This window comes from Pseudomonas berkeleyensis (genome assembly GCF_014109765.1).
Taxonomy (GTDB): Bacteria; Pseudomonadota; Gammaproteobacteria; order Pseudomonadales; family Pseudomonadaceae; genus Aquipseudomonas; species Aquipseudomonas berkeleyensis.
In genome coordinates this window covers 5,131,675-5,188,112 of the sequence record NZ_CP059139.1, presented here as the reverse complement: position 1 = coordinate 5,188,112, position 56,438 = coordinate 5,131,675, and the positions used below count along the sequence as shown (strand labels likewise).

Sequence of the window (56,438 nt, the reverse complement as noted above, 5' to 3'; positions counted from 1 at the left end):
GGGCGTAGGGCGAGTACCGCCACGCCGTCACCGCCGAAGAAGCACCAGACCGGTGCCATGGTGGTGATATCCGGGTTCTTGCTCCTGTCCAGCAGGCCGACGAAGCGGTCGGCCAGGTTATAGAAGTTGCCGATCAATGGCGTGCGGCGCAGGGTGCGGTCGAACAGCCAGGAAAGCGGTCGGCGCAGCCCCAGTTGTACGGCCAGGCCAAGTGGATAGAGGCTGGCCAGCAATACCAGGCTGCCGAGCAGGTAGGCCAGGTAGCTGTTGCTGGAAAACGGCTGGCCGAGGGCGGCAAAGAGTTGGCCGATCAGCGTCGAGGGGCCGACCAGTCGATTGAGCAGGCTGAATATCCAGGCCAGCAGGGCCAGGGTGAGCGCCAGAGGGAGCAGGGATAACAGGCCGGTCAGCCAGGTGGCGACGATGGATTTCAGGCTGCTTCTGATCATGCATCCGGGTTCCTAACAAATTCCTAGTGGGGGACTTTACGTCAAGCAGAACGACTCTGCGCAATCATCCGCCCCGGATGCGTCTGGATAATGGCAACAGCGCTTTTCCCGGACGAAAAAAAGCCCGGCGCTATGGCCGGGCGGAGGAGGTACACAGAGGTACCGAAGTAGCAGTCTGTCTGCCTTACATGCCCAGGAACTCGGGCAGGCCCAGCGAGATGAACGGCACGTAGGTGACCAGTATCAGGAAGCCCAGCATCACCAGCAGCCACGGCGACACGGCGCGTACTACGCGCGTCAGTGGCATTCCCGTAACCGCTGAGGTGACGAACAGGTTGAGGCCGGTTGGCGGGGTGATCAGGCCGATTTCCATGTTCACCACCATGATGATGCCCAGGTGGATCGGGTCGATGCCCAACTGCATGGCGATCGGGAACAGGATCGGCGCCAGGATCAGGATGATCGCCGACGGCTCCATGAAGGTACCGGCGACCAGCAGGACGATGTTCACCACGATCAGGAATTCTATGGGCGAAAAGCCCTGATCGACGACCCAGGCAGTGATCGATTGCGGGATCTGCTCGGTGGTCAGCACGTGGGCGAAGAGCATGGCGTTGGCGATGATGAACATCAGCACCACGCTCAGCTTGCCAGCCTCGACGATCACCTTCGGGCACTGACGGAAGGTCATGTCTTTGTGGATGAAGATCGCCACGAATGCCGCATACACGGCCGCCATGGCCGCCGCTTCGGTCGGGGTGAACATGCCGGAGTAGATACCGCCGAGGATGATCACGATCAGCAGCAGACCCCAGATCGCACGACGACCGGTGCGCACCACTTCAGCGAACGACGCACGCGGCAGCGAAGGCATGTCCTTGATGTGGGCGATGATGTAGATGGTCACCATCAGGAACACGCCCAGCAGCAGGCCTGGAACCACACCGGCCATGAACAGCTTGCCAACCGAGGTTTCGGTGGCAGTGGCGTACACCACCATGACGATGGACGGCGGGATCAGGATGCCCAGGGTACCGGCGTTACAGACGATACCGGCGGCGAAATCCTGCTTGTAGCCGGAGCGCACCATACCGGCGATGACGATGGAGCCTACGGCTGCCACGGTAGCTGGCGAGGAGCCGCACAGCGCCGCGAACAGCATGCACGCGAGGATCGCGGAGATGGCCAGGCCGCCCTTGATGTGACCGACGCAGGCGTTGGCGAAATCGATCAGGCGGTGGGCCACGCCACCGGTGGTCATGAAGGCACCCGCCAGCAGGAAGAACGGGATCGCCATCAGGGTGTAGTGTTCGCTGGTTTCGAACAGCTTGATGGCCAGCGAACGCACGGAGTCGTTACTGAACATCAGGATGGTCATGGCCCCGGACAGACCCAGGGAAATCGCCACCGGAATGCCGATGAACATCAGCGCGAACAGGGCGACGAACAGGAAAGCGATGGTCATCGTTTGATCTCCTCGGCCTTAGTTTCTTCGGCGAGCTTGATGGCGTCTTCGGCTTCGCCGTGGCCGCCCAGGCCCAGTTGTTCGTTACGCAGGATGCGCACGAAAACCTGAAGGAAACGCAGGAACATGAGGGTGAAACCGATGGGGACGATCATCACGATCTGCCATTGGCTGACGCCGAAGCGGTCGAGGTCTTCCGCACCGGTGCCTATGCGATAGAGCACGGCGACCCACTGCTCGCTGGAGTAGGCCATCAGTACGCAGTAGGCCAGGCAAATGCCGACGGCGAACAGCGCAACCATCTTCTGCATCGGTTTGGAGAAGTTGCGTACCAGCATATCGACGCCAATGTGGGCGCCAATACGCACGCCCCAGGCCAGGCCGATGAAGATCAGCCAGCCGAACATGGCTTTGGTCAGGGCGATGCTCCAGGTCATTTCCTGGGAGATGAAAAGGATGCCGTCACCGATGGCGAACAGGGCGCCCTCAGCGAAGGGGAATGAATCGGCGAGCGAATAAAACACCGCATAGAGGTTGTTGACCAACACATAGGTGAAGGTCACCAGGGTCATGCCTGCGAGCAGGAATGCGACCAGGATTTCCTCTAGCTGGTTCCAGACACGTTCGACGGCGTGCATAGGAAGTTCTCCGTCAGTCGGGCGGGCGACGAATGGGGCAAGAATAGGGCGCGGGACGCTCTGGCGGCGTCCCGCGCGGGGGCACAGCTATCAGTTGGTTTCGTTGGCGCGCTCGGCGGCCTTGATCAGGTCGGCACCGATCTCACCCTCGAACTTCTTCCAGACAGGACGCATGGCATCGCGCCACTCGTTACGCTGCTCCGGGGTCAGGGTGACGATTTCGGTGGTACCGGCTTCCAGAATGCGCTTCTTGTCGTTCTGGTTCAGGCTTTCGGCCTGCTTGTTCACTTCGACGGAAACCTCGGCGAGGATGGCTTCCAGCTCGGTGCGAATGTCAGCCGGCAGGCCGTTCCAGAACTTGGTGTTGGTGATCACCATGTAGTCCAGTACGCCGTGGTCGGACTCGGTGATGAACTTCTGCACTTCGTGCATCTTCTGGCTGTAGATGTTCGAGTACGGGTTTTCCGCACCGTTGACCACGCCAGTCTGCAGACCTTGGTAAACCTCAGCGAAGCTCATCTTGCGCGGCGCAGCACGCAGGGCCTTGAACTGCTCATCCAGTACGGCGGAAGCCTGTACGCGGAATTTCAGGCCGCGAGCGTCTTTCGGCTCGACCAGTTTCTTGTTGGCCGACAGTTGCTTCATGCCGTTGTGCCAGTAACCCAGGCCGGTGATGCCCTTGTCTTCCATGGATTTGAGCAGTGCCTGACCTTCCGGGCTCTGCTGGAAGCGGTCGACGGCATGGATATCGTTGAACAGGAAGGGCAGGTCGAAGATCTGGATTTGCTTGGTGTAATGCTCGAACTTGGCCAGCGAAGGCGCGATGAGCTGTACGTCACCCAGCAGCAGGGCTTCCATTTCCTTGCCGTCGCCGAACAGGGAGGAGTTCGGGTAGACCTGTACGGTCACTTTGCCAGGCAGGCGCTCGTCTACCAGTTTCTTGAATAGCACGGCACCCTGACCTTTCGGCGTGTGCTCGGCGACTACGTGGGAGAACTTGATGACGATCGGGTCGGCGGCCTGTGCCAGGCCGGCGATGCTCAGGGACAGGGCGCACGCCAGCGCCTTGGCAGTCAGTTTGAACATGCGGTTGCTTCCTCTTGTTGTGGTTTTGGCAGGGCGCCGAGGGCGCCACTTACGAACGAACAAGAGCAAGTCTAGGCGTCCAACGGGAGAGCGTCGGGATGCCTGTCGCGCGGCCTGGACTTGTACTTGTAAGGTTCGCTTGCGCAGGAGCTAGAGCAACCGATGTGCCAGGCTGGCTTGAAGGCCCGAAAAAAGTGCTTGAGCCCCTATGAAAAGGGGCTCTACCGATAGGTGCGCTTAATCAGGACGCGGCGCTGAAAATCGATGATATGGCGGTTTCTCGCCAATCAATCGAAGTCCTCTGGCGAGCTTCCGCCAGCGCCGGAGAAATTCAGGCCGTGCTTGCGCAGCTTGTCGTGCAGGGTCTTGCGTGGCAGGCCCAATGCTTCGGCCAGGCTGCGCAGCGAGCCATGCGGGCGGCTCAATTCACCCGCGATCAGGGCGCGCTCGAAAGCCTCGACCTGTTCGCTGAGGCCGCCACTGACTGGCGGCAGGTTGGGCGCGTTGCTGTCCAGTGCCAGTTCCAGGCCGAGGGCGAAACGTTCGGCGGCGTTCTGCAGTTCGCGCACGTTACCGGGCCAGGGATGGCGCAGTAGCAAGGCGCGTTGACCCGGCTGCAGCTCGCGCACGGATAACCCATGGCGGGTAGCAGCGCTTTCGCTGAAGTGCTGGAACAGCAGCAGGGCATCTTCGCCGCGCTCGCGCAGTGGCGGGATGCTCAGCGGTGCGACGTTCAGGCGGTAGTAGAGGTCGGCGCGGAAGCGGCCGGCATCGGCGGCCTGGCGCAGATCTTCCTTGGTCGCGGCGATGACGCGGATATCCAGGGGAATGAGCTGATTTCCGCCGAGCCGCTCGACCACGCGTTCCTGCAGCAGGCGCAGCAGCTTGACCTGCACGTCCATGCTCATGCTCTCGATCTCGTCGAGGAACAGGGTGCCGCCGTTGGCGAACTCGAACTTGCCGATGCGACGCTTCTGCGCGCCGGTGAAGGCGCCGGCCTCGTGACCGAACAGCTCGCTCTCGACCACCGATTCGGCGAGGGCGCCGGCATTGATGGCGACGAAGGGGCCGTCGCGGCGAGTTGAGAGATCATGCAGGGCGCGCGCGACCACTTCCTTGCCGGCGCCGGTTTCACCGAGGATCAGTACGTCAGTGGCGATGCCGGCGAGTGCGCCGATCTGTTCGCGCAAGCGCTGCATTGCCGGCGATTGGCCGACCAGGCGCCCAGCCAGCTGCTGGCGGTCGGTAAGGGCCAGGCGCAGGCTGCGGTTATCCAGCACCAGGCGGCGGCGGTCGAGCGCGCGGCGTACGCTGCCCAGCAGGGCGTCGTTGGCGAAGGGTTTCTCCAGGAAATCATAGGCACCTGCGCGCATCGCCTGCACGGCCAGGGGCACATCGCCGTGGCCGGTGATCAGCAGCACTGGCAACTCAGGGTCGCGCTCGTGCAGTTGGTTCAGCAGTTCCAGGCCATCGATACCGGGCATGCGGATGTCGCTGACCACCACGCCTGGCCAACTGGCGGGAATGCGTTTGGCCAGGCCCTGGGCATCGCCCAGGCTGAGCACCTTGAGCCCGGCCAGGTCGAGTGTCTGGCTGAGCGCCTGGCGCAGGTGGGCATCGTCGTCGATCAGCAGAACCTGGATACGGCTGTCGATGGCGCTGTCGCTGGTCATGGCGAGGGATCCTCTGGGGGTTGCAGGTTGACGCCGGGGCTAGCCAGGCGCAGGCGTAGGGTGATCAGTGCGCCACCGCTCGGATGATTGGCCAGCAGCAGCTCGCCGCCGAGCGCGCGCATCAGGCTCTCGCAGATGGCCAGGCCCAGACCCAGGCCCTGGGCGCTGGTCTTGGTGGTGAAGAAGGGTTCGCGTGCACGCGCCAGGGACTCTGCAGAAAAGCCCGAGCCATTGTCGCGCAGCAGCAGGTCAAGGTGCTCGGCCTCAGCCTGCACGCTGATCCAGATACGCCGTGGCGGCGCTTTGTCGACCAGAGCATCGAGGGCATTGCCGAGCAGATTGCCGAGCACCTGGCGCAGGCGGGTTTCGCCGGCCTGAACCCAGAGCGTGGCGTCCGGCAGGTCGCGGATCAGCTCCACGTCCATGGCGCGGCGGCGCTTGGCTAGCAGGGCGAGGGCATCGTCCAGTGCCGGTTGCAGGGCGACGCGCTCGGGGGCGTGGCGGTCGCGGCGAGCGAAGGCGCGCAGGTGCGCAATGATCGAGGCCATGCGCTCGGTCAGTTCGCGGATCAGCTTGAGGTTGGCGCGAGCGTCATCGTTGCGTTCGTGATCGAGCAGCGTGCTGGCGTTCTCGGCATAGCTGCGGATGGCCGCCAGGGGCTGATTGAGCTCGTGGCTGATGCTGGCGCTCATGGTGCCGAGGGCCGATAGTTTGCCGGCCTGTACCAGTTCGTCCTGAGCGCGCACCAACTCCTGTTGCGCCTGTTCGCGCTCCAGCACTTCCTCCTTGAGGCGACTGTTGAGCAGCTCAAGGTCGTGGGTACGCTCGGTGACGCGCTGCTCCAGTTCGGCCTTGGCACGGCTGTCGAGAGCAATGCGTTCGAGGTAATGGCGGCGGCGCTGCATCAGCAGGCCCAGGAGCAGAAGCAAGACCAGCAAGGCGGCGGCACCGACGGCGACGGCGGTGCGCACCGGGCGATCGATGAGGATGCGTGGGGCGAGAATGCTCACCGTCCAACCGGTTTCTTCCAGAGCGCGGCTCTGCGTCAGCCAGGCGCTGGCAGAGAGGTCGAGCTTGGGCGGCGCTTGTGTCGGGTAGGGTTGATTGGCCGCAATGGCGGCGCGCTCGGCCGCGTCCAGCGGGCGACTGGCATGGAAACGCCAGTCAGGGCGAGAGGTGATGATCACGACCCCATTGGTATCGGTGACCAGCAACTGCTCTGGTGTATTGCCCCACAGTGTTTCGGTGTGATCGAGGTCGACCTTGACCACCAGCGCGCCGATGTTCTGGTCATTCTCGCGAACCGGATAGGCGAAGTAGTAGCCCCGTTTGCCGGACGTGGTGCCCAGGCCAAAGAAGCGGCCCAGGCGGCCAGCCAGTGCTTCGCGAAAGTAGGGACGGAAGGCGAAGTTACCGGCGACGAAACTATCCGGTTTATCCCAGTTGGAGGCGGCCAGGGTCAGTCCCTGGGGATTCATCAGGTAGATGACATCGGCCCCGGTCTGCTCGCGCACGCGGGTCAGCAACTGGTTGGCGCGCTCGACCATGGCGCTGTCGTCGGGGGCGTACAGTGCTGCGCGCAGGCCCGGCAGGTCGCCGAGAATCTGTGGCAGTACCTCATAGCGGCGCAATGTGCCGAGCAGGTTGGCGACATACAGATCGAGCGTTTGACGGTTCTGCTCAAGCAGCACGTCGCGGTAGTAGCGCTCGGCGAGGAAGTGTACGGGCCATAACAGCGGGGCCAGCAGCATGGCCAGCAAAAGCAGGCTGCGCCAGCGGGGGCGTCGCGGGGTGGCTGGGGTCGTACTCATGGAAAACTGCACCGGGATGATCGGAACATTATGCACATTCCTTCAGCCGGAGAGGGTGTGCCGTGTCGACCGCATGGCGGGATCTTCGGCGCGTACGGCTCGCACCAGGTTCTATAGGAAAAGTCGGTGAACACCGATGGCGGTTCCAGAAGGACGGGTTGCGACGCGGGTTGGGCTCCCGCTCGAGTTCGCGTCCATGGATAAGCACTACGAACTCGTATCCAGCGAAGCCTCACTGATGCGCAGGCGCGTCTTGTTCAGAACCTAGGCAAGGCAGGCATCCAGTGCTTTCTGCCACTCGGGTAGGCGCACATTCCAATTGCGCTCCAGCTTGCTGCAGTCCAGGCGCGAGTTGAGTGGGCGACGAGCCGGCGTGGGGTAGTCGCTGGTTGGAATGGGCTGCAGTTTGGCGCAGGGCTTTGCGCTTGCGCGCAGGCGATCACCAATGGCCTGGGCGAAGCCGAACCAGCTGGTCTCGCCCCGATTGGTCAGGTGGTAGGTGCCCCACTGGCGGTTGCCCTGTTGCCAGGCGTCGATCAGTTCTGCGGTCGCCCCCGCGATACTGCCAGCCCAGGTCGGTGCGCCGATCTGGTCGGCGACCACGTTGAGCTGTTCGCGCTCTTGCAGCAGACGCTGCATGGTCAGCAGGAAGTTGCGGCCGTGGCGGGAGTACACCCAGCTGGTGCGCAGGATCAGGTGATCACAATCACTGTCGGCAATGGCGCGTTCACCGGCTAGCTTGCTCGAGCCGTAGACGCTCAGCGGGTTTGGCGTGTCGTCTTCGCTGTAGGGGCTGGCCTTGCTGCCGTCGAACACGTAATCGGTGGAGTAGTGGATCAGCGGGATGCCTAGCTCGGCGCAGGCCACGGCCATTACACCAGGCGCTTCGGCATTGATGGTGAAGGCTAGCGCCTGCTCCTGCTCGGCTTGATCCACCGCGGTGTGAGCGGCCGCGTTGATCAGTAGATCTGGCTGCTCGCGCAGTATCGTCCGGCGCAGGCTGCTTGGCTGCGCCAGATCGAATGCGTGACGATCCAGGCTGATCAGCTCATGCTCGCTCAGCGCCAGTTGCAGTTCACGGGCGACCTGGCCGGTATGGCCGCTGATGAGAATTCTCATGCGAAAACCTCTGCCTCGCTGAGGCTCAGGCCTTGCTGATCTTTGGCGGAGAGTTGCGGCGTCAAGCCGTCCAGCGGCCAGTCAATAGCCAGTTCCGTATCGTCCCAGCGAATGCAGCGCTCATGTGCCGGGGCGTAGTAGTCGGTGGTCTTGTAGAGAAATTCGGCATAGTCGCTGAGTACCAGAAAGCCATGGGCGAAGCCTCCCGGTATCCAGAGCTGACGCTTGTTTTCCGCCGACAGATGCACGCCGACCCATCTGCCGAAGTTGGGCGAGCTACGGCGTATGTCGACGGCCACGTCATAGACCTCACCAGCCGTGACCCGCACCAGTTTGCCCTGCGTTTGCTGCAACTGATAATGCAGGCCGCGTAGCACGCCACGCGCCGAACGCGAGTGGTTGTCCTGCACGAAGTCGCGGTTCAGGCCGGTTTCCTCTGCGAAACGGCGGGCATTGAAACTCTCGAAGAAGAAGCCGCGTTCGTCGCCAAATACTTGAGGCTCGAGAATCAGCACCTCGGGCAGTGCAGTCGGCGTTACATTCATGCCCGCTCCTCGGCCAGCTTGTACAGGTACTGACCGTAGCCAGTCTTGCCCAGCGCTTTGGCTCGGGCAAGTAGGTGATCGTTGTCGATCCAGCCCTGCTGGTAAGCAATTTCCTCAAGGCAGGCGACTTTCAGCCCTTGGCGTTTCTCCACCGTTTGTACGTACTGCGAAGCATCTAGCAGGCTGTCATGGGTGCCGGTATCGAGCCAGGCGAAGCCACGACCGAAACGTTCCACGCGCAGATCGCCACGAGCCAGGTAGGCATTGTTGACGTCGGTGATTTCCAGCTCGCCGCGTGACGAAGGTTTTACCGCCTTGGCGATCTGCACCACGTCATTGTCGTAGAAATACAGGCCGGTCACGGCGAAGCTGGACTTTGGTTTGCTCGGCTTTTCTTCGATGGACAACGCGTTGCCGGCTGCATCGAACTCGACCACGCCGAAACGCTCCGGGTCGCTGACCCAGTAGCCGAATACGGTGGCGCCGCTGCTATGGCTGGCTGCCCGTAGCAGTTTCTCGGTGAAGTGCTGGCCGTGGAAGATGTTGTCACCCAGGATCAGGCATACCGGGTCGTCGCCGATAAAGGACTCACCGATCAGGAAGGCCTGTGCCAGGCCATCGGGCGAAGCTTGTTCTGCATAGCTCAGGCTGATGCCGAACTGACTGCCGTCACCCAGCATCTTCTGGAAGTTGGGTAAGTCTACGGGCGTGGATATGACCAGAATTTCGCGAATGCCGGCGAGCATCAGCACCGACAGAGGGTAATAGATCATCGGCTTGTCATAGATCGGCAGCAATTGCTTGGAAACGCCGAGGGTGATGGGGTGTAGGCGAGTGCCGGAGCCGCCAGCGAGAATGATGCCTTTCATTGAAGCTCCTTAGAGTGCGCCGAGTCGCTGACCCTGGTAGCTGCCATCTTGCACACGGCGGCACCAGTCGAGATTTTCCAGGTACCACTGCACTGTCTTGCGCAGGCCGGTTTCGAAGGTTTCCTGCGGTATCCAGCCCAGCTCACGCTCGATCTTGCTGGCGTCTATGGCATAACGCAGGTCATGGCCAGGACGATCCTTTACGTAGGTAATCAACTCTTCATAGCGCGATATGCCGGTTGGCTTCTGCGGAGCCAGTTCTTCCAGCAGCGTACAGATGGCGCGTACCACATCGAGGTTCTTCTGCTCGTTGTGTCCGCCGATATTGTAGGTCTCACCCACCTTGCCCTCGCTAACCACCTTGAGCAGTGCGCGTGCGTGGTCTTCGACATACAGCCAGTCACGTACCTGCTGACCATTGCCGTAGACCGGTAATGGCTTGCCTGTCAGGGCGTTGAGAATCATCAGTGGGATGAGTTTCTCGGGGAAATGGTAAGGGCCGTAATTGTTCGAGCAGTTGGTGATCAGTACCGGCAGGCCATAGGTGCGCTGCCAGGCGCGTACCAGGTGATCGGATGCTGCCTTGCTCGCCGAGTAGGGTGAGCTGGGGGCGTAGGGCGTGGTTTCGCTGAACAGGTCGTCGACGCCATGCAGATCGCCGTATACCTCGTCGGTGGATATGTGATGGAAGCGAAAAGCCGCCTTGCGTTGCGAATCCAGGCCAAGCCAGTAGGTGCGAGTGCTTTCCAGCAAGCTGTAGGTGCCGACGATATTGGTCTGGATAAACGCGGCTGGGCCATCGATGGAGCGGTCGACATGGGACTCCGCCGCCAGATGCATGATGGCATCGGGCTGAAACTCGTTCAGCGTCTTCGTCACTCGATCTGCATCGGCGATATCGGCCTGGATGAAACGGTAGCGCGGACTCTCGGCAACCAGCCTGAGCGATTCCAGGTTGCCGGCGTAGGTCAGTTTGTCGAGGTTGAGCACTTCATGCTCGGTATCTTGGATCAGGTGGCGAATCAGAGCTGAGCCAATGAAGCCGGCACCGCCGGTGATCAGGATGCGCATGGAACAGGCCTTTAACGAAGGTTAGGGCAGCGTTTTTCTAAGCTGGAAGTGATGCATCACTCTCGTTTTTGTATCCGAGATTTCTTGTCGTGTTGTTCTGGGCGCTCCCTTGCAGGTGATATGGCGTTAGCTCGAATAGCCATTCGTTTGTACACCAAGTTCATTGGCGTGAGCGAGCTATTCTGGTTGATTACAGGTGGAGCAGAGAGCATTAAAAAAACATATAAGGCGGGTATTTTTTGTGATTTTTATGGCGTCAATATTTAACTATGCTATCCCTTAAATCAGATGTTGAAATGCCATTATAAAAGTGGTTAAGTCGCTATATAAGATTTTTCGACGATATTTTGTCACGTTCCGGAAAACATTTTCTCGACTGCCTTTTTTCTGGCGTATCGATGCGCGCGAACGGAAATTATGGCGGGGGTGATCTTTCATGCGTCAGCAGTTGGTCGGTAGTTCCTTACTGGCGCGCCCTGGATTCATCGAGTACTTCCTGGCAGCAATGCGGTTGGTTCATGGCCTGACCGCGGCGTTACCAGGGCTTCTGCTATTGCTTTGGCTCTCGGAAGAGCCCTTGTTAACGCAGAGCTACGCTGCTGTCCTGCTGTTCTTCGGCGTACTGACGGTGATGATGTTTCAGGCGCTGGGCGTCTATTCGGAAGAAATATTCAGCGGCTTGCTGCGTTTCCGAGTGATGTTTTTCGCCTGGTCGGCAGCGTTTTGTCTGCTGCTGTTCATGCACCAGGCGTTGGCGATGTTCAGCTTCATGGAGTGGCATTTCCTCAGCTTCTGGTTCCTGAGCAGCCTCTTCGCGTTCGGCGCCGAGCGCTTGGCGTTGCTGGCCCTTTATCGGTACTGGATGCGCGCCGGACAATTCCTACAGAGTTCGGTCATTCTTGGTGCGACTGAGAATGGCTTGCGTCTGGCGGAGTTCATGCAGCGCCATAGCGACATTCGCTCTGGGCTGATCGGTTTTATCGACGACCGTATCGGTCGCTTGCCCGATAAGCTGATGGGGGTACCGTTGCTGGGGGACAGTAGCGCACTGGAGCGTTTGGTGCGCGAAGAGCGAGTTACGCAGGTTCTGGTTGCATTGCCCTGGTCTGCCGAAAGTCGCATCGAGCATATCGTGCGCGAGCTGCGTAAGCTCCCTGTGAACGTCCTTCTGGTGCCGGACATGCTGGCCTTTAGGCATGCACGCAATCGCATCACCGAGGTTGCAGGATTACCGATGTTCAATGTCTCGGAAAGGCCGCTTGATGGCTGGTCTCCTTTGATCAAACGACTCGAAGACCTGCTCCTGGCCCTCCTGGCTCTGGCCTTGGCTCTGCCAGTGATGATCTTGGTCGCGCTGGCGATCAAGCTCGATTCCCCAGGGCCTGTGCTGTTTCGCCAGAAGCGTTACGGCTACAACAACAAACTGATCGAAGTGTTCAAGTTCCGCTCCATGTACTGCGACCGCGCTGATGCCAACGCCGAACGGCAGACCACGCGCAATGACGACCGTATCACCCGTGTCGGGCGCTTCATCCGCAAGACCAGCCTGGATGAGCTGCCACAGCTGTTCAATGTGCTTCTCGGCAGCATGTCCATGGTCGGTCCGCGCCCGCATGCCACGGCGACCAAGGCGGCCGGCATCCTGTTCGAGGATGCGGTGAAGGAATACACCGCGCGTCATCGGGTCAAGCCTGGCATTACCGGTTGGGCGCAGATCAATGGTTATCGCGGTGAAACCGACACGCTGGAGAAGATCGAGAAGCGTGTCGAGTTCGACCTGCAATACATCGAAAACTGGTCGGTGTGGTTCGACTTTTACATCCTCTTCCGCACCTTGCCTGCGGTCATCTTCACCCGTGAGGCCTACTGATGAGTGCCCTGGTTCCCTGTATTGTCGCTGGCGGCGCCGGCACGCGGCTCTGGCCGGTTTCACGCGAGGCGATGCCCAAGCCGTTCATGCGCCTGGCCGATGGGCGCAGCCTGCTGCAGAAAACCTTCGAGCGTGTTGCTGGCCTGGATGACGTCGCCCAACTGCTGACGGTGATCAATCGGGAGCTGTTGTTTCGCACGCTGGATGACTATCGCGCGCTGAATCAGAAGCGTCTGGAGCTGGATTTCCTCCTCGAACCCATGGGGCGCAACACCGCTCCTGCGATTGCGGCTGCGGCGCTGCATGTCGTGCGTCATTACGGTGAAGACGCCCAGTTGCTGGTGCTGCCGGCAGATCACTTGATTCGCGATCAGGCCGCTTTCATCGCCGCCATCGGACGGGCTCGTGCTCTGGCTGATGCTGGCTGGCTGGTCACGTTCGGTATCCAGCCGGATCATGCAGAGACAGGCTATGGCTATATCCAGCAAGGCGAGGAGCTGGAGGGCGGTTACCGTGTCGCCAGCTTCGTCGAGAAACCCGACTTGGCGACGGCCGAGGCTTACCTGGCTGGTGGCAAGCATTTGTGGAATGCCGGCATGTTTTGCTTTCGCGCCGATGTACTGCTGCGTGAACTACGTGAACATGCGCCGCAGGTCGTCGAGGGTGTGGAGAAGTGCCTTGCCCTGAGTGCCCCGGCGCAGGGCAAGCAGGGCGTGCAGTGCGAACTGGATGGCGGAAGCTTCGCCGAAGTGCCCGATATCTCTATCGACTATGCCCTGATGGAACGTTCGGCCAAGGTCGCCGTGGTGCCTTGTAATCTGGGCTGGAGCGATATCGGCTCCTGGCAGGCATTGCGCGAATTGACGCCAGCAGATGCCAACGGCAACCAGATCAATGGCGAGGTGATTCTGCATAACGTGCAGGGTTGCTACATCGACTCGCCCAAGCGCCTGGTCGGTGCCGTGGGGGTGCGCGATCTTGTGGTGGTCGACACTCCAGATGCCTTGCTGATCGCTGACGCCCAGTGCACGCAGGACGTCAAATTCGTCGCTCAGGAGCTGAAGAGGCGCGATCACGATGCCTATCGTCTGCATCGTACCGTGACTCGTCCCTGGGGTACCTACACCGTGCTGGAAGAGGGCCCGCGTTTCAAGATCAAGCGCATCATGGTGCGCCCTGGCGAGTCGCTGTCACTGCAGATGCACCATCACCGCAGCGAGCACTGGATCGTCGTCAGTGGCACGGCACGGGTAGTCAACGGTGAACGTGACTTTTTACTGAATACCAATGAGTCGACCTTTATCCCGGCCGGCCACCACCATCGCTTGGTCAATCCGGGAGTGATCGATCTGGTGATGATCGAGGTGCAGAGCGGCGAGTATCTGGGCGAGGACGACATTGTTCGCTTCAACGATATCTATGGTCGTGCGCCAGTAAGTGAGGCGACCAACTGATGCGTGTCGCCTTGATTATTCCGACTCGCAACGCAGGCGCTCACCTCGATCGTCTGTTACCTGCGATCGCCATGCAGACACTGCAGCCGGACGAGTTTCTGGTAGTCGACAGTGCTTCGCGTGACGATACGGTCGTGCGCTTACGTGCAGCAGGTGCCCGAGTCGAAGTAATCGAGCCTACCCAGTTCAATCATGGTGGAACCCGGCGTTGGGCCAGTGAATTGGTTGACGCGGATACCTTGATCTATCTGACTCAGGATGCCATTCCGGCCCGAGCGGACACCTTCGCCAACATCGTTACTGATCTGCATGCCGAGGTAGGTATCGGTGTCGCTTATGGCCGTCAGTTGCCACATCCGGATGCTGGCTTGCTTGGCGCGCAGTCACGTCACTTCAACTATCCGGCTCAGAGTCGTACCAAGTGCATGAACGATGCGCCTGAGCTGGGGATAAAAACTTGTTTCAGTTCAGACTCGTTCTCTGCCTATAAATATGAAGCACTGCTTGCTGTCGGGGGCTTCCCCGATGATGTCATCGGTAGTGAAGACGCCTACGTTGCGGCCCGCATGCTGCTCAGCGGTTATGCCGTGCGCTATGCCGCCGATGCGATGGTTCACCATTCGCACGATTACACCATGTTTGAAGAGTTTCGCCGCTACTTCGATATCGGCGTGTTCTACGGACGGGAGAACTGGATTCGCCAGGCTTTCGGTGCGGCGGGTGGTGAAGGATTGCGTTACGTGAAGGCGGAAATTGCTGCATTGCGTCGCGCGGGAGCGTTGTACCGATTACCAGAGGTTGTGTTGCGCAGTGCAATGAAGTTGGCTGGTTATCGCCTGGGTCAGGTGGAAGAACAGTTGCCGTTATCTATTAAGCGTCGCGTCAGTATGTTTTCTGGCTACTGGCGCTAGCTCCTAACTTGCTACAGGAAGTGATTGAAATGAGACAGGCTTTTTTATTGTCGCTAGTTGTAATGTTAGGGGCATGTACGACACCTGCAAGAGTCATGCTGCCAGACGTTGATACCATTGAGGCAGGGCAGGATGCTCTGGATCAACTGGCTCTCGTCCCGCCTCCCCAGGAGCGGATCCGAGTAGGTGATACTTTGCGTATCGTTCGTGATGCAGGAGAAATGCCGACGCTGTCAGCATTTAATGTCAGCACTATTTATGAGCTGACACTCTTTACCGTACTAAATGACGGCTCCATCTATTATCCGTTCATTGGCAATGTTCCTGTAGCCAGGCGTACGCCTGGTGACGTTGCCGAAGAGCTGACGAGTCGCCTCAAGGAGGTTTACCGCCAGCCCAAGGTAACGGTGAATATTAATAACGCGCCGGGCAACACTGTTTTTGTCGGTGGCGCAGTGCGTAATCCGTCAGCTGTGCCTATTCCGGCTGCCAACAACATTCAGCAGGCAATCATTGGTGCTGGCGGTGTTCTGTCGACCGCCGACAGCCGCAAGGTTGCGTTACTCCGCGAGGACGCGGAGGGTGCTTACCACGCCTACTTTCTTGATTACAGCCAGCTTTTGATTACGGGTGAGCAAGGGCGGAAAACCATTTCCTTGCAGCGCGGAGACATCGTCTTTGTGCCGAAATCTGCGGTTGGAGAGCGCATCGAGGGCGTGGATGTATATCTGAATCAGCTTATTCCTTTTACAAAATCGATAGGAATTGGCACCAGTTACACTATCAATCGCTAAGGAGCGATAAATCCATGATCGAAATTCGTTCCTTTCGTGATCTGCTGCGACTGCTTTTTATATTTTTTCGAGAGTTCAAGCTGGCGACATGTGTCACTTTGATTGTGATTCTACTTGGGGCATTTCTGCTGCCTGCGAAGTACGAGTCCAATGCACGTCTATTGGTTAAGCCTGGGCGTGATACGGCTGTGCCCTTGGAGATAAGTGATCGCCAGGCTATGGTCATGCCGATCAGCCAGCGTGACCCTATTGTCGATGAAGAACGCATGCTTACTGGGCGTCCGATTGTTCATGAAGTGGCCGAACATTACCTGGATGTATTAGCCAATCAGCCTCCCCCCGAGTGGATATGGAAACGCATAAAGTACGAGGTAAAACGCTTTGTCGGGGCGATAATCGACGGTGTGCGTACAGTTTTTGAAACCCTAGGCATTATCGAAGAACAGACGGATGTGGAGCGCCTCGCGCGCAGCCTGGAGAAAAACTTTGAGGTTGATCATGCGCTCGGTTCGAGCGTTATGGAAATACGATTTACCTGGAGTGATCCAGATGTCGCTCGTGCCATTGTGGAGAGCTGGATCGAGATCTATCAGCGGCAGCGAACTGATGCGTTGGGCCGCAAGAGCCTGTTTACTTTCTATGAGGCCCAGAGTGCAGCCAGTGCGTTGCAGATCAAGTCTTACAAGGAACAATTGCTGGAGAAAATGGAGGGGCTCGGTGCAGCAAGCATAACTGACCGTCTGGAGGATCTGTCCGAGCGCATCAACATTCTGCGTGGTGAGCGCTTCAATACCATTCGCCTGATCAGTTCTTCAGACAGTGTGCTGGAAAACACGCGCAAGCAATTGGCCGGGTTACCGCAAGAGGTGATCACTGTCCGCCAGATCGCGCTGAACCCTGCTCAGCAGGATTTACGCCGCTTGCTTAACCAGAAGCGTCTGGAGCGTGTAGATATGCTGCGTACCTACACGGCCACTGCGGAGCCTATCCAGGCGCTGGACGAATCAATCGCGTCGTTGGAGAAGCAGATTGCGTCTGAGGGCGATACGGTGCAGAGCTCGGAAGATCGAGCGCCTAATACCCTCTCTATCCACCTGCAGCGAGTGATGCTTGATGAGACCAGCAACAACAGGGCTTTACGTGCCCAGTTGGCTGCTCAGGAAGCGCAGCTTGCCGAGTTGGATGAGCAGCGTACCGAGGCGATGCGTGTCGAGCCCGAAGTAGCGCGCTTGCAACGGGAACTGGATGCGGCGGAAAAGAATTACGTCCTGTATACCGACAGCCTGGAAAAATCACGTATTGATCGCGAACTGGATAACAGCCAGATCAGCAATATTGCGGTTATCGAAGCTGCCACGCTTAACCCCGCGCGTGTCTTCCCGAAAACGCTGATCATGTTGCTGCTGGCTTTGCCGTTCTCGGTACTGGTTGGCCTTCTGGTTGTCTACTTGTGCTATCTACTTGATCAGCGCATCCATGACGGGGGCCTGGTTGAGGCCCGCTTCGGACTGCCGCTTTGGACTACGCTGCCTGAATTGAATAATTCCAGTGCACAAAGTAGTAATGCATTTGCGGCCAGTGTCTACCGCCTCTATGGCTTTATGCCGTTGAAGCGCATTGCCAGCGAAGGTTTGACGCTTGGTCTGACATCTGCTCGACATGGCGAGGGAGTCGGTTTCGTGCTTGAGCAGCTGCGGCAGTTGCTTGAGGAGAATGATCTGAATGTTCGGGTTGGTGGTGCCGAGCAGGCGCAACCCGGTGAGATCGTTCTGTTGGATGCATCGGCGTTGCTCGCCAGCCGTGAAGCATTCGTCGCCTTGCGTCGTGCAGATGTGATTGTGTTGATCGTTGAGGCGCGGCAGAGCTCCATTCCGGTGATACAACATGTGCTGTCCATACTGACGACAGCTTTTGGCAAGGTAGATGGCATCATCATCAACCGTCGTCGCTTTGAGGTACCGGGACGCGTCCTGCAGGCAATTGATCGTTTGCGGGGCTCGTTCTGATGCGCATTGCCCTTCTGGCGCCGCTGCCCCCTGATCAGAACGGCATTGCCGACTACACGGGGCATTTCAAGGCAGCGCTGGAAATCAATGGGGTGGAAGTTGTTACCCCTTTGCTGGGGTGTGACGCAAATGTTCAGTCAGTGGAGGCTTGTGTAGCGGCTTTTGACTGGACGTCAGTCGATCTGGCGCATGCAGAGCTTGGGGGCGGCCGCCTGAGAGAGTTTCACGCATTGAAGCTGTTGCGCCAGCGCTATCCCAATCTGAAGCTCACCGCGACGGTTCATGATCCTGAACGGCTGATCTGGCGGCCGGCACATTTGCCATGGTTGCTGGCCTGGACGGAGCGCTTCCCAGGATTGATCCAACAAGCAGCTGTCGTATTGTCAGACCCACTAACGTTGCGTGATGAGCGTCGGTTGGCTCGGAGCCTTGATCGACTCTTCACCCTGACGAATCTTGGTGCCCAATGCCTGGCACATCGCATGGGCTTGGAACCGGGGCGAGTGGCTATGGTGCCTCATGGCAACTTGGATGTTGCGCCTGTCGAACTGCCACCTACGGAGGTTATACGCCTTCTGTACTTTGGCTTTATCTACCGTGGAAAAGGTATTGAAAGCCTGTTGGAGGCATTTGCAAAAGTCTTGCAGAGCGATAGCTCTCTCAAGGCACGGATGCGCCTGACGCTGGCCGGCGGGACTGCTGCGGAGATGGCCTTCGGTGCATCCGGAAGTTATCTGGAGGAACTCCGGACGCTGATTACTGATTTTCGGCTCGAGTCAAACATTGACTGGCGTCTGAATCTGCCACGGGATGAAATTGCTCAGGTGATTCAGGCTCATCATGTGATGGTGCTGCCATATAGGGAATCTCAGAAACTCAGCATCCTAGGTGCGCAGCGTGGCACCAGTGGGGCTCTTTCATGGGCCTCGGCATGCGGCAGAGGAGCGATTACATCTGATGCCAGAGCTTTCGCGGAGGAAGTGAGTAATGGCAATGGCATGACGTTCGCTCAAGGTGACTCCAATGCATTGGCTGAGATCTTGCTGAAGTTCGCTCGTCAGCCTGATCTGGCGTCCACCTGGGGGGATCGGGCAAGCTCGATAGGGCGCGAGCGCCGTTGGAGTAGTATCGGTCGGCGCTTCCATAAGCACTTTGATGAACTGTGCAAATAGGAGCCTGACGCCATGAGAAAGACAGCCGCCGTCTTGATGATCCTTCTACTTGGCAGCCTGCTGCTCTGGGGGATGCGTGTCGATGCCCAGATGCATACGATGAAGGCACCTCGCGAGGTCGTGTGGAAGGACTTTCTAGGTGTCAATGCCCAATTCCTCTGGTTTAGCCCGGATCGTTATAGGCAGCAGATGCAGCGGCTCAAAGACCTTGGTCTTGAGTGGGTTCGCCTGGATCTGCACTGGGATCAGTTGGAGCTCACCGAAGGACAGTACAACGTGGCAGCGCTAGATGTGCTGGTGCGGGATCTGGAAAAAGAGAAGCTCAAGTCAGTTTTTTATCTGGTTGGCTCGGCGCGATTTATCACGACCGCCCCACCAGAATCACCTTATCAGGATCAGTACCCACCTCGCGATCCAGAGGTCTTTGCTCATCGTATGGCGCTGCTGGCCATGCGCTACCCCAGTGTAGATGCCTGGCAGGTCTGGAATGAACCCAATTTGTTGGGATTCTGGCGTCCGGAGGCAGATGCTGCCGGTTATGCACGGCTTCTCGAGGCTAGTACGTTGGCACTGCGAGCGGTTGCTCCGGAAAAACCGGTTGTTGGCGCAGGGCTGGCGTTCTTCAGTGACCTCCCAGGCGGTAAAAGTATGTTCGAGCAGTTGGGACAGCTTGGGGTGCAGCGTCTAGAGACCATCGTTGCTTACCACCCCTATACGCAGTTGCCGGAAGGGAATATGCGTGGCGGTAATGATTTTGCGTTACGCACGCAAGAACTCAACAATGTCTTGCGACGTTCCGGTGTACCTGCCATCTGGGCTACCGAGTGGGGGTGGTCCAGCTACGCAGGACCGAAAGAGGCTCAGGACATTATTGGTCGTAATGGTCAGGCCGACTACATATTGCGTCGCCTGGCTCTGATGAGTACACAGGACTTCGATCGTGTATTTCTCTTTACACTCAATGACCTAGATGCCAGGGCTTCGGTTCGTGACCGTGATTACGGGCTACTGGATCTAGAGGGCAAGCCTAAGCCTGTTTACCTTGCCCTACAGCGTTTTCTCGCGATAACGGGGCCACGCCTTGCGCCAGCCGAACCGCCTCAGATTCAGAACAAGGTCGATGGTTTGTATAGCGTTGCCTGGAAAACCGACAAGGGGCAAAACCTCTGGATGTTTTGGGCCGAAAAGGGCGGTGATATCGAGTTACCTGGTGTGACCCGAGCTGTACTGCATGATCCATTGACTGGACTTGAAACATCGTTGGGCGACGGTAGCTGGGTGACGGTTAAAGCCAAACCGAGTCTGCAGATACTGACTTGGGATTGAGCTTGATGCGTTTACTCTGGGTTCTACCCTACTCTCCATGGCCAACCACGAGCGGTGGCAAAACGCGGCAATACAACTTGCTGCGTAGTTTGTCTGCTCGTGGTCATCGCATCACTCTTCTTGTGCAGAGTAAGCAGGTGTTGACGGACGCTGACCGGTCAATGATCGAGCCATTACTTGAGTCTTTGATTGTTGTCCCACGCCGCCCACTGCGTAGCCTGACGAGTGTCTGGGCTGCTCTGTTTTCATCTGTCCCGCTTCTGGCAAGTATTAACGGCTATTCCCGTATTATGGAGGAGCGTCTGAAAGCGTTGCTGCAAGAGCACTGGGATATTGTGCAAGTTGAGCACAGCTATAGCTTTCAGCCTTTGGAAAAACTACTGAAGGACAGGCGACAGCCGTTCGTCTTGACGGAACATAACGTCGAATCCTCATTGGGAGCGGCGACCTACTCACGTTTTCCTGCTTGGGCACGACCCTTTGTCTGGTTCGACCAATGGCGCTATCGCCGCTGGGAAAGAAGGGTGCTGAGCCAAGCCTCTCGTGTGGTAGCCGTGACCGATGCTGATGCATCCCAGATGCGGCTCCTGTCCGAGCGGCCTGTAACAGTGGTTGTCAATGGTGTTGATTGTGCTCACTTCTCGACGGTGGAGCCGGATTCTGCCCAGCAGAGAGTATTGTTTCTGGGCAATTACGAGTATTCGCCTAACGTGGATGCCGTCGAGTGGGCTATGGAAGAGGTCATGCCACGCCTGTGGCAGCAGTGCCCGAAGGCCGTCGTTAGCATCTGTGGTTATGCGTTGCCGGCTCAATGGCCCGTGCGCTGGCCTGATGAGCGGATTGAATGGCAAGGGTTCGTCAGTGACCTGCCTGCGTTACAGGCTTCCTCCTCAGTATTTTTGGCTCCTTTACGTCATGGTGGTGGATCGAAACTGAAAGTATTGGAGGCGCTTGCTGCTGGGCTGCCGTTAGTCAGTACAGCGCAGGGGGTTTCAGGGCTGGATATCGAATCTGGCATGCATTATCTGAATGGGGAAACTGCGGAGCAGCTGGCGGCTGCGCTAGCCAGGGTGTTGAAGGTGCCGGCGCTGGCTAGAAGGCTTGGTGAGGCGGGGCGAGGCTATGTCCGTGAACAACATGACTGGAGTGTGGCTGCGAGTCAGCTTGAAGCGATCTATGCAGACATGAATCGAGAGCGCTCCAGGGGGATTTCATGCGCATAGGGTTGGATTACCGAATGGTGGCATCTGCGCCGATGTCAGGGATCAGTCGCCAAATTCTGGCGATGGAGAGTGTTCTGCGTGAGTTACCGGACGTGGAGCTAGTGCGTTTTGCAGTCGCTCCCCAGAGGGCGACACTTCGTGAACGGGTCTGCTGCCCGTCATGGGGATGCCCCTCGGCCTCAATGCACCAACCCCATCATCGTTTGCGCTTCGAAGCATGTTTTCTACCTAGTGAATTGCACCAGAAGAAAATAGATCTGCACATAGCGAACTTCAACATGGGGCTACCGTTGCCGCCAAAGCCCGCAGGGATTCGCTACGTACTTGTTCTGCACGATCTTTTTCAGATCACGATGGAAAATTACCACGCCAACCGCCTGAAAGCGGCGATCTACAAGGTTAGCGACCGTCTCTCGATTGCCTATGCCGTGCATATTGCCGATCAGATCTGGACGCCGTCGCAGTTCACGGCTGATGAGGTTGCTAGGTTGTTTCCGGGCGCTATTGAAAGGGTACGGGTGCTCCCTAATATGGTCGAGGAGAACTGCGAGCAGGTGGCAGACATGGCAGGCAGACTGCCCTCGCGCTATTGGCTTGTGGTGGGGACTCGCGAACTGCGCAAGAACGTGCCTTGGTTCGTTGAGGCGTGGTCGCAGGCAAGACGTGAATCATCTCGGATTCCGGAGCTTGTGTTGGTCGGGAGTTTTGAGCACTTACCCGAATCGCAGAGGCAACTGCCTGGTTTGCACGCATTTTCAGGTCTGGATGACGCTCAACTGCAGAGCGTGTACATGAATGCGCAACGCCTCTGGCAGCCATCCTATGCAGAAGGCTTTGGTCTTCCCGTGGTTGAGGCGTTGAGTCTAGGTGTTCCGGTGGCTGTTGCAACGGGATCCTCTCTTGGAGAGGTAGCACCGCTCGACAGTCCGCGCTTCTCGCCCGTCGATGGGCCTGCGTTGCAGCAACTGATGCACCGGTTAGCATCTGGCCCAGCCGAGGATCCCAGCTTGTTGCGTGAGTGGGCCAAGCGTTTTGGCCGTGGCCCCTATCGTAATCGCCTGATCGAACTGATCGCGGAAGTGAGCTCATAATGCCAGGAAAGTTCTTTGCCATCGGCCTGGGTATCGTATTCGGTGTGCTGGCGTTGTTCTTGTCGCCGCTCAAGGCGGTCGCTGCCGTGTTTGCAGTGGTTGTTGCCCTTAGTGTGTTGCGCTTTCCTCTCTGGGGGCTTCTGCTTTTCGTGTTGCTGGCTACTTTCATGCCCTATGCGACCGTCAATCTCGGTATCCGGACGACTGTGAGCGAAGCGTTGCTGGCTCTGACCTGGGGGGCTCTGCTGTGGCAAGCCTTCATTGCGCCTGAATCGCGCTTACCTGTGACCGGCACGACAGAGAGATGGTTGATGGTACTGATGCTCTTCAGCATCGTGCCGTTCGTGATTGGTCAGCTTTCCACCCAGGGTACAGCAAGTGGGCTGTCCAACTGGTTACGCTGGCTACTCAATCTGTCCACGCTATTTCTCGCGGCCAAGCTGCTGCAGGAGCGAAAGAACCGAGAGTTGCTGGTGGTCTGTCTGCTGCTCGGTACTCTTGCGATGCTGCTCCTTTCGATCATCGTGTTTCTGCGTACGCGCTCGGCGTCTGGAATGCTGCCGGTACTGACTTTCTTTAGCTACGGTAATTTGGACATGCTCGGTTTCGGCCTCAATGCTCTGTCATCTCGCATGGGGTCGCCATGGATGCATCCGAATGCCACGGGCGGCATCATGGCGTTGTTATTGCCTTTGGCATTGTGCTTTGGGCTGGCCAATGAGGGCTGGCGACGCTGGCTGGGACTGTGTGTGGCATTGCTGGGGGCGGCAGCTCTTCTTTTGTGTAGCTCCCGGGGGGCAATGCTTAGTTTGACAATCGTGCTTCTCTGGATGGCTGGGCGACGAGTGCCCTATACCGGGCGTTTGCTGATGTTTGGGGCCATGCTTGTCGTCGTTCTGGTTATGAGTTATCCGCCCTTGCAAGATCGTCTGGTCACCATCTTTTCTTCGGACAACGCGAGTACTTTGGAACGGTTCGATGAGTACCGAATGTTCCCCAAAGCGGTATTGGCCTATCCGTTCGGCTTGGGATTTAAACTTGAGCCCCCCATTGAGGGCACTGACCTGATTGGTATCTCCAATTTGTGGCTCAACTTCATGTACAAGTTGGGGGTAGGGGGGATGCTGTTGTTTATTGTTGTGTCCTGGCATTGGTGGCGTGAGAGCAGGCCGAATCAGGGGCATATTGTACTGACGCGAGATAATTCAATCTGGCTGGGTAGTTTGGGTGGGGTTCTGGCTGCCTTGATCAGTGGCTTGTTCGACCATTACTTCAGCTTTGCGGTGGTTATGGTCGGGCTGTTCTGGCTGCTGGTGGGGATTAATCTTCTGGAGGCTCGGCGTCTTTTTCCTGCTCGGCAGACGCAAGCAGGCCCACAGCATTTAAAGACAGGTATTACCGCTAGTGGCCGAGGCTGACGTCGCACATGCTAGGTTCTGCTGCGTGGCTGACACTGGTGACTTTGCTCGGATTGGCTCTGGGTTTTGCTCGGGAATGGCTGCAGGTGAGCGCTTGGGGGGCCGGTGCTCAAAGCGATGCTTTTCTGGTAGCGCTATTCTTGCCAGAAGCTGTTCGCATGTCTTTGGCTGGCGGCTTACTCAGTGCCGCGGCCCTTCCTTTGTACTTGGCTGAAGATGATAGGGGGCGGTTAGCCTGGATCCAGGCGTTGATACCTCAGCTAGCGCTGATTGGCTCGCTTCTCAGTCTGCTGATCTTGTTGCTAGCCCCCTGGATTGTCCAATTCATTGGCATGGGCTTGGCCGTTTCCGGTCAGATGCAGGCTGCTGAGGTATTACGTATTTTGGCCTGGTGCATTCCGGGTTTGCTACTGCATGCGCTGTTAAGTGTTCCGCTACAGGCCAGCGAGCGCTTCGTAATGGCAGGGCTTGGTTCCGTGCTGTTCAATCTTCCTCCGGTCGCTTACCTGTTATGGATGGGACAGCAGAGCAGTTTGTCTGGTGTCGCAGAAGCATGCGTGCTTGGGAGCTTCCTGATGGTTAGCCTGCTGCTGCCCTGGCCGTGGAGGCAAGGTTGGCGGCCCTGGCATGCGTCGATTTCTACCGACGCGATGTGTCTGTTGTGGCGGCGCATGCTGCCTCTTTTGGGAAGCAATGCAGCTAGCCAGGGCCTTGCCCTTGTGGAACGACTCATGGCGTCGTTTCTGGGGGACGGGGCTGTAACTTATGTAAACCTGGCTCGTAAGCTGGTTAATCTGCCGCTGGTAGCCTTGATGAGCTTGAACCAGGTATTGCTTGGTTTGATGAGCAGTCGTGCAAGTACAGAGCGTATACCGCTCCTGCGGAGAGGTGTGGAGACTGCAAGTTTGCTGGCGTTACCGGCAGGTATAGGTCTGGTGGGGTCTGCTCCGGCATTGGTGACATTGCTGCTGCCAGCAGCATTGGGGCAAGGGCCGCTGCCTCTGTTATTGGCCTGTTTCGCTTTGGTACTGGTCTTCGGTTGCTGGAATGCTTTGCTCGCTCGATATGCATACTCGACAGGGAATACTGCGCAACCGTTGTACTGTGAGCTGCTGGGTAGTGCCATTAATGCGGCACTGCTGCTCGCATTGCCTTGGAGCATCGGGTTGGCAGGTATTCCACTGGCTTCGCTTGCTGGTGTTCTGGTCACTGCGTTAGCACTGATGCGTCAGCAGGGGGTGCTCAAGCGTCTGCCATGGGGGCGTTATTGGATTTGCGCTGCTGCGTTACTCAGTGCGTCCGCAGTGTGGTTGTTCGAGATATCGTCTCCATGGCTCCAGCTAGGGCTGACCACCTTGTTTGCATCACTGACAATGGTGTCCCTGGCTTGTGTGCTGAAGCCCTGGCGAGCTACCTGAGTCACTCATAGAAACAATATTTATCCGGATCTCATCGATTCGGTACTTACGAGGGGGCGTTACGGTGGAGCAGCGTTGGGTTCAGATGGATATCGCCAAAGGCGTTGGGATCCTGATCATCGTTTTTGGCCACAGCTGGTTTGTAGCTAGTTCGCCTTATTTTCTCTACCCGTTGCTAGCGTCATTTATCTTGCCATTGTTCTTTTTTCTTTCCGGCGTATTTTTCAAACCATCTGCATCCTTTACCGATACCGCAATAGGAAAGGCAGATGCCTTATTGAAACCATTCTTCTTCACGATGGTGCTGTACGTGATTGTGCGGAATGTAATTCGTGAGCAGCCACTGATGCCTGACATGGGCGGGCTGTTCTATGCATCGGTAAACACCTTGCCCTGGCAGGCTCTTTGGTTCCTGCCGCACTTCTGGCTGGCCATCCTCTACAGTTGGTTACTACTACGTTTTTTGATGGCGCTTCGCCTGCCGTCTGTGGTTATTGGTGGGGTTGTCGTTATTCAGTTGCTGTTCGGCATCTGGTTGTTGGGATGGTTCTGGCAGATGCCTGTTAATCTGCTCGGGCACTCTTTTGTTCTGCCTGGGCTACCTTTCAGTGCTGATGTCGTATTTATCAGCAGTGCGTTCTTCATTTTTGGCTATCTGTTGCGCAGTGTATTGAGGGCACACAAGTCGACCCCCCTGACCTTGCTTGCGAGCGTTCTGTTGTTTGGGGCGGTCTTCTTTTTCCATCCAGTTACGATGGATCTGGCGCAACGGCGTTACGATCACTGGTTCTGGACCACTTTGCTAGCGGTGCTAGGGGTGTATGTATGCTGGGCGCTTTCAGGGGTGATGACGCGATTGGGTTGGTTATCAAGAGCGATGACCTATATTGGGCAGTCGACGCTGATCATCTTGATATTTCATGGGGAAATTCAGAACAAGACCTTCGGACTCCTGCGGTCAGTGTCCGTTCCTGACTACGTAAGCGCCGCTATTGCTTTGCTGTTTACCGTAACTGTCTCGCTCTTGATCGGAGAGGCTATCAAGCGATTGTGGCCGTTACGTTTGTTGTATTTCCCTGTATGGGGACGAAAGCGACGCGAAGCCCAGATAAATGCGAGGGGAGGTGCAAGGTCGTGACCTGTGTGTCGCGTAAAAGCAAAAGGCCCGCATCGCTGCGGGCCTTTGTTTTATATGGTGCCGGCACCAGGAGTCGAACCCGGGACCTACTGATTACAAGTCAGTTGCTCTACCAGCTGAGCTATACCGGCTAGGTGGGGGCGCCATTATATCCATTCGTCGGCCTGAGTAAAGCCACGTGCGAGCCAGGTTTTTCTAAGCTCGGCTATCAGTAGCTTCTGGCTTATGCACAAAGAGAAGGCGCGTGCGACAGATGCGCACCGGCTCTGTGCGCTCTATCACGTTTTTCTGCAAGTCATTGTTTTTGCTGAATCTTATGCGGTTGATCGAAAAGTGATCAGATGTCTGCAAGGTACTTCCTGAGGGCTTTTGGCGCATTTGCCCAGAAAGGATCAACAGAGTTATCCACAGCTTCTGTGTGCAACTCAGGGGCGCTCGGCCAGCAGGAGCAGATTGCGCGGGCTCAGGTGATAGTCGCAGAAGGTGCCCAATTTCACCTGATAGCCCTGCTCTTGCAGGTACAGTGCGCGGTCGAGCAGCAGCCAGAGCTCCAGTGGGCGGCGGAACAGGTTGCGCAGAAGTTCCAGGTTGCGAACTTCTGCCAGGCGCTGCCAGCCGCGGTCTTCCCACTCCTGCCAGTTCTGATCGCTGGGTGAGGGCACACCGCGAAGTGCGGCAAGGTCATGGCAGAAGCGGGCGAAGGGTTTGCCGAACCAGTTACTGGGTAACGATGGCGTGGGCAGGTACTCGTTGCCGCCCTTGAGTTGGCGTTGTAGCAGGTCGAAGGCCAGGCGCCAGGCCATCGACTGGTCGCGTTGTCGGCGTACGCGTGCGCCGGCCGTGACGGTCTCGCTTAACGGCAGAGCGAGATCGTCGCGTGACAGTTGCAGGGGCGATGCCTGCGCCGCGGCTGACAGTGCTTGATACTGCGTGCCGGCAATACGGTTGTAGCAGCAGGGGGCGACTGCCAGTTGCATGCAGCCGTTCTGGCTGGCGAGCTGCAGCAGGCGTACGTGCAGGTCGCCGCAAGCGTGGAGGGCGACTGGGGTGTGTTCAGCTTCGAGCTGGTCGCTGCAATCAATGCTGAGCACGTCCTGCTGGATATGCTTGGCGTTCAAGCCAAGCCGTCGACTCAGTGCGCTGCCGCTCTCGATCAGGGCTGGGTCGTATTCCAGGCAGGTCAGGCGTTGATCATCGTGGGTCAGCCAGCGGCCCAGGTGACCTTTGCCTGCGCACCAGTCGAGCCAGTGCCGGGGGCGTTGGGCGAATCGCAGGTGGCTGGCGAACGCCTGTATCTGCGCCAGTTTGCGTCCGGGCACATCGACGCTGAACACGCTTGGGCGTTCCTCGCTGGCCATGCCTGGCATCTTGCCCAGGGCGCTGAGTGCCTGTGCCTGGTGGGCCAGGGTCGGGAAGGGTGCCGGGGCATCGAGTTCCCAAGGGCTGGCGTTGCTGGCTTCGGCCTGTTCGAGCGAACGGCTCCTTAGCCAGGCCGCGAGCTCAGGTAACTGGGCTTCCCAGGGTAATTGCAGGTGGTGAAAGGGACGCGGTCGCCACAGGGCCTGATGTTCGCGGAGGAAGCTGTCCAGCGCCTGGAAGCGGGCGAGCAGTTCGCCTGAGGTGAGGATGGGCTCGGACATGGCGCACACGCATCTGATGGATTCGTGCCGTCGGCAGGCGACGGCACGGTTGGCTTAGCGGCCCTGGCAGGCGTCGACGCGCAGCCAGCGTTCTAGCAGCTTGAAGAGGTTGATCAGGACAAAGGTGATCGCGAGGTAGAACAGTGCTGCGGTGAAGAAGAACTCCATGCTCACGTAAGTGCGGGCATTGAGCGTGCGCGCCATGCCGGTCAGCTCCAGCAGTGTGACTGTGCTGGCCAGGGCGCTGGCCTTGAGCATCAGGATCACTTCATTGCTGTAGGCCGGCAGGCCGATGCGCGCGGCCCGCGGCAGGATGATGTGCAGCATGGCCTGGGTGCGCGACATGCCCAGGGCACGAGCAGCCTCGATCTCACCTGGCGGCACAGCCTGGATGGCGCCGCGGAGGATCTCTGCGATATAGGCGGCGGTGTGCAGGGTCATGGTGAGCACAGCGCACCAATAAGGATCGCGCAGATAGGGCCAGAAGATGCTCTGGCGCACGGCATCGAACTGGGCCAGGCCGTAATAGATCAGGAACAGCTGCACCAGCATCGGTGTGCCGCGGAAGAAGAAGATGTAGCCGTAGGGCAGGGCGCGTACGTACCAGTGTTTCGAGGCTCGGGCGATACCCATGGGCAGTGCCAGGATCAGCCCGGCGATGACGGCAACTGCCAGCAGTTCGATGGTCAGTAGTGCGCCCTCGAACATCTTCGGCAGGTACTTGTAGATCAGCTCCCAGTTCATTGGTTGCTCCTGACGAAGCCGCGTGAGGCTTTCTTCTCAAGGAAGTGCAAGCCGATCATGGCAATGATGGTCAGCCCCAGATAGATGATGGCGGCGACCAGGAAGAAGGTCATCGGATTCTTGGTGGCAGTGACCGCGATCTGTGCCTGGCGCATGATTTCGGTCAGACCGACCACCGATACCAGGGCGGTGTCTTTCATCAGAATCATGAACAGGTTGCCCAGACCGGGCAGGGCGATGCGCCACATCTGCGGCAGGATCAATTTCCACAGGATGCGACCCTTGGACATGCCGAGTGCCTGGCCAGCTTCGCGATGCCCCTTGGGGATGGCCAGAATGGCGCCGCGGAACACCTCGGTGGCATAGGCACCAAAGCACAGGCCGAGGGCGATGACGCCCGCGGCGAACGGACTGAGTTCCAGGCTACCTACGCCCAGGCTTTCGCCCAGTGCGCGCAATACGTTGACGGTACTGAAGTAGATCAGCAGCACCCAGAGCAGCTCGGGCACGCCGCGTACGATGGTGGAATAGCTGCCGCCGAGCCACTGCAGCGGCTTGTACGGCGAAGTCTTGGCCAGCGCGCCGAGCAGGCCGAGCACCAGACCTAAAACCAGCGCGCAAAGCGCCAGTTGAATAGTCATCAGGGTGCCGGCGGCCAGGGCTGGGCCGAATCCTTGGAGATCGAAAATCATCGGAGGGCTCAGGCGACTGCGCCGCCAGGTCGGCGGCGCAGTGCCGTCAGGTCATCAGTAGATGCTGAACGGGAAGTACTTGTCGTTGATCTGCTTGTAGGTGCCGTCAGCGATGATCTCGGCCAGAGCCTTGTTCAGACGCTCGCGCAGGGCGTCGCCCTTGCGTACGGCGATGCCGATCTTGTCGTTGTCGAATACCGGGTCGCCCTTGAATTCGAAGTCCTTGCCGGCGTCGCTCTTGAGCCATTCCCAGTTGACGAAGGTGTCGGCCAGTACGCCATCGAGGCGGCCCGAGGACAGGTCGAGGTAGGCGTTTTCCTGGGTGTCATACAGCTTGATGTCGACCACTTTGCCCAGGTTGTCTTCCAGCCAGGTGCCGGCGATGGTGGCGCGCTGTGCACCGATCACCTTGCCCTTGAGGCTGCCGGCGTCAGTCTTGAAGTCGGCCGACTTGGGAGCAATGAACTGCAGCTTGTTGGTGTAGTAGGGCTCGGTGAAATCGACCGCGGCCTGACGCTCTTCGGTGATCGACATCGAGGCGATCAGGAAGTCGAACTTCTTGGCGTTCAGGGCCGGGATGATGCCATCCCAGTCGGAGGTGACCACTTCGCACTCGGCCTGCATCTTGGCGCACAGGGCCTGGCCGATTTCCACGTCGAAACCGGTGACCTTGCCACTGGAGTCGATCAGGTTGAAGGGAGGGTAGGCGCCTTCGGTGCCGAGTTTCAGTTTGTCAGCGGCGACAGCGCTGGTGCCGAAAGCCAGGGTAGCGGCCGCGGCCAGCAGGATCTTCTTATAGTTCTGCATGCATGTTGCTCCGTGTTAGCGATTGCTGGACATGAATTGTTTACAGCGTGCCGATTGCGGGTTGTCGAACACCTGGGCGGGTGGCCCTTGTTCCTCGACCAGGCCCTGGTGGAGGAACACCACCTCGCTGGAAACCTGGCGAGCGAAACTCATTTCATGGGTAACCAGCAGCATGGTGCGACCCTCATCGGCAAGCGCGCGAATCACATTAAGCACTTCTTGTACCATCTCCGGGTCGAGCGCCGAAGTCGGCTCGTCGAACAGGATCACCTTCGGCTGCATGGCCAGGGTGCGAGCGATGGCCGCGCGCTGCTGCTGGCCGCCGGATAGCTGATTGGGATAGACGTGGCGCTTGTCGGCGATACCGACCTTGGCCAGCAGTGCTTCGGCCACTTCGATGGCTTCTGCCTTGCTCTGACCGAGCACGCGGCGCGGTGCTTCGATGATGTTGTCGAGCACGCTCATGTGCGGCCAGAGATTGAAATTCTGGAAGACGAAACCGATCTCGCTGCGCAGGCGATTGATCTGCTTGTTGTCCGAAGCGATCAGGTCGCCGTTCTTCGCTGCCTTGAGCTTGAGCTCTTCGCCAGCAACGAAGATCTGGCCCTGATGCGGGTTTTCCAGCAGGTTGATGCAGCGCAGGAAGGTGGATTTGCCGGAACCGGAGGAGCCGAGAATGGAGATCACGTCACCGTCTCTGGCCGTCAGGGAGATGCCCTTGAGCACTTCGAGGTCGCCGTAGCGTTTGTGCAGGTTGCGTATTTCCAGCGCGGGCGTCGCCTCGGCCATGGGGTGGGATCCTCTTCTTCTTCGAATGCGCTCCGGCGTGCAGCGGGCCATCCTGGCTGGCGGCCAAGCTAGCATAGCGTTTCCGTGACCGCCAAGCCGTTTACTGGCCTATGGCTGGCTTCGCAGTCAGGGTGTCGCCTGGCTGCAGTTGCTTGTCGCGCAGATGCAAAACGGGCCGATCACATGCGGCGGTCGCCGCTGCTCGCCCCTCCAATCATTGATAGCTCGTTACTCGGTGCTTGGTCGGGCCATGCGCTGGCGCAGCAGGGCGAACAGGCTGGGCAGCACCGAGACGAGGATGATGCCGACGATCAGGTAGTGCAGGTTGTTCTTGATCACCGGCAGGTTGCCGAACCAGTAGCCGGCGTAGGTGAACGAAGTCACCCAGAGAATGGCGCCGACCACGTTGTAGGCCGCGAAGCGCCGGTAGCTCATGTGGCTCATGCCGGCGACGAAGGGCGCGAAGGTGCGCACGATGGGCACGAAACGGGCGAGGATGATGGTCTTGCCGCCATGGCGGGCATAGAAGGAGCGGGTCAGCGCCAGATGCTCACGGCGGAAGATCTTCGACTCCGGATTGCTGAACAGGCGCAGGCCGAAGAAACGACCGATGCTGTAGTTCAGGGCGTCACCGAGAATCGCCGCAATGATCAGCAGTACCACCAGCAGGTGTACGTCGAGCGTGCCGTGCAGGGCGATGGCGCCAGCGACGAAAAGCAGCGAATCACCAGGCAGGAAGGGCGTGACCACCAGGCCTGTTTCGCAGAACACGATCAGGAACAGGATGCCGTACACCCACGGCCCGTAGGCGGCGGTGAGTTCGGTCAGGTGCTGATCGATGTTGAGGATGAAGTCGATGACGAGCTGGATGAATTCCATCGGGCGCCCCGTTGACCGGAGGCAGGTGTCTGTCCGGCGTCGTGAAAGCAAAAACCCCGAGGAATTTCTTCGCTCGGGGTTCTTAGAATGATGGTGCCCAGGGACGGAATCGAACCGCCGAGACACCCGTAAAAGCCACAACCCCCGCACTACCAGGGCTCTAGCTGCGCGTTAGGGCGCGAATTGTACGATGCTTTTGTATGAATGAGGAAGCTATTGGGGCTCTACTCCTTCAAGAGCCAGGAGCTTGTTGAACAGTTCTTGTTCGATCGAGGCAGCGGTCTTCATGCCTTGGGAGGTATAGAAAGTGGCCAGGTAGCCCGCTGCTGCATGGGCCACGGCAACTAGCATGTCCTCCATTTGGCCCACGGTTGATTGTCGAAATTCTTCAACCGAAGTCGGGGCGCCGGTGGAGTAGAAGTAGCTGACGCCGAACGGGGAGCCGTGGATGACTTCGGAGGAGACGGAGTAGATCAGCGTGTAGGCGGCAAGGAGTCGACTACCGGCCTTTCTGCCCGCCGCTTGACCAACGCGATTGATTCGGCTTGGCAGCGCCAGTGTCGTCCACATGTCTTGACCCTTTCCTGTGAACTCTTTGAACTCTGTCGGTGGGGAATCCGCAGGTGAGCCGCTGGAGGATAGCTTGAGAGTGAAGACCCCTTCGCCAACGGTTCGGTTGTGCTGCTTCCATTGCCTGAACTTCACGTATCGAAGTGCCCGTTCAGACGCTGCGCTGTCCTGGGAAACTAGGAAGGCGGCATTGATGAACGACTCTACTGCGCTTCTTGCAATCGGATATAGGTCTCTTACCGGGATACCGCGCCAGTCAAGGCACCGCAGGATCGTATTTACCGACTGCCCCGCACACATCGCGATGGGCTGCGATGCGTTGATGATCGGGGGCTCCAGAGAGCAACGAAGCTGGGTTCCTGCCATTTCAGCAGGCCCTTGGGTAGCCACGAACAGAGATATGCGTAGCAGCTCCAATTGCTCCTGAAGCACCTCGACCAGCAGGGGGTTAGGGCATGGTGGGCTACCCGTTTGCATGGGTTCTCCATGTAGCGGCAATTTGGAAAGAAAAAAATCGTCCGGGCTTGAATATAAGGCGGTTTGCAGCATTCCCCCCCCCCCACGGGCCAGGGCCTTCTATGGAGCGGAGAGCCGCCGGTTAATTCAAGTCTACCTTGCTGCGACAGCATCCAGGACGGGCCCTGGATTGGTGTTCTCGTTTGGGTATGGCCCAGCGGTAACGCCTGGAGGCCAGTCGGAATGTCACCGTTTAGAACCTGTTGACCACTTATACGACACCAGGTATGGTGACACCACTTCAACGACAACAGGGACACCCCGCCATGCTCGTTCACGCCTACCTTCGAGCCAGCACCGCCGAACAGGACGCAAGCCGCGCCAAGCAGCAACTGACCGAGTTCGCCAAGGAGCGTGGCCACCGTATCGCCGGCTACTACCCCGAGAACGAAAGCGGGGCATCGCTGCAGCGGCCCAAGCTGTTCGAGCTGCTGAACAACGCCGAGCCAGGTGACGTCCTGCTGGTCGAGCAGGTCGACCGGCTATCACGCCTGACCGAGGGCGACTGGAAGCAGCTCCGCTCCATCATCAAGGCGAAGGACGTGCGCGTGGTCGCCCTGGACTTGCCGACCTCTCACCAGTTCCTGGAGAAGCCCAACAGCGACGCCGATGCCTTCACCGCCCGCATACTGGCAGCTATCAACGACATGCTCCTGGACATGCTCGCAGCCGTGGCCAGGAAGGACTACGACGACCGCCTACGACGTCAGAAGCAGGGTATCGAGAAGGCCAAGGCCGAACGCCGCTACCAGGGCAAGGCCATCGACCAGGACAAGCACAAGCGCATCCTGGCGTGCCTGGCCAAGGGCATGAGCCTCCGGGAGACAGCCAAGGCCACCGGCACCGGGACGTCCACCGTCATCCGGGCGAAGAAGCTCCAGGAACAAGCAGCAGCAGGCGTCTGACCACCATCGAGGAGCGCCTGGAGCAGGCCAAGCAAGCCATGCGCGACGCCCTGGTTGTCCTGTCCCGAAACATCGAGGACATGCAAGAGCATCGCCGCCGCATCGAGGAGGCCCTGGAGGAGCTGCAGGAGGCGCAACCGTGAGCCAGGTACAGAAATTCAGCTTCGGCCTCATGGACTTGCGCGTCATCGAGCAGGATGGCCAGCCGTGGTTCGTCCTGAAAGACGTCTGCGATGCCTTGGGACTCCGCCCAACCCCCAGTAACGGCTCTTACCAAGGCCACTACAAACGCCTTGCTAAGGACGAACTGTCACTGGCCGTCGTCCGACTGGCACCTAGTAACCAAACCATTAGATACAAGCTGGTCAACGAATCCGGCCTCTACAAGTTCGTCATCCGCTCCGACAAACCCCAGGCCAAAGCCTTCCAGGACTGGGTCACGCGGGTAGTCCTGCCAGCCATCCGCAAGGACGGCGCCTATGTCCTGGGCGAGGAGAAGGTAGTCACCGGGGAAATCTCCGAGGACGAACTGATCCTGCGCGCCATGCAGGCCCAGCAGAAGAAGGTCGAGCGGCTGGTCTTCGAGCGCGACCGCCTGGCCGCTCAGAACCTCCACCTGGAGAAAGAGCTGACTCACCTGGAACAGCACACCCAGCAGCTCCTCCCAGCGGCCACCGTGGGCCAGGCTGTCGCCAAGCGTAAGGCCCTGGGCGTGGTCGACTTCTGCCGCAAGCTGGAAGTTGAGCGTATGTACTGTTACGAGCTATCACGGGCAGTCAGGGCAAACGACTGGGATTCCGGTGATTTGCGCTACGGACTGGCTGAAGCCGATAGTGTCCGTGGCGGCAGTGTCCGCCCTACAGGCTGATCAAGACCATTTGCGGCCCTCCCTTGGGCAACCAGCTCCAGCCCCTGCAGAACCCGCCCTGGCCATTTACGGCCACCCCTCGTGTAAACAGCGCAATGCGCTACCGGAGGCCGGGAGCTATTTACGGCCAATCTTAGTGAACAGCGACGCATGAGCCGACCAGCTTTACCCCCAGTAACAGGGGAATGCGAAGCGCTGCAGTCACACCACCACCCTCCACCACGACCGCTGACACCCTGCCCGGAACACTCCAGGCGGGGCGATGGCGTTCGCTCTACCACCAAGGACTTCGATCCAATGAATACCACCAAGCTGGTGCGGTTGAACCTGCACCTACGCCCCGACCACCTTGACCGACTGACCACCCTGGCCTGTGCGCTGGGTAAGAAGAAGTGCCGCGACACGCGCCTGGCTGAAGCCATGGAGCTGGCCCTGACTGCGGGCCTGTCCTGGGAGGACGACGACCTCCTGGACTTGGCTCGTAGCGACCGGGAGGAGCCTCGCTGGCTCGCCCTCGGCCCCATTGTTCGGGCACGGTGAGGTAGACCATGACGGAAAGACTTCGATCTGTTCCCCTGAGCGCTATCCACACCCACACTACACTGCAGAACCGGAACACGACTGCGTCCATGCGGCGCCAGCGTCGTGAAGCTGAGCAGCGGGTCGACCACATCGCCAGGCTGCAGCAGAGCATTGCCGCCAACGGCCTGGAGAAGCCCCTGGAGGTGGTCGCCATGTCTGACCATGAGGCAGCCCACACCGGGAAGCGCTTCTGGCTGGTCGGCGGCCACCACCGCCTGGAGGCCACCAAGCTCCTGGGGCATCAGGAGGTCGCTATCACGCTCCTGGAGGGCCAAGGGCTGCAAGCCGCCAGGCAGCACAGCTACCGACAGAACGCAGAGTTGTTTCGCCAGTTGGAGGATGACCAGCGCATTGACAACGCCTGGCGGGCTATTAACGACCCCAGCTTCAGCACCTTCAGGGACATGACCAACAAGGAGCTGGCCGATACCTTCAACATCAACTCACGGACAGTCGACCGCCTACGGGAGCTGCGTCGGCGCTGGGCTGCACGGGAGCAGGACATTGACTATGAAACAGAGCGTAGCAAGGCCAAGGAGGACGGCCAGCGGGGTATCCGGGCCTTCAACCAGGCGCTCGACGACTACTGCAGCCAGAACGCCATGGGGCTGTTCTCGCATGACTACGGCAGTCTTAAGCGGGAGCTTGGTCGGGGCACCACGGAGGCCGTCATGGAGGAACGTCAGTTGATTGCACGTACCGTCCCCGCCATCGTCCAGGATCTGAACAGCTTTGGTCTGGAGAGAATTGAGTCCATGCGTGCGGTATTGCGGGATGTTGACGCGATACTGGCCAAGGCCAAGACCTACTACGAAGCCTGCGAGCTGGCCGACGCCCGCTTCCTGGACAGCTCCAGCAGCAACCTAGAGCGCTACATCAGAAGCCAGGAGGTGGAACCGATGCTGCACAACGTGCTTGCCCCCATCGACGAGGAGCCCGACTTCTGACGGGGCTCTACTTACGACCGCTGTAGGACGACTGAGTCGTAAGTCAGCGGGGCGATTGCGGCAGGGATGACGTCGATAGGCCATGGATGGCTGCGGCTGCATCGTTCTTCAAGGCATCTATCACGCGCCCAAGGGGGCTACTGGACGCCCGCGTGTCCGTCCCCCTGGCGCTTTCGATCAAAAAAATTGAAGCTGCCGGGCTACCATGAATATTTTCTCACCGATTACAGAGGGAGCTGTCCAATGGACGAGGCAATAAAAGAAGGGTCGTTCGTTTCGATCCCAATCTGCACAGACCCAACTAAGCCGAAAAGCGAACTGCAATTAAATTTGGAGAAGACACAGGAGTGCGCTACTGCGATAGGTAACGTCTGTTTTGCATGGGCAACCTTAGAGTCATTCCAGGATCGGTTGATCCAAAGCATTTTGGGCGTCAAGGAACAACCACTAGCAGATACGCTACTGTCAAATATCGATCAGAGAGAGAAGGTCAGGATTGCAATAGGGCTCTGCTATCTTAAAAAACTGTCAGACGAGTGGTTCGCAGCGATCAAGTGGTGCTTAGACCAGACAGACACAGACCTGCGTACCAGGCGAAACAGGATCATCCACGACAAAATTCACGTCAGCAGCCAGGGGGTTAGTAGGGTTCAGGCAAAAACAGGCTTCAGAAAGCCTCAGGCGTTCCAGGTTGAGTATTACACCGAGGTCATCGAGCCCATAACACCTGAAGAAATATGGAAGCTCGCATCTGACATCAGGGAAATGATCATCAGATTCGATATTCTGTGGCGCGCAGGATACGACCACGGCAAGGACTGGAAGAAAGAGCTGGAGGAACGCAGTCTCATGCCGAAACTTTGACGTAGGAGCAAAGCTTCTCCCGAAGCAAATACGTCTGCTACTGGAGAAGGCCTGCCAGGCGGGCGATGCTCGGGAACTTCTTCAGCTCCTCTGACATGCGGCTAATCGGGGCGTTGCCGTAGCTGTCCCCCACGTTCGACGCTGCGTGGCCGGTCAGCCAGTCATGAACCTCCTTTGGGATGCCCACTTCACGACAGAGCGTCTTGAAGGCATGGCGGAACCCATGGGCCGGCTTGGCGGCGCTCTGGAGCTTCACTTCATCCTGCAGGTAGTTGTCCCAGGTCTTGCCTATCGCATGACCGAGACCGTCTTTGTGCGGTTTCAACTTCGGGAACAGACGACCGCTGGCGGGGACGCTGGCCCTGTAGTCGAGGAAGCCAAGGTCAAGGAGGTCATCGTGCAGCGGCACCCTGCGGCGGCTACTGACGGTCTTCAGCGACTTCCCGTCCCCTGGACGAATGGCGATGCACCACACACCGGACTCCGCGTCCTGTTCTACATCGGACACCAGTAGCTGTGCGACCTCCTCACGGCGTGCGCCAGTGTAAGCCATGAGAAGCGGGAGCCAGTAGAGGGCTTGACCGTAGTCGGCGCGCTTGGGCGACCATGCTGACTTGAACAAAGGGCTGGAGAATATGGTGGTCAGCTCCGCTCGGCTGTATCCCTTATCAGGAGCTTCCTTGTGGAGGGCGGCCTTGTTGATTGCGTTGCGAAGGTCGCGCAGCACTCCAGAGGCGGCTACCGGCTCCTCCTCCATGGCCTCCAGGCGCTCACAGGCGAATTTAAATATCGTTGCCAGGGCTGCCAGCTTCTTGCGGATGGTCGCCAGCTCCATGGTGGCGGCGCCTTGCTCAGCTTGAGCGCGCAAAGCCTCCAATGTCAGGCCAGGCTTCCAGCGGCCTTTGGGGAGCTGACCCAGCGTGACGCGGAAGTGGTGGATGGTGGACTTGGATACCTGCGACGCCGGAATGTCACCGACAACGAAGATAAGCCGCTGCATGCAGTCCGTGTACTCGGCGATGGTCTTCGAGAGGTCGCCCAGGCCGGCGCTGTCCTGCTGTTTCGACTCCGCCCACTTGGCCGCGACTTGAGATAGGAGGAGCCCCTTACCGATACGGCCCTGCGGTGCTGCTTCCTGCGAAAGAGGAAGCGAGGCAGCGGGTAGGGAAGGGGCGGAGCGCCAGTCGCCGTTATGACGCTGTAGGGCCGTCCAACACAGGCTGTGCCAGGTCACGAAGAACTCGTTACGCAGCACGAGGTACGCTGGGGATGATTCAGGGGGGACGGGGTGCCCCGCTTCGGTCAGGGTCTGCTGTATGGCCGCAGCTAAGAGGCGCTGAAGGTCAGGCCCGCCCCAGGGCTCTCTCGTGTCCTGTCGCTCCAATGGCATCACGACTTCGCCGCCTGAGCGATCTAGGAACTGGCGGATACGGTCGCTATCACGTTCCCATGCAGCCAGCTCGGCAGCGGCCCAGCGGTCGGCCAGCTTGGGGCCGTCTGAAGGCTGTAGCTTGGATTCACCTTTCAGGGAGGCGCGTGCCAAGGCGAGGGCGGCTTCGCACCGCGCGGACTCTGCGGCGAACAATGGGCGGGCGTCAGCTAGGGACTTGGTTCCCAGGGAGACCTTCCACTCACGTCCGCGACCCATGACGGGGCGAAGAGGCTCAGGGATGGTCTTGCGGTAGTAGTAAGTCCCGGTCTTCGGGCACTGAAACGGCTGCGGCATGGCACCCACTTTGTGCGCCTCCTTTGTACGACCATGAGGGACGCAGCTAGGAGGTCTAGAAACAGAAAACCCCCGGCACCAGTGGCATCGGGGGTTTCGGTATTCATGGTGCCCAGGGACGGAATCGAACCGCCGACACGGGGATTTTCAATCCCCTGCTCTACCAACTGAGCTACCTGGGCCAACGGGGCGCTATTAGACGGATTTGGAGGATTAGTGTCAAGCGCGAGTTTGAAAAATATTTAATTATTTCGGGCGCTTAGGTTCATGAAGGGTCGGGTGCGCCGTGCGCACCGCCCTGCAGCTGCCCTGGTGCGCATGGCGGCACCCTACGTCTGCCTTACTCGCTCGGTGGTACGTAGCCTTCGGCCTGAGCGTATTCCTCGCCGGAGAGGAACTTGTCCATCTCGGCCTGCAGAAACTTGCGATCTTCGGCGTTCATCATGTTCAGACGGCGCTCGTTGATCAGCATGGTCTGATGCTTCTGCCACTCGTCCCAGGCTTGCTTGGAGACATTGTTGAAGATGTCTTCGCCTTTCGGGCCGGGATAGGGCGGGCGATCCAGGCCGGGCAGTTCCTGTTTGTGCTTGCGGCACAGCACGGTGCGGGTCATGTTGGTTCTCCAGCGGTAATGGCTTGTGCCGCGCGTTTGAGCAGCTTCTTCACTGGGGCGGCGAGGCCCAGGCGCGGCGGGGTGGCGAGGTTATACCAGAGCCAGTCGGCCTCGGCCACGCGACCTGGTCGCTCGGCCACGTTGATCAGCCAGGGTTCGATGGCCAGTTGGAAGTGGCTGAATGTGTGGGTCAGTCCTTCCAGTTCACGGCGCTCGCCCAGTGACAGCTGTTGCTGTTGGGCGAGGTCGTCGAGTTGCTCGAGGTCATCCAGCTCCGGCAGGCTCCACAGTCCGCCCCACAGTCCGCTGGCGGGCCGGCGATAGAGCAGGATGTCGCCCGCCTCATTGGCCAGGATCGGCATCAAGGTGCGCTTCTGTGGCAGTGCCTTGCGCGGTTTCGCCACCGGATAGCGGATTTCCAGACCGAGCAGGTGCGCCTGGCAACCGCTGCGCACCGGGCACAGCAGGCAAGTAGGTTTGCTGCGGGTGCAGAGTGTGGCGCCGAGATCCATCATCGCCTGGGTGTAGTGGCCGACCCGTTCGTGCGGGGTGAAGCGTTCGGCGACGTCCCAGAGCTGCTTGGCGACCTTGGGTTCGCCGGGGTAGCCCTCTTGCGCCACATAGCGCGCCAGTACGCGTTTTACGTTACCGTCGAGGATCGGCGCCCGCACACCCATGCTCAGGCTGGCGATGGCGCCGGCTGTGGAGCGACCGATACCGGGCAGCTCGCTGAGCGCGTCGACGCTGCGGGGAAATTCGCCGCCATGCTCGCGCATGACGATCTGCGCCGTTTTCTGCAGGTTGCGCGCGCGGGTGTAGTAGCCCAGGCCCGTCCACAGGTGCAGCACTTCGTCCTCTGGCGCGTCGGCCAGATCCTTCACGGTCGGCAACGCGGCCATGAACCGATCGAAATAGCCGAGCACGGTGCTGACCTGGGTCTGCTGCAGCATGATCTCCGAGACCCACACGCGGTAGGGCGTGATGTTCTGCTGCCAGGGCAGATCCTTGCGGCCGTGCTGGTCGTACCAGGCCAGCACGGCGCTGTTGAATTGCTCGGGACTCATCGGTTGAACAGGCCCTTGAGTGCGTCTTTCAGATCGGGGCTGACCTTGTCGCCGAGCTTCTCTTCGAGCTTCTCGGTCAACTTGTTGCCGGCCAGGCGTGCGGCGATCTTGCCCAGACCGTCCTGATCCAGGCGGCAGGCCTTGGCGCCCAGCTCCAGTGGGCCACGGCAGCGCAGCGGCCACTCGATGCCGACATAGCGCTCGTTGACCTGGCAGGCCGGATCCGGCATTTCACGCTTGTCGCCTTCGATGGTGATGCCGACCTTGTAGTCGAGGCCGAGCACGCGCAGGTCGAGGTCGCCATTACCGCTGACCGCCAGGCCCGGTACTTGTGCCTTCAGATCTGGGTTGTGGGCAACGCCGTCACGGATGCTCAGGCTGCCCTTGAGCTCGCGAAATGGCGTGTCCTTGCCACTGGGCGGATTGCTCAGCGATTTGCGATTGAGGGTGGCGATGCCGCGGCACAGTTGTTGTTCGAGGTTGGCGTCAACCAGTACACCGTCGTTCAGCACGAAGCTGGCGTTGCCGTTGAGCGCTTCGATCCACGCCTTCTGGCTGTTGCCGCGGGTATTGAACTTGGCGTCCAGGTCGGCCAGGCCGCGGATCGGTGAGGGCTGATCTTCCTTCTTCAGCAGCGGTTCCACTGGCAGTCGGCTCAGGCGCTGTTCGAGGCTGAGCATGGGCTCTGCCTGGCGCACGTCGATGCGCCCGTTGCTGACGAAACTACCGCCCTGCAGCTTGCCGCGGGCCTCTTCGAGAGTGATCAGTCCGCCACGACCGTTGGCCTTGAGGCTGAAGTCGCTCAGCTGCTGTTTGTCGATGGTCAGCTGAGCGAGGCTCAGTGCCAATTGCAGGTCGAGTTTGCGCAACTGATCTACCGGTAGCACCTTCTCGTCACTCCAGGCGTGCTGGGTGGGCGCGTTCGGCAGCGCAGTGGTGCCGCTGGAGCCGGCGTTGGCGATGCTTTCCTTGACCTGGGCCTGGCGCGCGGCCGCTGCGCCTTTCTTGCTCTTGGGCGGTAGATAGCGATCAAGGTCGAGCTTGTCGCCCTTGAGGTCGGCCCGCAGTGCCTGGCGAGCAATGTCGGATACGCCAAGGCTGCCGGTGAAGGTGCTGCCATCGAGCTTGAGGTTGAGCTCCTCGAACATCATGCCTTTGCTCGAGCCGTTCAGGCGGCTGACCAGCTCGAACTGGCTGAGGCTGCTGGCATCCTGCATGGCTGGCAGCTCTACGCCGACGCCTTCGAGGAATTCGCGCAGGTTGAGGCTGGCGATGGAGAGGCCGCCAGAGAGCTTGGCGTCCTTGTCCAGTTCGCGGGCTTTCAGTTCGCCGAGGGCGCGCAACTGGTTGGCCGACAGTTTCAGGCCGTTCCACTCGGCGATGTTGGCGGCCTGGTCGACCAGCAACTGGCCTTGGGCGGAGAAGTTCAGGGTCTTGCCCTTGAGCGGCTCGCCGGAGGCTTCGCCGGTCAGCTTGAGGTCTTCGAACTGGTAGCGCTTGAGTGCGCGGTCGAAACGCAGCTGGCCTTCCACCTCGCTGCGCGCGCGCAGCACTGGCTGGTTGGTGCCGAAGAAGGCGCTGAGCTTGACCGGGATGCTGGCGCCTTCGCGGATGGCGCCGGTTTTCAGCTCGATGTTCTCGACGGTGAATTGCTGGCCCTTCTGCGCGTCGCTGTAGTCGATGCGCGAGTTGCTCAGGGTCAGGCTATCGATATCCAGTTTGAGCGGCTGGCCTGCGGGTTTGTCGCTTGGCTGGCCAGGTGGGGTATCGCCGGCAGGAGGCTGCTCGGTTGGCGTCGGTTCGGTTGTGCTTGCTTGCGCCGGGCGGCCAATGCCTTCCCAGTTGCCATGACCCTTGTCATCACGCTGCAGGTTGAGGTTGAGGCCGTCTACGCGGATGTCGCTCATCTGCACTTCCTTGCGCAGCAGCGGCATGACCCGCACCGAGAGGCCGAGCAGGCGCAGATCGGCGAAGGGTTTGTCCGGCGTGTCGGCACTGGCCAGGGTGGCGTCGGTCAGCTCCAGGCCCAGCCAGGGAAACAGGCTCCAGCCAATGTCGCCATTGAGTTGCAGTTCGAGGTTGGCCTTGTCGCGGGCGATCTGACGAATCTCGTCCTTGTAGTCGTTGGGGTCGAACAGATGCGTCAGGGCGAACAGCAACGCCACGATGATCAGCAGCAGGCCGAGAAAGAAAAGGCCGAGAATCTTGCCTAACGCTTTCATGGACGGGTCCTTGGTTTCGATGGCTGGAATGGCGGGAAGCAGCGGTTGCCGATTATAGCGTCATGCAGCGCCTGCCATGCGCAGGTACTGGGCGGGCAGAGGCGGTGATCGGCACGAGGTTGGATCAGAAAGTGTTCTGACGGTTCCCCGTTGGCGGTCTTGCGCGGGGCATTGTGCCTTCATGGCCGTCAGCGCCGCTCGGCCTGTGGCGATGTCGACCTGGCGTGGCGCTGCACGGCATGAGTTGGCGTCGCGTGGGGCGCTCCCGGTGGAAAATCCGCGTTTGAATCGATGGGCTCTATCGCTCGATAGAGAGTGTCTTTCGGTTATTGCTCAAACCTCAAAAAAATTGCCGATAACCATGAAAAAAACTGCTCTTGCGCGACGTTTTGTCGCGTCCTGGTGCTACTCTCTGCAAACTTTGGCTGCAGCGAGTTGTCGCGGTCGCCTTTGCTTGCACGTAACCATAAAAAGAGACATTCCCATGACTGACGCCTTTGCATTGGACGGCGCTGCGGCTAAGCCTGCATTCCTGTCCAAGGAACGCATCATCGCGCGACCCGGCTTCAACCGCTGGCTTGTTCCGCCTGCCGCTCTCGCTATCCACCTCTGCATCGGGATGGCCTACGGTTTCTCCGTGTTCTGGCTGCCGCTGTCGAAGGCTATCGGCATCGACACCGCCGTCGCCTGCGCGCCTGATATCGGTTTCTTCGAGCAGATTTTCGCCAGCAACTGCGACTGGCAGATCTCCATGCTTGGCTGGATCTACACCCTGTTCTTCGTCTTCCTCGGTTGCTCTGCCGCAATCTGGGGCGGCTGGCTGGAACACGCAGGCCCGCGTAAGGCCGGTGTGGTTTCCGCATTGTGCTGGTGTGGTGGTCTGCTGATTTCCGCACTGGGTATCTACACCCACCAGATCTGGCTGATGTGGCTGGGTTCCGGGGTAATCGGCGGTATCGGCCTGGGCCTGGGTTACATCTCCCCGGTGTCGACGCTGATCAAGTGGTTCCCGGACCGTCGTGGCATGGCCACCGGTATGGCGATCATGGGCTTCGGTGGCGGTGCGATGGTCGGTGCGCCGCTGGCGGCGCTGCTGATGAGCCACTTCTCCAGTGAAACCAGCGTCGGTGTCTGGCAGAGCTTCGTGGTCATGGCGGTGATCTACTTCGTCTTCATGATCGGTGGCGCGCTGTCCTACCGCGTACCGCCGACCGGCTGGAAACCGGCGGGCTGGACTGCTCCGGCAGCCAAGGCCAACAACGCGATGATCACCAAGGGCCACGTCCATGTGAATACCGCGTGGAAAACTCCGCAATTCTGGCTGGTCTGGGCCGTGCTGTGCCTGAACGTGTCGGCCGGTATCGGCATCATCGGCATGGCTTCTCCGCTGCTGCAGGAAGTCTTCGCTGGCAAGCTGATTGGCGTTGATCTGTCGTTCAACGAGCTGAGCTCTGCGCAACTGGTGGAAATCGCTGCCATCGCTGCTGGCTTCACTGGTCTGCTGAGCCTGTTCAACATCGGTGGTCGCTTCTTCTGGGCTTCCTGCTCGGACTTCATCGGGCGCAAGGGCACTTACTTCGTGTTCTTCGGCCTGGGCTTCGCGCTCTACGCCTCGGTGCCGATGCTGGGTCACCTGGGTAGCCTGGCGCTGTTCGTGTTGGCGTTCTGCGTGATCCTGTCGATGTACGGTGGTGGTTTCGCCACGGTGCCGGCCTACCTGGCTGACCTGTTCGGTACGCAGATGGTCGGCGCGATCCATGGCCGTCTGCTGACTGCCTGGGCTGCTGCTGGCGTGCTGGGCCCGGTGCTGGTCAACTACCTCCGCGAGTACCAGTTGAGCATCGGTGTGGAGAAGGCCGCGGCTTACGACATCACCCTGTACATCCTCGCTGGCATGCTGGTGCTGGGCTTCATCTGCAACGCCCTGGTGCGTCCGGTGGCGCCGAAGTACTTCATGACCGAAGCCGAGCTGGCCGCCGAGCGCGCTCATGGCGAGAAGTCGGCTCCGGCTGCTGCCGAGCTGGAATGGGCCGCTGATCCGGCGAGCAAGCCTATCGTGGCTGCGGCCTGGCTGGTCGTCGGTATCCCGCTGGCCTGGGGTGTCTGGGTCACGCTGCAGAAGACGCTGGTGCTGTTCTAAGAACCTATCCACGATCAGCTGCGCGTCAGCCCTACTGCGTTGAAAACAGGCTCGGCAAGCCGCTTGCGGCTAACGCACTTTAGTGCGGCCCCGGAGGGGCGAGCGAAGCGAGTAATGCTCATTTACATCAGTAAACTCCGCTTCCTCGCCTGTTTTCGCCTTGTAGGGCTCTAGCTCGCAAGATCGCAAACAGATTCTTGTTTGTTATCCGCTGAAAAAGCCCGCTCGCACGCATGTGCCGGCGGGCTTTTCTCTTTATAGAGTGGCCTGATGCTGGCGATAGCCACTCGATCCGACCGTCGCCGGTAGCCGTTCACGCCCCGCCACGCCTATAATGCTGGCCTTTTTCCGTTGGCAATTTCGTGGAGCTGGTGATGGCCGAACGTACGGCATCCGTCGAGCGCAACACCCTGGAGACCCAGATCAAGGTCTCGATCAATCTGGATGGCACCGGTAAGGCCAAGTTCGATATTGGCGTGCCTTTTCTCGAGCACATGCTCGACCAGATCGCCCGTCATGGCCTGATCGACCTGGACATCTACTGCAAGGGCGACCTGCACATCGACGACCACCACACCGTCGAGGACGTCGGTATCACCCTCGGCCAGGCGTTCGCCAAGGCTGTCGGCGACAAGAAGGGCATGACCCGTTACGGTCATTCCTACGTGCCGCTCGACGAAGCGCTGTCGCGCGTGGTGATCGACTTCTCTGGCCGTCCGGGCCTGCAGATGCACGTGCCGTTCACTCGCGCCGTGGTCGGTGGTTTCGACGTCGATCTGTTCCAGGAATTCTTCCAGGGCTTCGTCAACCATGCCCAGGTCAGCCTGCACATCGACAACCTGCGTGGGGTGAACACCCACCACCAGATCGAGACCGTGTTCAAGGCCTTCGGCCGCGCGCTGCGCATGGCCGTCGAGCTCGACCCGCGCATGGCCGGGCAGATGCCGTCGACCAAGGGCACCCTGTAATGCAGACCGTAGCCGTCATCGATTACGGCATGGGTAACCTGCACTCGGTGGCCAAGGCGCTCGAACACGTCGGCGCCGGCCGGGTGCTGGTGACCAGCGACGCCAAGGTGATCCGCGAGGCGGATCGCGTGGTGTTTCCCGGTGTCGGCGCGATCCGCGACTGCATGGGCGAAATCAAGCGTCTGGGCTTCGACGAGCTGGTGCGTGAAGTCAGCGCCGACCGCCCGTTCCTCGGCATCTGCGTCGGCATGCAGGCCCTGCTGGAACGCAGCGAGGAGAACGACGGCGTCGATTGCATCGGCCTGTTCCCCGGCCAGGTGCGCTTCTTCGGCAAGGATCTGGTTGAAGAGGGCGAGCGCCTCAAGGTGCCGCACATGGGCTGGAACGAGGTGAGCCAGGCGGTTAAGCACCCGCTGTGGCACGACATCCCCGAGCACGCGCGCTTCTACTTCGTGCACAGCTATTACATCGAGGCAGGCAAGCCGCAGCAGGTGGTTGGCCGTGGCCACTACGGCAAGGACTTCGCCGCGGCCCTGGCCGAAGGTTCGCGCTTTGCCGTGCAGTTCCACCCAGAGAAGAGCCATACCCATGGCCTGCAGTTGCTGCAGAACTTCGCCGCCTGGGACGGGCGCTGGTAATGGCTCGCGCCAAGGTGCCGAGCCTGGCGCTGGAGCCTGCCCAGGAGCAGGCCGCGCTATTGCTGCTGCAGCGTTTTCTCGATGAGCGCTTCGAGCTGGAACTGGGCACCTTCGAGGTGCAGGAAGTGCTCGATCTGATCACCCGCGAGCTGGCACCGCACTATTACAACAAGGCGATTCTCGATGTGCAGGCGCACCTGAAAGACAGGTTCGAAAGCATCGAGAGCGACCTCTGGGCGCTCGAGAAGAGCTGACCCTTTTTCCGTTTTCAAGACTTGAGCAGGTTCAACCGATGCTGATTATCCCCGCTATCGATCTGAAGGACGGCGCCTGCGTGCGTCTGCGCCAGGGCCGCATGGAAGATTCCACCGTGTTCTCCGATGACCCGGTAAGCATGGCTGCCAAATGGGTCGAGGGCGGCTGCCGTCGTCTGCACCTGGTCGATCTGAACGGCGCCTTCGAAGGTCAACCGGTCAATGGCGAAGTGGTTACCGCCATCGCCAAGCGCTACCCGACCCTGCCGATCCAGATCGGCGGCGGCATCCGTACCCTGGAAACCATCGAGCACTACGTGCGCGCTGGTGTTAGCTACGTGATCATCGGCACCAAGGCGGTGAAAGAGCCCGAGTTCGTTACCGAGGCGTGCAAGGCCTTCCCCGGCAAGGTCATCGTCGGCCTGGATGCCAAGGACGGTTTCGTTGCCACTGACGGCTGGGCCGAAGTGTCCAGCGTGCAGGCCACCGACCTGGCCAAGCGTTTCGAGGCCGATGGCGTGTCTGCCATCGTCTACACCGACATCGCCAAAGACGGCATGATGCAGGGCTGCAACGTCGAGGCTACCGCCGCACTGGCCGCTGCCAGTCGCATCCCGGTGATCGCTTCCGGCGGCATCCACAACCTGGGTGATATCGAGAAGCTGCTGCTGGCGCGTTCGCCCGGCATCATCGGCGCCATCACCGGCCGTGCCATCTATGAAGGCACCCTGGATGTAGCCGAAGCGCAGAGCTTCTGCGATTCCTACAAGGGTTAAACCGTAGGGCGGGTGAAACCCGCCGCCACTGACGCAATCTTTATCGGTGGGTTGCACCCACCCTACGGAGTTCCGTATGGCACTGGCCAAACGCATCATCCCCTGCCTCGACGTGGACAACGGCCGCGTGGTCAAGGGCGTCAAGTTCGAGAACATCCGCGATGCCGGCGACCCGGTGGAAATCGCCCGTCGCTACGACGAGCAGGGTGCCGACGAGATCACCTTCCTCGACATCACCGCCAGCGTCGATGGGCGCGACACCACGCTGCACACCGTCGAGCGCATGGCCAGCCAGGTATTCATTCCGCTCACCGTCGGTGGCGGCGTGCGTACCGTGCAGGACATCCGTAACCTGCTCAATGCTGGTGCCGACAAGGTGTCGATCAACACCGCTGCGGTGTTCAACCCCGAGTTCGTCGGCGAGGCGGCTGCACGTTTCGGCTCGCAGTGCATCGTTGTCGCCATCGACGCCAAGCGCGTAGCACCGGGGCGCTGGGAAATCTTCACCCACGGCGGGCGCAAGCCGACCGGCCTGGATGCCGTGGCCTGGGCGAAGAAGATGGAAGACCTTGGTGCTGGCGAGATCCTTCTGACCAGCATGGATCAGGACGGCGTGAAGAGCGGCTACGACTTGGGCGTGACCCGCGCCATCAGTGAGACCGTGCGCATCCCGGTGATCGCCTCCGGCGGCGTCGGCAACTTGCAGCACCTGGCCGACGGCATCATCGACGGCAAGGCCGATGCGGTGCTCGCTGCGAGCATCTTCCACTTCGGCGAATACACCGTGCCGGAGGCCAAGGCCTACCTGGCCAGCCGCGGTATCGTCGTGCGCTGATCCGCTTGTCGCGTCGAGCCGCCTGCGCGGTTCGACGCGGCGGCCCCCCCTCCCAGCGAAAAACCTGCTGACCGAGCCCATCGGTCAAAGCTGCGGGCGAGTCGACGGCAAAGTGCCAGCGATGCGGCTAGCATTGCCCGCCATTTTCCAACCCCAAGCCTTCTGCCCTCGGCGGATGGGCACCTTTTGCCGAGCATTTTCGACACGGAGTCTTCATGTTCCTTCTTCGATTCGTGACCATCCTGGCCCTCTCCTGCGGTCTGGGCCTTGCCCGGGCAGAGCCCTTGGTGCTGCTCACGGAAAACCTGCCGCCGTTCAACATGTCGGCCAACGGCAACAACTTCGCGCGTGACGACAATGTCACCGGGATGAGCGCCGACATCCTGCGGGCGGTGTGCGAGCGTGCGCAGGTCGACTGCCAACTGATCCTGCGTTTCCCCTGGCAGCGCGTCTATCAGCAAACGCTGGATGAGCCGGGCTACGGGCTGTTCTCCACGGCGCGAACCGCAGAGCGCGAGAAGCTTTTCAAGTGGGTGGGGCCGATTGCGCAGAACGACTGGGTGCTGTTCGCCAAGGGCGACAATTCGATCCAGCTGGCGACCCTGCGAGACGCCGGACGCTATCGCATCGGTGGCTACAAGGGCGATGCCAAGACCCAGTTCCTGCTGGACAAGGGCCTGGAGGTACAGACGGCGCTGCGCGACACCGAGAACCTGCGCAAGCTCGAGCGTGGCCAGATCGACCTCTGGGTGACGTCCAGTCAGGCTGGCCGCTTCGTCGCGCGCCAGGAGGGTATCGAGAACCTCAAGGTCGTGCAGCATCTGCACACGGCTGACCTGTATCTCGCCCTCAATCTGCAAACGCCTGACGAGCTGGTGCAGAAGTTGCAGCAAGCATTGGATGCACTGCGGGCCGAAGGTGCGTTGAAGAGCATCGAGGGGCGCTATTGAGGCAGACTGCCAGTAGCCGCTGGGCCGGGGAGGGTATGGCGGTTATTCTGATGGGGTCTGCCTTTTCATAAAAGAGAAATGCCATGTTCAAACGCCTGCTACTCGCGCTGGGCGGCACCCTTGTGGTGCTGACGGGTGCTGCGCGCGCCGAAGTGGATCCGAACTACACCGTGGTTCTGCTGACCGAAAATTTCCCGCCATACAACATGGCGATCAATGGCAAGAACTTCGCTCAGGAAGACAATATCGATGGCATCGCCGTGGATATCGTCAAGGAAATGTTCACGCGCGCCGGGGTCAAGTACAACCTGACCCTGCGTTTCCCGTGGGATCGCATCTACAAGCTGGCGCTGGAAAAACCGGGCTATGGTGTATTCGTCACCGCTCGTCTGCCCGAGCGCGAAGCGTTGTTCAAATGGGTGGGGCCCATCGGGCCTGACGACTGGGTGATGCTGGCCAAGGGCGACAGCCCGATCAATCTGGCTAACCTAGACGAAGCCAGGCAGTACCGCATCGGCGCCTACAAGGGCGATGCCATTTCTGAATACCTGACCGACAAGGGTGTGGAACACGGCACTTCGCTGCGTGACCAGGAGAACGCCCGCAAACTGGTGGCTGGCCAGATCGACCTCTGGGCCACCGGTGACCCCGCCGGGCGCTACCTGGCCAAGCAGGAAGGCATCACGGGATTGAAAACGGTGCTGCGTTTCGACAGCGCCGAACTGTACCTGGCGCTGAACAAGGACATGCCCGACGAGATCGTCGCCAAGCTGCAGGCTGCGCTGGATCAGATGCGGGCCGAAGGCTTCGTCGACGCTACGCTCAACAAGTACCTCTAGAACCCTGTGTCCGGCCACGAACCGGGCACACGCCATGGATGGCAAAGCCGCTGAGTGCCAATGATCGGGCTCGGGCCCATGCAAGGATGCCGCTAGCCATAACCACAAATCATGCGAGCGGTACGTCTTATGCTGAAAACTCTGAAGAAAAGCCTGTTCGTCGCCCTGTTCCTCGCCTCCGGTTTCGCCCATGCGGAGCTGCCGTCAGACTACAAGGTGGTGCTGCTGACCGAGAATTTCCCGCCCTTCAACATGGCGGTGGACGACAAGAACTTCGCCCGTGATGACGGCATCGACGGCATCAGTGCCGACATCGTGCGCGAGATGTTCAAGCGTGCCGGCATCGACTACACCCTGACCCTGCGCTTCCCCTGGGATCGCCTCTATCGCCTGACCCTGGACAAGCCCAACTACGGGCTGTTCTCCACCACCTATACCGAGGAGCGCAAGCCGCTGTTCAAGTGGGTTGGACCGCTGGCCAAGACCGGCTGGGTATTGCTTGCAGCACCGGGTAACGACATCAAGGTGGCGAGCCTGCAGGACGCGGCCAAGTACCGCGTCGGTGCCTACAAGAACGATGCGGTCAGCCAGCACCTGGAGAGCCAGGGCCTGGAGCCGATCAACGCCCTGCGTGACCAGGAGAACGTGAAGAAACTGGTGCGTGGGCAGATCGACCTGTGGGCGACCACCGACCCGGTCGGCCGTTACCTGGCCAAGCAGGAAGACGTCAGCGGTCTCAACACCGTGCTGCGCTTCAACGACGCCGAGCTTTATCTGGCGCTGAACAAGGACACCCCGGACGAGGTCGTCGAGCGTCTGCAGAAGGCCCTGGACGAGTTGCGCAGCGAAGGCTTCATCGACGACATCACCGAGAACTACCTGTAAAACCGTGGGGTGTGCTGTACGCATCGGCTGTGGCGCTGGTGCCGGCTTCGGTGCGCACGGCGCACCCTACGGGCGATGAGATGCGCTGCGTTACAGGACTTCGCCAAAGAAAAAGCCCGGACAGTTGTCCGGGCTTTTTCGTATCGCCGAAGTAGGCTCAGTTGCCGCGGGTGACGCTCAAGCCTTTGAGCAGGTTCAGCGCCTGGCTCAGTTGATAGTCGTCATCCTGTGGACGCTCGGTGCGTGCAGCCTGTGCTCCTTTACTCGGGCGATCCGCGCCGCCGTTGCCGTTGCCCAGATGCCCCTGCAGGTCGGCTTCCTTGATGCCTTCGCTGTCCTGCTCGCGAGTGACCTTGGCGCGCGCCACCTCGATGTCCGGGATGATGCCCTGGGCCTGGATCGAGCGGCCATTGGGGGTGAAGTACAGCGCGGTGGTCAGCTTCAGGGCGCGATCGTTGTTCAGCGGTAGCACGGTCTGTACCGAGCCCTTGCCGAAGCTGTCGGTGCCCATCAGCACGGCGCGTTTGTGATCTTGCAGGGCGCCAGCGACGATTTCCGAAGCCGAGGCGCTGCCGCCGTTGATCAGCACCACCAACGGCACACCTTCGCTGGCATCGGCCGGGTCAGCGTTGAAGCGCAGCTCGGAGTTGGCCAGGCGGCCTTCGGTGTAGACAATCAGGCCGCTCTTGAGGAAGTGGTCGGCCACTTCCACGGCAGCCTGCAGCACGCCGCCCGGGTTGTTGCGCAGATCCATCACCAGGCCGCGCAGCTTCTTGTTGCCGTTCTCCTGGCGCAGCTTGGTCAGCGCCTTGCCCACCTCTTCGCCGGTGTTGACCTGGAACTGCGAGATGCGCAGGTAGCCGTAGCCGTCCTCGAGCATCTGGCTCTTCACGCTACGAACCTTGATCACTGCGCGGGTCAGGGTCAGGTCGAAGGGACGACCGCCGTCGCGCACCAGGGTCAGCTCGATCTTGCTGCCGGCCTTGCCGCGCATCTTGTCCACGGCTTCCATCATCGACAGGCCCTTGGTCGGCTGGCCGTCGATTTTCACGATCAGGTCGCCCGGCTGGATACCGGCCTGCGAGGCAGGGGTGTCGTCGATGGGCGAGACGACCTTGATGAAACCGTCTTCCATGCCGACTTCGATGCCCAGGCCGCCAAATTCGCCGCTGGTGCTTTCCTGCAGTTCGAGGAAGGCTTCCGGCTCCAGATAGGCCGAATGCGGGTCGAGGTTGCTGAGCATGCCCTTGATGGCGTTCTCCAGCAGAGTCTTGTCGCTCACGGGCTCGACATAGGCTGCCTTGATGCGATCCATCACCTCGGCGAAGGTGCGCAGGTCATCCAGCGGCAGCGGTGCCTTGCTGCTCGCCGCCGGCGCGGGTGCAGGCTCTGCAGCCTGCAGGGCGGGGGCGCCGAGCAGCAGGCTGAGGGCCAGAGCCAGGCAGGTGGGGCGAAAGCGATGGGACATGAAGACAACTCCTAAATGGATAAAGCGCTTATCCCTGCGCGCGGCACCACTGTGCCGGATCACTCGGGCGACCGTTCTGGCGAATGGCGAAGTACAGTGCCGATGTTTCCTGGCCACCGCTGTTGCCAACGGTGGCAATGGGCTCGCCGGCCTTGACCAGGTCGCCCGCATTCTTGAGCAGGCTCTGGTTATGGCCGTACAGGCTCAGGTAACCATTGCCATGGTCGAGAATGACCAACAGACCAGCGCCACGCAACCAGTCGGCGAATACCACACGACCACCATGCACGGCGCGTACCTGACTGCCGGCCGGTGCACCGATCAGTACACCGTCCCATTTAGTACGAGCGTCGCCGCCGCGAGGGGTTCCGTAGCGTGCTACCAATCGGCCATCGACTGGCCACGGCAACTTGCCTCGCGCGCTGGCGAAAGGCCCGCCGTAGGTGGCTCCGGAGGTAACCTGAGGGCCGCTGGGCTGACCGCTTGGTCGCGCTTGGCGGGCGGCCAGCTCGCGTTTGCGCGCCTCTTCCGCCTCGCGTGCCTGGCGCGCCAGGGTTTCCTCGATGGTCTTCAGTACGCGACCCAGCTCAGCCTGTTCCTGCTGACGGGCCTTGAGGCGTTGATCGCGATTGGCGAATTCATTGTTGAGTTTGGCCAGCGCCTGTTGGCGTTCCTTGCGTGCCTCGGCGAGCTTGGCGTGGCGTTCATCCAGGCCGGCCTTCTGCGCCTGTAGCTGGGCCTGGTGGCTGGTGATTTCCTGCTCGACATTGGCCAGTTGGCGCAGGGTCTCGTTGAATGCGGCAAGCTGGTCGAGACGGGCCTGGCTGAGGTAGTCGTAGTAGGTGAGGGTGCGCGAGAATTTTTCCGGGTTCTGCTGGTTGAGCAGCAGCTTGACGTACTCTTGCCGGCCGCTCTGGTAGGCTGCGCGCGCCTGGATGGCGATCAGTCGCTGCTGTTCAGTGCGGGCGCCCTGGAGTTTTTTTTTCTCCTGATCCAGGCGCTGGATTTCCTGCTCGCTGCCCTTGAGCTCGCGCTGCAGTTCCTTGACCTGGCTTTCCAGGTCGCCCATCTCCGTTTCGGTCTTCTTCAACTGCTGCTGCACGCCGGACTTTTCCTGCTGCAGCTTTTCCAGCAGCTTCTTCAGCTCGATCACATCCTGGCGCGCGGCCTCCAGCTGGCGCTGGGTATCGGCACGCTGATCGGCGATAGCCGGAGCGATCAGGCTGCTGAGCAGGAGCAGGACAAGGATGCGAAGCATGGGCGAGGCGGTACCTGAACGGGGGTAGCGGATGGCGCCTAGTATGCCTAAAAAAGCAGCGGCAAGCTGCAAGCCACAAGCTGTAAGCAGAGAGAAAATAGCGCGTAGCCGGATGCTGATTCGGCAGTGACTACAGGGCGTAGGGTGTGCTCGCCGGAGGCAGCACACCAGTTGCGGCGTACTGTTCGCTGCGCTCCTGAGTACGCCCTACGCCTGCCGCCTTATTGCAGCTCGACGATGGTCTTGCCCGTCATTTCGGCTGGTTGTGGCAGGCCCATCAGCATCAGCAGGGTCGGTGCCACGTCGGCCAGCACGCCGCCTTCGCGGATGCGCGCCGGGCGCTTGCCAACGTAGATGAAGGGCACCGGCTCGCAGGTGTGCGCGGTGTGTGCTTGGCCGGTGCACTCGTCTTCCATCTGCTCGACGTTGCCGTGGTCGGCGGTGATCAACGCTTCGCCACCGACCTTGTCCAGCGCCGCGACGATGCGGCCGACGCAGGTGTCGAGGGTTTCCACGGCCTTGACTGCGGCCTCGAACACGCCGGTGTGGCCGACCATGTCACCGTTGGCGTAGTTGACGATGATCACGTCATAGCGCTGGTTTTCGATGGCATCGACGATCTTGTCGGTGACTTCCGGTGCGCTCATTTCCGGCTGCAGGTCGTAGGTGGCGACGTTCGGCGAAGGAATGAGGATGCGTTCTTCGCCTTCGAACGGCTCTTCGCGGCCGCCGGAGAAGAAGAAGGTGACGTGGGCGTATTTCTCGGTTTCGGCGATGCGCAGCTGGGTCTTGCCGTTCTTCGCCAGGTATTCGCCGAGCACGTTGGTCAGGGCTTCCGGGGCGAAGGCGCTGGGCGCTTTGATGCTCGCCGAGTACTGGGTGAGCATGACGAAGCCGGCCAGTTGCGCCACGCGCTTGCGTTCGAATTCCTTGAAGTCAGGCTCGACGAAGGTGCGGGTCAGCTCGCGGGCGCGGTCGGCGCGGAAGTTCATGAATACCACGGCGTCACCGTCTTCCACCTGCACCGGGGTGCCGACGGTGGTGGCCTTGACGAATTCGTCGCTCTCGCCGCGGGCGTAGGCCGCTTCCAGGCCGGCGACTGCGGTGGCTGCGTTGAACTGGCCGGCGCCGTCGACGATCAGCTCGTAGGCCTGCTGCACGCGATCCCAGCGGTTGTCGCGATCCATGGCGAAGTAGCGGCCGATCAGGCTGGCGATGCGGCCCTTGCCGAGGCGGGCGAAGGTGGCGTCGAGCAGTTCGATGGAGCTTTGCGCGCTTTTCGGTGGGGTGTCGCGGCCGTCGAGGAAGGCATGCAGGTAGATTTTCTCGGCGCCACGCTTGGCGGCCAGTTCGGCCATGGCGACTAGGTGATCCTGGTGGCTGTGCACGCCGCCATCGGAGAGCAGGCCGAGGATGTGTACGGCCTTGCCACCAGCGACTGCCTTGTCCACGGCCTGGTTGATCGTGGCGTTCTCGAAGAACTCGCCATCGCGGATGGCTTTGGTCACGCGGGTGAAATCCTGGTACACCACGCGGCCGGCACCGAGGTTCATGTGGCCGACTTCGGAGTTGCCCATCTGCCCGTCGGGCAGGCCGACGTCCATGCCGCTACCGGAAATCAGGCCGTGCGGGTAGTTGGCGCGCAGGCGGTCGTAGACTGGCGTGTCGGCGGCATAGATGGCGTTGTACTCGGGGGTGTCGCTGTGACCGAAGCCGTCGAGGATGATCAGAACCAAGGGTTTTGGCGTGGCGCTCATGAAGCTGGCTCGCTCTGCGTCTGAGGGGGCAATGAAACAGCCCGGCATTTTAGGGGCAAGTGCCTGGCACGTCACTGCCAGACGGGGTTTGGCCGACCTGTGGGCCTGTGTATACTGGCCGGCATTTTACCGTCCTGGGCCTTATAGATGTTCGCCAACCTGATTGAATTCGTCATTAACCACTATGTACTGAGTGGATTGTTCGTCGTCCTGCTGGTGCTGCTGATCGTCACCGAGCTGCGCAAGGGTGGCCAGAGCTTGTCCAGCCGTGAGCTGACTGCACTGGTCAACAGCGATAAGGGCGTGGTGCTCGACGTGCGTGCACAGAAGGACTACTCCGCCGGGCATATCGTCGATTCGCTGCACATCCCCTACGACAAGGTGGCTGCGCGTATCGCCGAGCTGGAAAAGCACAAGGCCAAGACCATCGTGGTGGTCGATGCCATGGGCCAGCACGCCGGCAGCATCGCCCGCGAACTGAAGAAGGCCGGTTATACCGCCGCGAAGCTGTCCGGTGGTATCGCCACCTGGCGTGGCGACAACCTGCCACTGGTGAAGTGACATGGCTGGTGTGGTCATCTATTCCAGCGACTGGTGCCCCTACTGCATCCGTGCCAAGCAATTGCTGGCGAGCAAAGGGGTGGATTACGAGGAAATTCGTGTCGATGGCCAGCCAGCCATGCGCGCGGAGATGA

At 60.0% G+C, this 56,438-nt stretch carries 52 protein-coding genes and 2 tRNA genes (2 of these 54 only partly in view); 28 read left to right on the top strand and 26 right to left on the bottom strand.

All coding sequences use genetic code 11. The annotated features are described in order from the left end of the window. From HS968_RS24185 to rfbB, 10 genes are all read right to left on the bottom strand, one after another. Window positions 1-449 carry the 5' portion of a DUF502 domain-containing protein gene (locus tag HS968_RS24185; RefSeq protein ID WP_179622946.1) on the bottom strand. The gene continues 235 nt to the left of window position 1, outside the view, so the window shows 449 of its 684 coding nt (coding positions 1-449); the start codon lies at window positions 447-449; its stop codon lies off the left edge, out of view. 184 nt (window positions 450-633) lie between these two features. Next, the gene (locus HS968_RS24180; RefSeq protein ID WP_179622945.1) at window positions 634-1,914 is read right to left on the bottom strand and encodes a TRAP transporter large permease; all 1,281 of its coding nucleotides are present in this window, start codon (window positions 1,912-1,914) and stop codon (window positions 634-636) included. Beyond that, entirely contained in the window at window positions 1,911-2,552 is a 642-nt protein-coding gene (locus HS968_RS24175; RefSeq protein WP_179622944.1) for a TRAP transporter small permease, read from the bottom strand. Before HS968_RS24175 ends, HS968_RS24180 begins: the two co-directional genes overlap by 4 nt. Before the next feature lie 90 nt (window positions 2,553-2,642). Continuing rightward, entirely contained in the window at window positions 2,643-3,638 is a 996-nt protein-coding gene (dctP, locus tag HS968_RS24170) for a C4-dicarboxylate TRAP substrate-binding protein DctP (RefSeq protein WP_106738311.1), read from the bottom strand. Window positions 3,639-3,925: 287 nt separating this feature from the next. After that, window positions 3,926-5,311, bottom strand: coding sequence for a sigma-54-dependent transcriptional regulator (locus HS968_RS24165; RefSeq protein ID WP_182369016.1), 1,386 nt, complete (start codon window positions 5,309-5,311; stop codon window positions 3,926-3,928). Beyond that, on the bottom strand, window positions 5,308-7,122 hold the full coding sequence (locus HS968_RS24160; RefSeq protein ID WP_182369015.1) for a sensor histidine kinase: 1,815 nt from the start codon (window positions 7,120-7,122) through the stop codon (window positions 5,308-5,310). Before HS968_RS24160 ends, HS968_RS24165 begins: the two co-directional genes overlap by 4 nt. Window positions 7,123-7,386: 264 nt before the next feature. Further along, the gene (gene rfbD, locus HS968_RS24155; RefSeq protein ID WP_182369014.1) at window positions 7,387-8,241 is read right to left on the bottom strand and encodes a dTDP-4-dehydrorhamnose reductase; all 855 of its coding nucleotides are present in this window, start codon (window positions 8,239-8,241) and stop codon (window positions 7,387-7,389) included. After that, window positions 8,238-8,786, bottom strand: a complete 549-nt coding sequence (gene rfbC, locus HS968_RS24150) for a dTDP-4-dehydrorhamnose 3,5-epimerase (RefSeq protein ID WP_119694090.1) — start codon at window positions 8,784-8,786, stop codon at window positions 8,238-8,240. Before rfbC ends, rfbD begins: the two co-directional genes overlap by 4 nt. Beyond that, window positions 8,783-9,655: a glucose-1-phosphate thymidylyltransferase RfbA gene (gene rfbA, locus HS968_RS24145; protein ID WP_119694091.1), complete on the bottom strand. Its 873-nt coding sequence runs from the start codon at window positions 9,653-9,655 to the stop codon at window positions 8,783-8,785. The genes rfbC and rfbA overlap by 4 nt, the downstream gene beginning before the upstream one ends. A 9-nt stretch (window positions 9,656-9,664) precedes the next feature. After that, a complete protein-coding gene (gene rfbB, locus HS968_RS24140) occupies window positions 9,665-10,726 on the bottom strand; it encodes a dTDP-glucose 4,6-dehydratase (protein WP_119694092.1) in 1,062 nt (353 codons plus the stop codon). Between the two features lie 436 nt (window positions 10,727-11,162). Between rfbB and HS968_RS24135 the strand changes: the two genes are divergently transcribed. The 12 genes from HS968_RS24135 to HS968_RS24080 all read left to right on the top strand — a co-directional run bounded on the left by HS968_RS24135 (window position 11,163) and on the right by HS968_RS24080 (window position 26,547). Continuing rightward, window positions 11,163-12,596, top strand: coding sequence for an undecaprenyl-phosphate glucose phosphotransferase (locus HS968_RS24135; RefSeq protein WP_119694093.1), 1,434 nt, complete (start codon window positions 11,163-11,165; stop codon window positions 12,594-12,596). Next, the gene (locus HS968_RS24130) at window positions 12,596-14,050 is read left to right on the top strand and encodes a mannose-1-phosphate guanylyltransferase/mannose-6-phosphate isomerase (RefSeq protein WP_182369012.1); all 1,455 of its coding nucleotides are present in this window, start codon (window positions 12,596-12,598) and stop codon (window positions 14,048-14,050) included. Before HS968_RS24135 ends, HS968_RS24130 begins: the two co-directional genes overlap by 1 nt. Further along, entirely contained in the window at window positions 14,050-14,961 is a 912-nt protein-coding gene (locus HS968_RS24125; RefSeq protein ID WP_182369010.1) for a glycosyltransferase family 2 protein, read from the top strand. The genes HS968_RS24130 and HS968_RS24125 overlap by 1 nt, the downstream gene beginning before the upstream one ends. 29 nt (window positions 14,962-14,990) lie before the next feature. Beyond that, window positions 14,991-15,755 (top strand): polysaccharide biosynthesis/export family protein, encoded by a 765-nt coding sequence (locus tag HS968_RS24120; RefSeq protein ID WP_182369008.1) that lies wholly within the window; start codon window positions 14,991-14,993, stop codon window positions 15,753-15,755. Between the two features lie 14 nt (window positions 15,756-15,769). Then, window positions 15,770-17,761 (top strand): GumC family protein, encoded by a 1,992-nt coding sequence (locus HS968_RS24115; protein WP_182369006.1) that lies wholly within the window; start codon window positions 15,770-15,772, stop codon window positions 17,759-17,761. Then, complete coding sequence (locus HS968_RS24110) at window positions 17,761-18,933, top strand: glycosyltransferase (RefSeq protein WP_182369004.1); 1,173 nt, start codon at window positions 17,761-17,763, stop codon at window positions 18,931-18,933. The genes HS968_RS24115 and HS968_RS24110 overlap by 1 nt, the downstream gene beginning before the upstream one ends. A gap of 12 nt (window positions 18,934-18,945) precedes the next feature. Beyond that, entirely contained in the window at window positions 18,946-20,259 is a 1,314-nt protein-coding gene (locus tag HS968_RS24105) for a beta-xylosidase (RefSeq protein ID WP_182369003.1), read from the top strand. A 5-nt stretch (window positions 20,260-20,264) separates the two neighbouring features. Further along, entirely contained in the window at window positions 20,265-21,482 is a 1,218-nt protein-coding gene (locus tag HS968_RS24100; protein WP_182369002.1) for a glycosyltransferase family 4 protein, read from the top strand. Further along, window positions 21,473-22,573, top strand: coding sequence for a glycosyltransferase family 4 protein (locus HS968_RS24095; protein ID WP_182369000.1), 1,101 nt, complete (start codon window positions 21,473-21,475; stop codon window positions 22,571-22,573). Before HS968_RS24100 ends, HS968_RS24095 begins: the two co-directional genes overlap by 10 nt. Then, complete coding sequence (locus HS968_RS24090) at window positions 22,573-23,991, top strand: O-antigen ligase family protein (RefSeq protein ID WP_182368998.1); 1,419 nt, start codon at window positions 22,573-22,575, stop codon at window positions 23,989-23,991. The genes HS968_RS24095 and HS968_RS24090 overlap by 1 nt, the downstream gene beginning before the upstream one ends. An 8-nt stretch (window positions 23,992-23,999) precedes the next feature. Next, window positions 24,000-25,409 (top strand): lipid II flippase MurJ, encoded by a 1,410-nt coding sequence (locus HS968_RS24085; protein WP_182368996.1) that lies wholly within the window; start codon window positions 24,000-24,002, stop codon window positions 25,407-25,409. 64 nt (window positions 25,410-25,473) lie between these two features. Beyond that, a complete protein-coding gene (locus HS968_RS24080; protein WP_182368994.1) occupies window positions 25,474-26,547 on the top strand; it encodes an acyltransferase family protein in 1,074 nt (357 codons plus the stop codon). Window positions 26,548-26,602: 55 nt separating this feature from the next. Here HS968_RS24080 and HS968_RS24075 read toward each other — a convergent pair. From HS968_RS24075 to HS968_RS24040, 8 genes are all read right to left on the bottom strand, one after another. After that, window positions 26,603-26,678, bottom strand: a tRNA-Thr gene (locus HS968_RS24075). A 294-nt stretch (window positions 26,679-26,972) separates the two neighbouring features. Beyond that, entirely contained in the window at window positions 26,973-28,187 is a 1,215-nt protein-coding gene (locus HS968_RS24070; RefSeq protein WP_182368992.1) for a methyltransferase, read from the bottom strand. A 54-nt stretch (window positions 28,188-28,241) separates the two neighbouring features. Next, window positions 28,242-28,931 (bottom strand): ABC transporter permease, encoded by a 690-nt coding sequence (locus HS968_RS24065; protein ID WP_106738334.1) that lies wholly within the window; start codon window positions 28,929-28,931, stop codon window positions 28,242-28,244. Then, a complete protein-coding gene (locus HS968_RS24060; protein WP_115290500.1) occupies window positions 28,928-29,623 on the bottom strand; it encodes an ABC transporter permease in 696 nt (231 codons plus the stop codon). Before HS968_RS24060 ends, HS968_RS24065 begins: the two co-directional genes overlap by 4 nt. 54 nt (window positions 29,624-29,677) lie before the next feature. Continuing rightward, window positions 29,678-30,430, bottom strand: coding sequence for an ABC transporter substrate-binding protein (locus HS968_RS24055; protein WP_119694110.1), 753 nt, complete (start codon window positions 30,428-30,430; stop codon window positions 29,678-29,680). Window positions 30,431-30,445: 15 nt separating this feature from the next. Continuing rightward, window positions 30,446-31,219: an ABC transporter ATP-binding protein gene (locus tag HS968_RS24050; RefSeq protein ID WP_182368990.1), complete on the bottom strand. Its 774-nt coding sequence runs from the start codon at window positions 31,217-31,219 to the stop codon at window positions 30,446-30,448. Between the two features lie 228 nt (window positions 31,220-31,447). Continuing rightward, a complete protein-coding gene (locus HS968_RS24045) occupies window positions 31,448-32,098 on the bottom strand; it encodes a DedA family protein (protein WP_119694112.1) in 651 nt (216 codons plus the stop codon). A gap of 213 nt (window positions 32,099-32,311) precedes the next feature. Continuing rightward, window positions 32,312-33,217, bottom strand: coding sequence for a hypothetical protein (locus tag HS968_RS24040; protein ID WP_238338877.1), 906 nt, complete (start codon window positions 33,215-33,217; stop codon window positions 32,312-32,314). A gap of 233 nt (window positions 33,218-33,450) precedes the next feature. On the opposite strand from HS968_RS24040, the gene HS968_RS24035 reads away from it, so the two are divergent. The 5 genes from HS968_RS24035 to HS968_RS24015 all read left to right on the top strand — a co-directional run bounded on the left by HS968_RS24035 (window position 33,451) and on the right by HS968_RS24015 (window position 37,350). After that, window positions 33,451-34,089 carry a recombinase family protein gene (locus HS968_RS24035; RefSeq protein ID WP_182368988.1) on the top strand — a complete coding sequence of 213 codons (639 nt, stop codon included), beginning with the start codon at window positions 33,451-33,453 and terminating at the stop codon, window positions 34,087-34,089. A 139-nt stretch (window positions 34,090-34,228) separates the two neighbouring features. Next, on the top strand, window positions 34,229-34,957 hold the full coding sequence (locus tag HS968_RS24030) for a BRO-N domain-containing protein (RefSeq protein ID WP_182368986.1): 729 nt from the start codon (window positions 34,229-34,231) through the stop codon (window positions 34,955-34,957). 297 nt (window positions 34,958-35,254) lie between these two features. Next, on the top strand, window positions 35,255-35,497 hold the full coding sequence (locus HS968_RS24025; protein WP_175254161.1) for a hypothetical protein: 243 nt from the start codon (window positions 35,255-35,257) through the stop codon (window positions 35,495-35,497). A gap of 89 nt (window positions 35,498-35,586) precedes the next feature. Beyond that, the gene (locus HS968_RS24020) at window positions 35,587-36,486 is read left to right on the top strand and encodes a ParB N-terminal domain-containing protein (protein ID WP_182368984.1); all 900 of its coding nucleotides are present in this window, start codon (window positions 35,587-35,589) and stop codon (window positions 36,484-36,486) included. 243 nt (window positions 36,487-36,729) lie between these two features. Further along, on the top strand, window positions 36,730-37,350 hold the full coding sequence (locus tag HS968_RS24015) for a hypothetical protein (protein ID WP_182368982.1): 621 nt from the start codon (window positions 36,730-36,732) through the stop codon (window positions 37,348-37,350). A gap of 37 nt (window positions 37,351-37,387) precedes the next feature. On the opposite strand, the gene HS968_RS24010 is transcribed toward HS968_RS24015, so the two are convergent. The 5 genes from HS968_RS24010 to HS968_RS23990 all read right to left on the bottom strand — a co-directional run bounded on the left by HS968_RS24010 (window position 37,388) and on the right by HS968_RS23990 (window position 42,975). Then, the gene (locus HS968_RS24010) at window positions 37,388-39,076 is read right to left on the bottom strand and encodes a DUF6538 domain-containing protein (protein WP_182368980.1); all 1,689 of its coding nucleotides are present in this window, start codon (window positions 39,074-39,076) and stop codon (window positions 37,388-37,390) included. 106 nt (window positions 39,077-39,182) lie between these two features. Continuing rightward, a tRNA-Phe gene (locus HS968_RS24005) sits at window positions 39,183-39,258 on the bottom strand. 158 nt (window positions 39,259-39,416) lie between these two features. Continuing rightward, complete coding sequence (locus HS968_RS24000) at window positions 39,417-39,689, bottom strand: oxidative damage protection protein (RefSeq protein WP_106738339.1); 273 nt, start codon at window positions 39,687-39,689, stop codon at window positions 39,417-39,419. Continuing rightward, on the bottom strand, window positions 39,686-40,753 hold the full coding sequence (gene mutY / locus HS968_RS23995) for an A/G-specific adenine glycosylase (protein WP_182368978.1): 1,068 nt from the start codon (window positions 40,751-40,753) through the stop codon (window positions 39,686-39,688). Before mutY ends, HS968_RS24000 begins: the two co-directional genes overlap by 4 nt. Beyond that, on the bottom strand, window positions 40,750-42,975 hold the full coding sequence (locus HS968_RS23990; protein WP_182368976.1) for an AsmA family protein: 2,226 nt from the start codon (window positions 42,973-42,975) through the stop codon (window positions 40,750-40,752). Before HS968_RS23990 ends, mutY begins: the two co-directional genes overlap by 4 nt. Before the next feature lie 484 nt (window positions 42,976-43,459). Between HS968_RS23990 and HS968_RS23985 the strand changes: the two genes are divergently transcribed. The 9 genes from HS968_RS23985 to HS968_RS23945 all read left to right on the top strand — a co-directional run bounded on the left by HS968_RS23985 (window position 43,460) and on the right by HS968_RS23945 (window position 51,260). Further along, complete coding sequence (locus HS968_RS23985) at window positions 43,460-45,115, top strand: OFA family MFS transporter (RefSeq protein WP_106738342.1); 1,656 nt, start codon at window positions 43,460-43,462, stop codon at window positions 45,113-45,115. Between the two features lie 374 nt (window positions 45,116-45,489). Next, complete coding sequence (gene hisB / locus HS968_RS23980; RefSeq protein WP_106738343.1) at window positions 45,490-46,083, top strand: imidazoleglycerol-phosphate dehydratase HisB; 594 nt, start codon at window positions 45,490-45,492, stop codon at window positions 46,081-46,083. After that, window positions 46,083-46,721, top strand: a complete 639-nt coding sequence (gene hisH / locus HS968_RS23975; protein ID WP_182368974.1) for an imidazole glycerol phosphate synthase subunit HisH — start codon at window positions 46,083-46,085, stop codon at window positions 46,719-46,721. Before hisB ends, hisH begins: the two co-directional genes overlap by 1 nt. Beyond that, window positions 46,721-46,975, top strand: a complete 255-nt coding sequence (locus HS968_RS23970; protein WP_106738345.1) for a DUF2164 domain-containing protein — start codon at window positions 46,721-46,723, stop codon at window positions 46,973-46,975. The genes hisH and HS968_RS23970 overlap by 1 nt, the downstream gene beginning before the upstream one ends. Window positions 46,976-47,013: 38 nt before the next feature. Continuing rightward, window positions 47,014-47,751, top strand: a complete 738-nt coding sequence (hisA, locus tag HS968_RS23965; RefSeq protein ID WP_182368973.1) for a 1-(5-phosphoribosyl)-5-[(5-phosphoribosylamino)methylideneamino]imidazole-4-carboxamide isomerase — start codon at window positions 47,014-47,016, stop codon at window positions 47,749-47,751. 76 nt (window positions 47,752-47,827) lie between these two features. Next, the gene (gene hisF / locus HS968_RS23960) at window positions 47,828-48,586 is read left to right on the top strand and encodes an imidazole glycerol phosphate synthase subunit HisF (protein WP_182368972.1); all 759 of its coding nucleotides are present in this window, start codon (window positions 47,828-47,830) and stop codon (window positions 48,584-48,586) included. A 215-nt stretch (window positions 48,587-48,801) separates the two neighbouring features. Further along, window positions 48,802-49,536 (top strand): substrate-binding periplasmic protein, encoded by a 735-nt coding sequence (locus HS968_RS23955; RefSeq protein ID WP_182368971.1) that lies wholly within the window; start codon window positions 48,802-48,804, stop codon window positions 49,534-49,536. Window positions 49,537-49,619: 83 nt separating this feature from the next. Further along, window positions 49,620-50,375, top strand: coding sequence for a substrate-binding periplasmic protein (locus HS968_RS23950; protein ID WP_182368970.1), 756 nt, complete (start codon window positions 49,620-49,622; stop codon window positions 50,373-50,375). Window positions 50,376-50,504: 129 nt separating this feature from the next. Next, complete coding sequence (locus HS968_RS23945) at window positions 50,505-51,260, top strand: substrate-binding periplasmic protein (protein WP_119694120.1); 756 nt, start codon at window positions 50,505-50,507, stop codon at window positions 51,258-51,260. A gap of 157 nt (window positions 51,261-51,417) precedes the next feature. Here the strand turns inward: HS968_RS23945 and HS968_RS23940 are convergent, their stop codons facing one another. From HS968_RS23940 to gpmI, 3 genes are all read right to left on the bottom strand, one after another. Then, entirely contained in the window at window positions 51,418-52,728 is a 1,311-nt protein-coding gene (locus tag HS968_RS23940; protein ID WP_182368969.1) for a S41 family peptidase, read from the bottom strand. A 28-nt stretch (window positions 52,729-52,756) separates the two neighbouring features. Further along, window positions 52,757-53,986, bottom strand: coding sequence for a murein hydrolase activator EnvC family protein (locus tag HS968_RS23935; protein ID WP_182368967.1), 1,230 nt, complete (start codon window positions 53,984-53,986; stop codon window positions 52,757-52,759). Between the two features lie 221 nt (window positions 53,987-54,207). After that, a complete protein-coding gene (gene gpmI, locus HS968_RS23930; RefSeq protein WP_182368966.1) occupies window positions 54,208-55,743 on the bottom strand; it encodes a 2,3-bisphosphoglycerate-independent phosphoglycerate mutase in 1,536 nt (511 codons plus the stop codon). Between the two features lie 147 nt (window positions 55,744-55,890). Here gpmI and HS968_RS23925 point away from each other — a divergent pair, with 147 nt between their 5' ends. Both HS968_RS23925 and grxC read left to right on the top strand, forming a co-directional pair. Further along, entirely contained in the window at window positions 55,891-56,304 is a 414-nt protein-coding gene (locus tag HS968_RS23925; RefSeq protein ID WP_106738354.1) for a rhodanese-like domain-containing protein, read from the top strand. 1 nt (window position 56,305) lies between these two features. After that, window positions 56,306-56,438, top strand: partial view of a glutaredoxin 3 gene (gene grxC, locus HS968_RS23920; RefSeq protein ID WP_119694124.1) — the 5' portion only. 128 nt of this gene lie beyond the right edge of the window; only the first 133 of its 261 coding nucleotides appear in the window; the start codon lies at window positions 56,306-56,308; the stop codon falls past the right edge of the window.

Bases quoted from the DNA above. Each gene is read 5' to 3' on its own strand.
- HS968_RS24065 (WP_106738334.1), bottom strand. From the start codon at position 28,931: ATGAACTGGGAGCTGATCTACAAGTACCTGCCGAAGATGTTCGAGGGC.
- HS968_RS24120 (WP_182369008.1), top strand. From the start codon at position 14,991: ATGAGACAGGCTTTTTTATTGTCGCTAGTTGTAATGTTAGGGGCATGT.
- HS968_RS24015 (WP_182368982.1), top strand. From the start codon at position 36,730: ATGGACGAGGCAATAAAAGAAGGGTCGTTCGTTTCGATCCCAATCTGC.
- rfbA (WP_119694091.1), bottom strand. From the start codon at position 9,655: ATGAAAGGCATCATTCTCGCTGGCGGCTCCGGCACTCGCCTACACCCC.
- rfbD (WP_182369014.1), bottom strand. From the start codon at position 8,241: ATGAGAATTCTCATCAGCGGCCATACCGGCCAGGTCGCCCGTGAACTG.
- HS968_RS23955 (WP_182368971.1), top strand. From the start codon at position 48,802: ATGTTCCTTCTTCGATTCGTGACCATCCTGGCCCTCTCCTGCGGTCTG.
- HS968_RS24085 (WP_182368996.1), top strand. From the start codon at position 24,000: ATGCTAGGTTCTGCTGCGTGGCTGACACTGGTGACTTTGCTCGGATTG.
- HS968_RS23970 (WP_106738345.1), top strand. From the start codon at position 46,721: ATGGCTCGCGCCAAGGTGCCGAGCCTGGCGCTGGAGCCTGCCCAGGAG.
- rfbB (WP_119694092.1), bottom strand. From the start codon at position 10,726: ATGCGCATCCTGATCACCGGCGGTGCCGGCTTCATTGGCTCAGCTCTG.
- HS968_RS24055 (WP_119694110.1), bottom strand. From the start codon at position 30,430: ATGCAGAACTATAAGAAGATCCTGCTGGCCGCGGCCGCTACCCTGGCT.
- HS968_RS24070 (WP_182368992.1), bottom strand. From the start codon at position 28,187: ATGTCCGAGCCCATCCTCACCTCAGGCGAACTGCTCGCCCGCTTCCAG.
- HS968_RS24010 (WP_182368980.1), bottom strand. From the start codon at position 39,076: ATGCCGCAGCCGTTTCAGTGCCCGAAGACCGGGACTTACTACTACCGC.
- hisH (WP_182368974.1), top strand. From the start codon at position 46,083: ATGCAGACCGTAGCCGTCATCGATTACGGCATGGGTAACCTGCACTCG.
- hisB (WP_106738343.1), top strand. From the start codon at position 45,490: ATGGCCGAACGTACGGCATCCGTCGAGCGCAACACCCTGGAGACCCAG.
- HS968_RS24130 (WP_182369012.1), top strand. From the start codon at position 12,596: ATGAGTGCCCTGGTTCCCTGTATTGTCGCTGGCGGCGCCGGCACGCGG.
- HS968_RS24180 (WP_179622945.1), bottom strand. From the start codon at position 1,914: ATGACCATCGCTTTCCTGTTCGTCGCCCTGTTCGCGCTGATGTTCATC.
- HS968_RS24040 (WP_238338877.1), bottom strand. From the start codon at position 33,217: ATGCTGCAAACCGCCTTATATTCAAGCCCGGACGATTTTTTTCTTTCC.
- HS968_RS24050 (WP_182368990.1), bottom strand. From the start codon at position 31,219: ATGGCCGAGGCGACGCCCGCGCTGGAAATACGCAACCTGCACAAACGC.
- HS968_RS24165 (WP_182369016.1), bottom strand. From the start codon at position 5,311: ATGACCAGCGACAGCGCCATCGACAGCCGTATCCAGGTTCTGCTGATC.
- HS968_RS24045 (WP_119694112.1), bottom strand. From the start codon at position 32,098: ATGGAATTCATCCAGCTCGTCATCGACTTCATCCTCAACATCGATCAG.
- hisA (WP_182368973.1), top strand. From the start codon at position 47,014: ATGCTGATTATCCCCGCTATCGATCTGAAGGACGGCGCCTGCGTGCGT.
- HS968_RS23985 (WP_106738342.1), top strand. From the start codon at position 43,460: ATGACTGACGCCTTTGCATTGGACGGCGCTGCGGCTAAGCCTGCATTC.
- HS968_RS23940 (WP_182368969.1), bottom strand. From the start codon at position 52,728: ATGTCCCATCGCTTTCGCCCCACCTGCCTGGCTCTGGCCCTCAGCCTG.
- HS968_RS24020 (WP_182368984.1), top strand. From the start codon at position 35,587: ATGCGGCGCCAGCGTCGTGAAGCTGAGCAGCGGGTCGACCACATCGCC.
- mutY (WP_182368978.1), bottom strand. From the start codon at position 40,753: ATGAGTCCCGAGCAATTCAACAGCGCCGTGCTGGCCTGGTACGACCAG.
- dctP (WP_106738311.1), bottom strand. From the start codon at position 3,638: ATGTTCAAACTGACTGCCAAGGCGCTGGCGTGCGCCCTGTCCCTGAGC.
- HS968_RS24100 (WP_182369002.1), top strand. From the start codon at position 20,265: ATGCGTTTACTCTGGGTTCTACCCTACTCTCCATGGCCAACCACGAGC.
- HS968_RS23935 (WP_182368967.1), bottom strand. From the start codon at position 53,986: ATGCTTCGCATCCTTGTCCTGCTCCTGCTCAGCAGCCTGATCGCTCCG.
- HS968_RS23990 (WP_182368976.1), bottom strand. From the start codon at position 42,975: ATGAAAGCGTTAGGCAAGATTCTCGGCCTTTTCTTTCTCGGCCTGCTG.
- HS968_RS23925 (WP_106738354.1), top strand. From the start codon at position 55,891: ATGTTCGCCAACCTGATTGAATTCGTCATTAACCACTATGTACTGAGT.
- HS968_RS24000 (WP_106738339.1), bottom strand. From the start codon at position 39,689: ATGACCCGCACCGTGCTGTGCCGCAAGCACAAACAGGAACTGCCCGGC.
- HS968_RS24110 (WP_182369004.1), top strand. From the start codon at position 17,761: ATGCGCATTGCCCTTCTGGCGCCGCTGCCCCCTGATCAGAACGGCATT.
- rfbC (WP_119694090.1), bottom strand. From the start codon at position 8,786: ATGAATGTAACGCCGACTGCACTGCCCGAGGTGCTGATTCTCGAGCCT.
- HS968_RS24135 (WP_119694093.1), top strand. From the start codon at position 11,163: ATGCGTCAGCAGTTGGTCGGTAGTTCCTTACTGGCGCGCCCTGGATTC.
- HS968_RS24125 (WP_182369010.1), top strand. From the start codon at position 14,050: ATGCGTGTCGCCTTGATTATTCCGACTCGCAACGCAGGCGCTCACCTC.
- HS968_RS23945 (WP_119694120.1), top strand. From the start codon at position 50,505: ATGCTGAAAACTCTGAAGAAAAGCCTGTTCGTCGCCCTGTTCCTCGCC.
- HS968_RS24115 (WP_182369006.1), top strand. From the start codon at position 15,770: ATGATCGAAATTCGTTCCTTTCGTGATCTGCTGCGACTGCTTTTTATA.
- HS968_RS23950 (WP_182368970.1), top strand. From the start codon at position 49,620: ATGTTCAAACGCCTGCTACTCGCGCTGGGCGGCACCCTTGTGGTGCTG.
- HS968_RS24095 (WP_182369000.1), top strand. From the start codon at position 21,473: ATGCGCATAGGGTTGGATTACCGAATGGTGGCATCTGCGCCGATGTCA.
- HS968_RS24105 (WP_182369003.1), top strand. From the start codon at position 18,946: ATGAGAAAGACAGCCGCCGTCTTGATGATCCTTCTACTTGGCAGCCTG.
- gpmI (WP_182368966.1), bottom strand. From the start codon at position 55,743: ATGAGCGCCACGCCAAAACCCTTGGTTCTGATCATCCTCGACGGCTTC.
- HS968_RS24025 (WP_175254161.1), top strand. From the start codon at position 35,255: ATGAATACCACCAAGCTGGTGCGGTTGAACCTGCACCTACGCCCCGAC.
- HS968_RS24060 (WP_115290500.1), bottom strand. From the start codon at position 29,623: ATGATTTTCGATCTCCAAGGATTCGGCCCAGCCCTGGCCGCCGGCACC.
- HS968_RS24175 (WP_179622944.1), bottom strand. From the start codon at position 2,552: ATGCACGCCGTCGAACGTGTCTGGAACCAGCTAGAGGAAATCCTGGTC.
- HS968_RS24160 (WP_182369015.1), bottom strand. From the start codon at position 7,122: ATGAGTACGACCCCAGCCACCCCGCGACGCCCCCGCTGGCGCAGCCTG.
- HS968_RS24090 (WP_182368998.1), top strand. From the start codon at position 22,573: ATGCCAGGAAAGTTCTTTGCCATCGGCCTGGGTATCGTATTCGGTGTG.
- hisF (WP_182368972.1), top strand. From the start codon at position 47,828: ATGGCACTGGCCAAACGCATCATCCCCTGCCTCGACGTGGACAACGGC.
- HS968_RS24035 (WP_182368988.1), top strand. From the start codon at position 33,451: ATGCTCGTTCACGCCTACCTTCGAGCCAGCACCGCCGAACAGGACGCA.